Origin of the sequence: Pseudonocardia ammonioxydans, assembly GCF_900115005.1 — a bacterium.
In the GTDB taxonomy this organism is placed as follows: Bacteria; Actinomycetota; Actinomycetes; order Mycobacteriales; family Pseudonocardiaceae; genus Pseudonocardia; species Pseudonocardia ammonioxydans.
In genome coordinates this window covers 1-57671 of the sequence record NZ_FOUY01000033.1, presented here as the reverse complement: position 1 = coordinate 57671, position 57671 = coordinate 1, and the positions used below count along the sequence as shown (strand labels likewise).

At 73.1% G+C, this 57671-nt stretch carries 49 protein-coding genes and 2 tRNA genes (1 of these 51 running past the window's edge); 33 read left to right on the top strand and 18 right to left on the bottom strand.

Annotated features, from left to right (window positions below):
* Nucleotides 1-1082, bottom strand: the 5' portion of a protein-coding gene (locus BM093_RS25455; protein WP_245773793.1) for a transglycosylase domain-containing protein. The gene continues 1303 nt to the left of window position 1, outside the view; 1082 of the gene's 2385 nt are visible here — the first part of the coding sequence; it begins with the start codon at nucleotides 1080-1082; its stop codon lies off the left edge, out of view.
* Between the two features lie 396 nt (nucleotides 1083-1478).
* Nucleotides 1479-1877 carry a DUF5318 family protein gene (locus BM093_RS25450; RefSeq protein WP_093350821.1) on the bottom strand — a complete coding sequence of 133 codons (399 nt, stop codon included), beginning with the start codon at nucleotides 1875-1877 and terminating at the stop codon, nucleotides 1479-1481.
* 198 nt (nucleotides 1878-2075) lie between these two features.
* Between BM093_RS25450 and BM093_RS25445 the strand changes: the two genes are divergently transcribed.
* The 4 genes from BM093_RS25445 to BM093_RS25430 all read left to right on the top strand — a co-directional run bounded on the left by BM093_RS25445 (nucleotide 2076) and on the right by BM093_RS25430 (nucleotide 5558).
* Entirely contained in the window at nucleotides 2076-2705 is a 630-nt protein-coding gene (locus tag BM093_RS25445) for a PadR family transcriptional regulator (protein WP_093350816.1), read from the top strand.
* A 1-nt stretch (nucleotide 2706) separates the two neighbouring features.
* On the top strand, nucleotides 2707-3786 hold the full coding sequence (locus BM093_RS25440) for an inositol-3-phosphate synthase (RefSeq protein WP_093350811.1): 1080 nt from the start codon (nucleotides 2707-2709) through the stop codon (nucleotides 3784-3786).
* 370 nt (nucleotides 3787-4156) lie between these two features.
* Complete coding sequence (locus BM093_RS37535) at nucleotides 4157-4750, top strand: C40 family peptidase (RefSeq protein ID WP_245773792.1); 594 nt, start codon at nucleotides 4157-4159, stop codon at nucleotides 4748-4750.
* 79 nt (nucleotides 4751-4829) lie between these two features.
* Nucleotides 4830-5558 (top strand): SDR family oxidoreductase, encoded by a 729-nt coding sequence (locus BM093_RS25430; protein WP_093350806.1) that lies wholly within the window; start codon nucleotides 4830-4832, stop codon nucleotides 5556-5558.
* Here the strand turns inward: BM093_RS25430 and BM093_RS25425 are convergent.
* Nucleotides 5527-6453 carry a LysR family transcriptional regulator gene (locus BM093_RS25425; RefSeq protein ID WP_093350801.1) on the bottom strand — a complete coding sequence of 309 codons (927 nt, stop codon included), beginning with the start codon at nucleotides 6451-6453 and terminating at the stop codon, nucleotides 5527-5529. The two genes, BM093_RS25430 and BM093_RS25425, sit on opposite strands and share 32 nt — an antisense overlap.
* A gap of 99 nt (nucleotides 6454-6552) precedes the next feature.
* On the opposite strand from BM093_RS25425, the gene BM093_RS25420 reads away from it, so the two are divergent.
* The 4 genes from BM093_RS25420 to BM093_RS25405 are packed head-to-tail and all read left to right on the top strand — an operon-like array spanning nucleotide 6553 to nucleotide 9258.
* Entirely contained in the window at nucleotides 6553-7482 is a 930-nt protein-coding gene (locus BM093_RS25420) for a DMT family transporter (protein WP_245773791.1), read from the top strand.
* Nucleotides 7483-7501: 19 nt separating this feature from the next.
* The gene (locus BM093_RS25415; protein ID WP_245773790.1) at nucleotides 7502-7942 is read left to right on the top strand and encodes a DUF1707 SHOCT-like domain-containing protein; all 441 of its coding nucleotides are present in this window, start codon (nucleotides 7502-7504) and stop codon (nucleotides 7940-7942) included.
* 33 nt (nucleotides 7943-7975) lie between these two features.
* Nucleotides 7976-8731 (top strand): UPF0158 family protein, encoded by a 756-nt coding sequence (locus BM093_RS25410; protein WP_093350790.1) that lies wholly within the window; start codon nucleotides 7976-7978, stop codon nucleotides 8729-8731.
* Nucleotides 8728-9258 carry a HEPN domain-containing protein gene (locus tag BM093_RS25405; RefSeq protein ID WP_245773789.1) on the top strand — a complete coding sequence of 177 codons (531 nt, stop codon included), beginning with the start codon at nucleotides 8728-8730 and terminating at the stop codon, nucleotides 9256-9258. Before BM093_RS25410 ends, BM093_RS25405 begins: the two co-directional genes overlap by 4 nt.
* Here the strand turns inward: BM093_RS25405 and leuS are convergent.
* Nucleotides 9242-12031, bottom strand: coding sequence for a leucine--tRNA ligase (leuS, locus tag BM093_RS25400; RefSeq protein ID WP_245773798.1), 2790 nt, complete (start codon nucleotides 12029-12031; stop codon nucleotides 9242-9244). The genes BM093_RS25405 and leuS overlap by 17 nt on opposite strands.
* A gap of 333 nt (nucleotides 12032-12364) precedes the next feature.
* Here leuS and BM093_RS36170 point away from each other — a divergent pair, with 333 nt between their 5' ends.
* A complete protein-coding gene (locus BM093_RS36170; protein WP_093350780.1) occupies nucleotides 12365-12859 on the top strand; it encodes an SdpI family protein in 495 nt (164 codons plus the stop codon).
* A gap of 10 nt (nucleotides 12860-12869) precedes the next feature.
* On the opposite strand, the gene BM093_RS25390 is transcribed toward BM093_RS36170, so the two are convergent.
* Both BM093_RS25390 and BM093_RS25385 read right to left on the bottom strand, forming a co-directional pair.
* A complete protein-coding gene (locus tag BM093_RS25390) occupies nucleotides 12870-14033 on the bottom strand; it encodes a macrolide family glycosyltransferase (RefSeq protein WP_093350776.1) in 1164 nt (387 codons plus the stop codon).
* Between the two features lie 18 nt (nucleotides 14034-14051).
* Nucleotides 14052-14648, bottom strand: a complete 597-nt coding sequence (locus BM093_RS25385; protein ID WP_093350771.1) for a YqgE/AlgH family protein — start codon at nucleotides 14646-14648, stop codon at nucleotides 14052-14054.
* 44 nt (nucleotides 14649-14692) lie between these two features.
* Here BM093_RS25385 and BM093_RS25380 point away from each other — a divergent pair, with 44 nt between their 5' ends.
* Entirely contained in the window at nucleotides 14693-16057 is a 1365-nt protein-coding gene (locus BM093_RS25380; RefSeq protein ID WP_245773788.1) for an MFS transporter, read from the top strand.
* A 94-nt stretch (nucleotides 16058-16151) separates the two neighbouring features.
* Here BM093_RS25380 and BM093_RS25375 read toward each other — a convergent pair whose 3' ends face one another.
* Entirely contained in the window at nucleotides 16152-17585 is a 1434-nt protein-coding gene (locus BM093_RS25375; RefSeq protein ID WP_425439200.1) for a CCA tRNA nucleotidyltransferase, read from the bottom strand.
* Between the two features lie 236 nt (nucleotides 17586-17821).
* Between BM093_RS25375 and BM093_RS25370 the strand changes: the two genes are divergently transcribed.
* The 8 genes from BM093_RS25370 to BM093_RS25335 all read left to right on the top strand — a co-directional run bounded on the left by BM093_RS25370 (nucleotide 17822) and on the right by BM093_RS25335 (nucleotide 27169).
* On the top strand, nucleotides 17822-18337 hold the full coding sequence (locus BM093_RS25370; RefSeq protein WP_177238703.1) for an NUDIX hydrolase: 516 nt from the start codon (nucleotides 17822-17824) through the stop codon (nucleotides 18335-18337).
* Nucleotides 18334-20613, top strand: coding sequence for a DUF6049 family protein (locus BM093_RS36165; RefSeq protein ID WP_093350765.1), 2280 nt, complete (start codon nucleotides 18334-18336; stop codon nucleotides 20611-20613). Before BM093_RS25370 ends, BM093_RS36165 begins: the two co-directional genes overlap by 4 nt.
* Nucleotides 20614-20840: 227 nt before the next feature.
* Nucleotides 20841-22622 carry a protein kinase family protein gene (locus tag BM093_RS25360; RefSeq protein WP_177238702.1) on the top strand — a complete coding sequence of 594 codons (1782 nt, stop codon included), beginning with the start codon at nucleotides 20841-20843 and terminating at the stop codon, nucleotides 22620-22622.
* Between the two features lie 77 nt (nucleotides 22623-22699).
* The gene (locus BM093_RS25355; protein ID WP_093350759.1) at nucleotides 22700-23251 is read left to right on the top strand and encodes a sigma-70 family RNA polymerase sigma factor; all 552 of its coding nucleotides are present in this window, start codon (nucleotides 22700-22702) and stop codon (nucleotides 23249-23251) included.
* Nucleotides 23252-23382: 131 nt separating this feature from the next.
* Nucleotides 23383-24234 (top strand): hypothetical protein, encoded by an 852-nt coding sequence (locus tag BM093_RS25350; RefSeq protein ID WP_093350754.1) that lies wholly within the window; start codon nucleotides 23383-23385, stop codon nucleotides 24232-24234.
* A gap of 196 nt (nucleotides 24235-24430) precedes the next feature.
* On the top strand, nucleotides 24431-25435 hold the full coding sequence (trxB, locus tag BM093_RS25345; protein ID WP_093350749.1) for a thioredoxin-disulfide reductase: 1005 nt from the start codon (nucleotides 24431-24433) through the stop codon (nucleotides 25433-25435).
* 46 nt (nucleotides 25436-25481) lie between these two features.
* Nucleotides 25482-25805, top strand: coding sequence for a thioredoxin (gene trxA / locus BM093_RS25340; RefSeq protein WP_093350745.1), 324 nt, complete (start codon nucleotides 25482-25484; stop codon nucleotides 25803-25805).
* A 203-nt stretch (nucleotides 25806-26008) separates the two neighbouring features.
* On the top strand, nucleotides 26009-27169 hold the full coding sequence (locus BM093_RS25335) for an N-acetylmuramoyl-L-alanine amidase (RefSeq protein ID WP_093350741.1): 1161 nt from the start codon (nucleotides 26009-26011) through the stop codon (nucleotides 27167-27169).
* A gap of 31 nt (nucleotides 27170-27200) precedes the next feature.
* Here the strand turns inward: BM093_RS25335 and BM093_RS25330 are convergent, their stop codons facing one another.
* Nucleotides 27201-27881, bottom strand: coding sequence for a GNAT family N-acetyltransferase (locus tag BM093_RS25330; protein WP_177238701.1), 681 nt, complete (start codon nucleotides 27879-27881; stop codon nucleotides 27201-27203).
* A 318-nt stretch (nucleotides 27882-28199) separates the two neighbouring features.
* On the opposite strand from BM093_RS25330, the gene BM093_RS25325 reads away from it, so the two are divergent.
* Together BM093_RS25325 and BM093_RS25320 are read left to right on the top strand one after the other, a co-directional pair.
* Nucleotides 28200-29588: an aminotransferase-like domain-containing protein gene (locus tag BM093_RS25325; RefSeq protein ID WP_245773787.1), complete on the top strand. Its 1389-nt coding sequence runs from the start codon at nucleotides 28200-28202 to the stop codon at nucleotides 29586-29588.
* 97 nt (nucleotides 29589-29685) lie between these two features.
* A complete protein-coding gene (locus tag BM093_RS25320) occupies nucleotides 29686-30636 on the top strand; it encodes a D-alanine--D-alanine ligase family protein (protein WP_093350873.1) in 951 nt (316 codons plus the stop codon).
* Between the two features lie 528 nt (nucleotides 30637-31164).
* Here the strand turns inward: BM093_RS25320 and BM093_RS25315 are convergent.
* The gene (locus BM093_RS25315; RefSeq protein ID WP_093350731.1) at nucleotides 31165-31371 is read right to left on the bottom strand and encodes a hypothetical protein; all 207 of its coding nucleotides are present in this window, start codon (nucleotides 31369-31371) and stop codon (nucleotides 31165-31167) included.
* A gap of 298 nt (nucleotides 31372-31669) precedes the next feature.
* On the bottom strand, nucleotides 31670-31903 hold the full coding sequence (locus tag BM093_RS25310) for a hypothetical protein (protein ID WP_093350726.1): 234 nt from the start codon (nucleotides 31901-31903) through the stop codon (nucleotides 31670-31672).
* 2170 nt (nucleotides 31904-34073) lie between these two features.
* On the opposite strand from BM093_RS25310, the gene BM093_RS36160 reads away from it, so the two are divergent.
* Nucleotides 34074-34220 (top strand): hypothetical protein, encoded by a 147-nt coding sequence (locus tag BM093_RS36160; RefSeq protein WP_177238700.1) that lies wholly within the window; start codon nucleotides 34074-34076, stop codon nucleotides 34218-34220.
* 309 nt (nucleotides 34221-34529) lie between these two features.
* On the opposite strand, the gene BM093_RS25305 is transcribed toward BM093_RS36160, so the two are convergent.
* From BM093_RS25305 to rpmH, 8 genes are all read right to left on the bottom strand, one after another.
* Nucleotides 34530-35501, bottom strand: a complete 972-nt coding sequence (locus tag BM093_RS25305; RefSeq protein ID WP_093350721.1) for a ParB/RepB/Spo0J family partition protein — start codon at nucleotides 35499-35501, stop codon at nucleotides 34530-34532.
* 30 nt (nucleotides 35502-35531) lie between these two features.
* A complete protein-coding gene (locus BM093_RS25300; protein WP_425439199.1) occupies nucleotides 35532-36425 on the bottom strand; it encodes a ParA family protein in 894 nt (297 codons plus the stop codon).
* 71 nt (nucleotides 36426-36496) lie between these two features.
* Complete coding sequence (rsmG, locus tag BM093_RS25295) at nucleotides 36497-37189, bottom strand: 16S rRNA (guanine(527)-N(7))-methyltransferase RsmG (protein WP_093350711.1); 693 nt, start codon at nucleotides 37187-37189, stop codon at nucleotides 36497-36499.
* Nucleotides 37186-37716, bottom strand: a complete 531-nt coding sequence (locus tag BM093_RS25290) for a Jag family protein (RefSeq protein WP_093350706.1) — start codon at nucleotides 37714-37716, stop codon at nucleotides 37186-37188. Before BM093_RS25290 ends, rsmG begins: the two co-directional genes overlap by 4 nt.
* A gap of 98 nt (nucleotides 37717-37814) precedes the next feature.
* The gene (gene yidC / locus BM093_RS25285; protein ID WP_093350702.1) at nucleotides 37815-39035 is read right to left on the bottom strand and encodes a membrane protein insertase YidC; all 1221 of its coding nucleotides are present in this window, start codon (nucleotides 39033-39035) and stop codon (nucleotides 37815-37817) included.
* A gap of 57 nt (nucleotides 39036-39092) precedes the next feature.
* Complete coding sequence (yidD, locus tag BM093_RS38000) at nucleotides 39093-39800, bottom strand: membrane protein insertion efficiency factor YidD (protein WP_342743040.1); 708 nt, start codon at nucleotides 39798-39800, stop codon at nucleotides 39093-39095.
* Nucleotides 39797-40201 (bottom strand): ribonuclease P protein component, encoded by a 405-nt coding sequence (gene rnpA, locus BM093_RS25275; RefSeq protein ID WP_093350697.1) that lies wholly within the window; start codon nucleotides 40199-40201, stop codon nucleotides 39797-39799. The genes yidD and rnpA overlap by 4 nt, the downstream gene beginning before the upstream one ends.
* Nucleotides 40202-40229: 28 nt before the next feature.
* Nucleotides 40230-40367, bottom strand: coding sequence for a 50S ribosomal protein L34 (gene rpmH, locus BM093_RS25270; protein ID WP_093350863.1), 138 nt, complete (start codon nucleotides 40365-40367; stop codon nucleotides 40230-40232).
* A gap of 580 nt (nucleotides 40368-40947) precedes the next feature.
* Between rpmH and dnaA the strand changes: the two genes are divergently transcribed.
* The 12 genes from dnaA to BM093_RS25215 all read left to right on the top strand — a co-directional run bounded on the left by dnaA (nucleotide 40948) and on the right by BM093_RS25215 (nucleotide 57376).
* Entirely contained in the window at nucleotides 40948-42777 is a 1830-nt protein-coding gene (gene dnaA, locus BM093_RS25265; protein ID WP_143105514.1) for a chromosomal replication initiator protein DnaA, read from the top strand.
* A gap of 1073 nt (nucleotides 42778-43850) precedes the next feature.
* On the top strand, nucleotides 43851-45005 hold the full coding sequence (gene dnaN / locus BM093_RS25260; RefSeq protein ID WP_093350693.1) for a DNA polymerase III subunit beta: 1155 nt from the start codon (nucleotides 43851-43853) through the stop codon (nucleotides 45003-45005).
* 135 nt (nucleotides 45006-45140) lie between these two features.
* Nucleotides 45141-46082, top strand: coding sequence for a phosphogluconate dehydrogenase (NAD(+)-dependent, decarboxylating) (gene gnd, locus BM093_RS25255; protein WP_093350688.1), 942 nt, complete (start codon nucleotides 45141-45143; stop codon nucleotides 46080-46082).
* Between the two features lie 84 nt (nucleotides 46083-46166).
* Nucleotides 46167-47375, top strand: a complete 1209-nt coding sequence (gene recF / locus BM093_RS25250) for a DNA replication/repair protein RecF (RefSeq protein ID WP_093350685.1) — start codon at nucleotides 46167-46169, stop codon at nucleotides 47373-47375.
* Nucleotides 47376-47465: 90 nt separating this feature from the next.
* A complete protein-coding gene (locus tag BM093_RS25245; RefSeq protein ID WP_342743039.1) occupies nucleotides 47466-48176 on the top strand; it encodes a DciA family protein in 711 nt (236 codons plus the stop codon).
* 360 nt (nucleotides 48177-48536) lie between these two features.
* On the top strand, nucleotides 48537-50603 hold the full coding sequence (gene gyrB / locus BM093_RS25240) for a DNA topoisomerase (ATP-hydrolyzing) subunit B (RefSeq protein WP_093350677.1): 2067 nt from the start codon (nucleotides 48537-48539) through the stop codon (nucleotides 50601-50603).
* Nucleotides 50604-50683: 80 nt separating this feature from the next.
* Nucleotides 50684-54454, top strand: coding sequence for an intein-containing DNA gyrase subunit A (gene gyrA / locus BM093_RS25235; protein WP_218162922.1), 3771 nt, complete (start codon nucleotides 50684-50686; stop codon nucleotides 54452-54454).
* Nucleotides 54455-54560: 106 nt separating this feature from the next.
* A complete protein-coding gene (locus tag BM093_RS35305; RefSeq protein ID WP_245773786.1) occupies nucleotides 54561-55337 on the top strand; it encodes a DUF3566 domain-containing protein in 777 nt (258 codons plus the stop codon).
* 100 nt (nucleotides 55338-55437) lie between these two features.
* A tRNA-Ile gene (locus BM093_RS25225) sits at nucleotides 55438-55511 on the top strand.
* A gap of 37 nt (nucleotides 55512-55548) precedes the next feature.
* Entirely contained in the window at nucleotides 55549-55659 is a 111-nt protein-coding gene (locus tag BM093_RS36775) for a DLW-39 family protein (protein WP_143105513.1), read from the top strand.
* Between the two features lie 35 nt (nucleotides 55660-55694).
* A tRNA-Ala gene (locus BM093_RS25220) sits at nucleotides 55695-55770 on the top strand.
* Between the two features lie 358 nt (nucleotides 55771-56128).
* Nucleotides 56129-57376: a DUF418 domain-containing protein gene (locus BM093_RS25215; protein ID WP_245773785.1), complete on the top strand. Its 1248-nt coding sequence runs from the start codon at nucleotides 56129-56131 to the stop codon at nucleotides 57374-57376.
* Nucleotides 57377-57671 lie beyond the last annotated feature (295 nt).

Below are 57671 nucleotides of genomic sequence, written 5' to 3'. Positions count from 1 at the left end.
TGGGTGTTGATCTCGGTCTCGGAGATCCCCAGCTTCTCGAGCTCGGAGCGGGCCGCGTTGTAGATGTGCCCGCGGTCGTCGCCGGGGATGCCGCCGCCCTGGTTGCCGGAGGACTCCTGCCACTGCGGGAACTGCTGGCGGGCGCGCTCGTCCGGGGTCATCCAGTTCTGCGCCACCATGCCGTCGAGCACGAAGGCCCAGCGGTCCTTGGAGGTCTCCAGGTTCTTCGCCGGGTCCCAGCGCGAGGGCGACTGGATCAGGCCGGCCAGCATCGCGCCCTCGGAGGCGTTCAGCTGCCCCACGTCCTTGCCGAAGTAGGCCTGGCTCGCGGCCTGCACGCCGTAGGCGCCCCGGCCCAGGTAGATCGCGTTGAGGTAGTTCTCCAGGATCTGTTCCTTGGTCATCTCCTTGGAGATCTTCGCCGCGAGCACCACCTCGCGGAACTTCCGGAACAGCGAGTTCTGGTCGTTGCCGGTCGTCACCTTGACGTACTGCTGGGTGATCGTCGAGCCGCCGCCGATGCCACCGGTGAGCTGGTTGATCACCGCACGGCCGATGCCGGAGATGTCGAAGCCGGGGTTGGAGAAGAAGCTCCGGTCCTCGGCGGACAGCACGGCCTGCTGCACGGGCACCGGAACCTGGTCCAGCGGGACGCTGATCCGGTTGACGTTGTCCGGCCGGACCGTGGCCAGCGGGCTGTCGTCGGCGTAGTTGAACGTCGCGACCTGGGTGACCGCGATGTCGTCGGCGCTGGGCACCGGGAACACCAGCCAGCCGATCGCGAACGCGACGAGCGGACCGATGACGGCCAGGCCGGCCGCGGCGAACACCCACTTGCGGATCCGCCGGCGTCGGGACCCGGCCGGGCGCCCCTCGCCGTCGCCGTCACCGCCGGGCCCACCGCCGTCGGGCGGGCCGGGGGGACCGGGCGGGCCCCCGCCGCCGGGGCGGCCGGGTACCGCGGCCGCCTCCGGGCGTGCCGGCCCGGGACGTTGCGCGGGCGGCGGCGCCGGACGGCCGCCGGCGTCGGGCCGGGGCACCGCTCCGAAGTGGCCGACCCCGGAGTCCTCGTGGGTCAGCAACGGTGGCGGCGACTGCGGGACCGGCCGCTGCGGCGGCGGGGGACCGGCCGGTCCCGGCCGCCCGCCCGCCGGTGGCCGCCCGTTCGGCGGCCCCTGCGGAGGCGGTCCCTGCGGAGGCGGGCCCTGCGGAGGTGGTCCCTGCGGGGGCGGACCGGGCCGCCGCGGTCCCGCGCCGGGACGGGGAGCCGGCGGGGGGAGCGGCCGGCCGGGTGGCGGCGGGGGGCCGGGCGGCGGGGTGCGCCGGGGGTCACGCTCGTCGTTCACCGGGCGGCTCCGTGGGGTGCGGTCTCGCTGGTCCGCCGGTGGCCGGGCCGGGGATGCCCGGGGCGGCGGGGGTCCGTACGCGGTCCGGTGCCGTGGGTACGGCCCGGTTCGGCTCGGGATCCGGGGGCCGGCTCATCCACCCGCGGTCCTGCGTCCGCGGCGCGGGCGACGGCCGGTGCCGAGGACGTACGACCGGACCAGGTGGTTCCAGCCGCAGCTGCGGCACACCTCGACCACGTGCACCGTGAACTCGGCGTGGTGGGCGGCCAGTTGTTCCAGGTCCTCGGTGGACCGGGCCGAGCCGGACACGTGCCGCAGGCTCTCGCCGAACACCCAGGAGACCTGGGCGAGCGGCTCCTTGCGGCACATCGGACAGGTCTGTTCGACCGTCGTGCCGTGGAACCGGGCGGCGCGATGCAGGTACGCACCGGCGTCGCACACCTCCTCCGGACCGACCCGACCGGCGCGGACGTCGGCCAGCAGCGCACGGCGCTGCAGGGCGTAGTCCACCACCTGTCGCGGGCTGAGCACCCACCCAGGGTACGCGCGGCCACGGGTCGCACCCAGTCGCGTCCCACCCGGGTGAACGGTCCCGCCCCAGGTGGCGGGGGTCCGGCAGGCCCGGGGGACCTGTGACGACGATCATTCCCGACGCGCGCCGATGTATCGGACCGATATGGTCTGGGCACCGGTCGGCCGGTCGGGGGTCCGTGAGGAAGGGGGTGCGCCGTGCTGGAGTTCGCCGTCCTCGGCCTGCTCCAGGAGGCACCGCTGCACGGGTACGAACTGCGCAAGCAGCTCGGCCGCCGGCTGGGTGGCTTCCGGGCATTCTCCTACGGCTCGCTGTACCCGGCGTTGCGCAGGCTGGTGCGGGCCGGGCTCATCGTCGAGGCCGGCGACCACGACCCGGCAGGGTCCGCCTGGTCCCGGCGTGGCCGCCGGGTCTACCGGATCACCGCCGAGGGCAAGGAGCGCTTCGCCGAGATGATCGACGAGGCGGGCCCGCAGGCGTGGGAGGACGGAAGTTTCGGGATCCATCTGGCGTTCTTCTCCCGGACGCCGGCGGAGACCCGGATCCGGATCCTCGAGGGCCGTCGCCGGACCGTCGAGGAACGCCGGGACGGGCTGCGCAGCGTGCTGAACCGGACCGGCGAACAGATCGACCGCTACACCCGCGAACTGCACCGGCTCGGGCTGGAGAGCTCCGAGCGGGAGGTGCGGTGGCTGAACGAGCTGATCGCCGCCGAGAACGCCGCGCGCGACGGTGGCGCGGACCAGACCATCCCCGGCGACGACGCCGGAACGGACGAAGGCCCGGACTTCCGGGAACGACAGGACGAGACAACAGGAGGAGCCTGACATGAGCCAGGTTCGGGTCGCGGTCGTCGGCGTGGGCAACTGCGCCGCGTCGCTGGTGCAGGGTGTCCACTACTACGCGGACGCCGACCCGTCGACCAAGGTCCCCGGCCTGATGCACGTGGACTTCGGTGGCTACCACGTCCGGGACGTGACGTTCGTGGCCGCGTTCGACGTCGACGCCAAGAAGGTCGGGCACGACCTCGCCGACGCCATCGCGGCCAGCGAGAACAACACGATCAAGATCGCCGACGTGCCGCCGCTCGGGGTGACCGTGCAGCGCGGGCCGACCCTCGACGGGCTCGGGCGGTTCTACCGCGAGACGATCACCGAGGCCGACGACGAGCCGGTCGACGTCGCGCAGGCGCTGCGGGACGCGCAGGCCGACGTCCTGGTGTCCTACCTGCCGGTCGGCAGCGAGGACGCCGACCGGTTCTACGCCCAGGCCGCGCTCGACGCCGGTGTCGCGTTCGTGAACGCGCTGCCCGTGTTCATCGCCTCCGACCCGGAGTGGGCGGAGAAGTTCCGTGCCGCCGGGGTCCCGATCGTCGGCGACGACATCAAGTCCCAGGTCGGCGCGACCATCACGCACCGCGTGCTGGCGAAGCTGTTCGAGGACCGCGGCGTGCAGCTCGACCGGACGATGCAGCTCAACGTCGGCGGCAACATGGACTTCCTCAACATGAAGGAGGCCGAGCGGCTCGAGTCCAAGCGGGTCTCCAAGACCCAGTCCGTGACCTCCCAGGTGGAGCGGGACATGGGCAAGGGGAATGTCCACATCGGGCCGTCGGACTTCGTGTCCTGGCTGGACGACCGCAAGTGGGCCTACGTCCGCCTGGAGGGCCGCGCGTTCGGTGACGTCCCGCTGAACCTGGAGTACAAGCTCGAGGTCTGGGACTCCCCGAACTCCGCCGGGATCATCATCGACGCCGTCCGCGCCGCCAAGATCGCCAAGGACCGGGGGATCGGCGGCCCGATCCTGTCGGCGTCGAGCTACTTCATGAAGTCCCCGCCCGAGCAGTACCGCGACTCCGAGGCACGGGACAAGGTGGAGGCGTTCATCCGCGGCGAGCTCGACGGCTGAACAGCTCCCGCGCCACCCGCACGGCGAGCGGCCCGGCGGTGACCATCCGTTTCACCGTCGGGCCGCTCGCCGTTTCCGTGCCAGGAAATTCCCGATCCGGAATTTTCCCGGAATTGTCCGTGAGCGCAGTCATGGGGCAGATGTGCGCTATGCCATTTATCTGAGCGATATCTGTTCGTAATGTGCCCGTCGGCCGTGCACGACCTCGCCCAACCGGGGTGGAGGGTGCAGGGTCACCGCCGGGCGACGACCCGGGCGGGTGGCACGACCGTCGGCACGTCGCCCCCATGACGTGCGAACTCCCCAGCACGCGGTCGGTCGCTCCCCGCCCGACCCGCTTCCCGGTGGTGCGACACCCCGAGGACTCCCCGTGCCCCAGCGACCCACCGCTCCGGCGCTCCGCATCGCGGTCGTGGCCACCACCGCCGCCGCTGCCGCCGCCCTGTCCGTGCTCCCCACCGCCACCGCGGCGCCCGCTCCGGACTCCGCCTCGGCCACCGCCCCCACGGTCTCCCGCGACGTCGCGCCGGCCGCCGGCGTGCTGCCCGCCGCACCGGGACCGGCCGCGCAGACCGCCGCCGCGGCGAGCTCGGCGGCCGCACCGGCCGCCCAGGCCGCGGCGGTCCGCACCAGCGCGCTGTCCACCGCGATGGCCCAGCTCGGCAAGCCCTACAGCTACGGCGCCGACGGCCCGAGCGCGTTCGACTGCTCCGGCCTGGTCAGCTACGCCTTCTCGAAGGCAGGCAAGGACGTCCCGCGCACCAGCAGCGCGCAGGCCTCGGCAGGCACCAAGGTCTCGAAGTCCAACCTCAAGCCGGGTGACCTGGTCTTCTTCTACAAGCCGGTCAGCCACGTCGGCATCTACGCCGGCGACGGCCAGGTGGTGCACGCCTCCACCAGCGGCCAGCCGGTGAAGGTCTCCGACATGGACGCGATGCCGTTCAACTCCGCCCGCCGCATCTGACGGTCCGGCCGGCCCCGTGTCGTCGCCCGGTTCCTGCCTCGCACGCGCGGGGCGGGGCCGGGCGCCGTAGGTTCGGGGCATGAGCACCACCAGCCGTCCCGAGCGGCCCACGGCCCTGATCACCGGTGCCTCGCAGGGCATCGGCGCCGCCGTCGCCCGGCTGCTCGCACCGCGCTACGACCTGCTGCTCGGCGGCCGGGACACCGGACGGCTGACCGCGCTGATCGACGAGCTGACCGCCGCCGGTCCGGTACGGGCGCAGCCACTGCCGGTCGAGCTGACCGACGACGCCGCGCTCGCCGAGGCACTGTCCGGGATCGACCGGCTCGACGCCCTGGTGCACTCGGCCGGGATCGGCGAGCTCGGCACCGTCGCGGAGACCCCGGCCGCGACCTGGCGGCAGCAGTTCGACGTCAACGTCGTGGCCGTCGCCGAGACCACCCGGCTGCTGCTGCCCGCACTGCGGGCCGCGGGCGCCGGTGCCGGGGCCGACGTCGTGCTGGTCAACTCCGGATCCGGCATCACCGCGAAGGCCGGGTGGGCCTCCTACGCCGCGAGCAAGTTCGCGCTGCGGGCCTTCGGCGACGCGCTGCGCGCCGAGGAGTCCGGCAACGGCATCCGGGTCACCTCGGTGCACCCGGGACGGGTGGACACCGCGATGCAGCAGCGCGTCGTCCGGCACGAGGGTGGCGAGTACGACGGCTCCCTGTTCCTGCGACCCGAGTCGGTCGCGGCGGCTGTGCTCGCCGCGCTGACCGCGAGCCGGGACGCGCAGATCACCGAACTGGTCGTCCGGCACCAGGGCTGAGCCGCGCGGCCGGTCCGGCCGCCGCGCGCAGCTCCTCCAGCGTCGCGAGCACCGGCGGGGTGTGGGCGGCGGCGTCGCGCACCACGGCCAGGATCGACCGCACCGGCGCCGGGCGCACCACCGGCACCGCACACGTCCCGGACGGGAGGTGCTCCGCGCCCAGCTCGGGCAGCACGGTGATCCCGATCCCGGCGGCGACGAACGCGAGCGCCGTCGGGTAGTCGTGCGCCTCCACGTGGAACGGCGGCCGGAACCCCGCCGCCGTGCACGCCTCGACCAGGTTGCGCCGGCACCAGCCCCGGGCGAAGTCGTTGTCCACCCAGCGCTCGTCGGCCAGCTCGGCCAGCTCGACCTCGTCCCGGCCGGCGAGCGGGTGGCCCGGCGGGAGCACGACGACGTACGGGTCGTCGAGCAGGTGGTGCACGGTGAACCCGGGCCACGCCGCGAAGTCCGGCCGCTCGACGGCCACCTGCACGTCGGAGCGGTCCGCCGGGTCGTCGGGCAACCACTCGCGCAGGGCCAGGTCGAGCCGGACGCCGGGGAACTCGCCGGTCAGCCGGCGCACGACCCCGGGCATCCAGGCCGCGCCCACCGAGGCGAAGTAGGACACCGACAGCGTCCCCGTGCGCCCGGCACGCAGATCCGCCACGACGGACTCGGCCTCACCGAGCCGGGTGAGGATGCCGTCGGCCTGCTCGGCCAGCACCAGACCGGCCGCCGTCACGCGCAGGCCCCGGCCGACCCGCTCGAACAGCGCGAGTCCGGTCTCCCGCTGCAGGGCCGTGACGTGCTGGCTCACCGCCGACGGCGTGTATCCCAGATTGGTGGCGGCGCCCTGCACCGAACCGCTGGCCACGACGGACCGGAACACGCGCAGGCGGTGGGTGTCCAACACCCGGCAACCGTACAGCAACACTGAATATACCGGTAGGAACAATCGCTGGTGCTGAAGTGTCCGGGCCGGGAGGCTCGGGTTATGAGCCCGCCCCCATCTGTGTCCCGCTCCCTGCTCCCGCTCGCGGCCGCCGCGACCACCGTCGTCCTGTGGGCGTCGGCGTTCGTCGGGATCCGAGCGGTCGGTCACGACCTCTCGCCCGGCGCGCTGGCACTGGGCCGGATGCTGGTCGGCTCGCTCACCCTGACGGCGATCGTGCTGGTCGTGCGGTCCCACCGGGGTGGTCCCCGGCTGCCCGACGGACGGTTGCTCGGTGCGGTCGCGCTGTGGGGCGCGGCCTGGTTCGGGCTCTACAACCTGGCCCTCAACGCCGCGGAACGCCACCTCGACGCCGGCACGACCGCGCTGCTGGTGAACGTGGCGCCGGTGGTGGTCGCGGTGCTGGCCGGGCTCCTGCTCGGCGAGGGCTTCCCCGGCCGCCTGCTGGCCGGCATGGCGATCGCGTTCGCCGGTGTCGTCCTCATCGCGACGACCACCTCGGCAGGCGGCACCGACCTGTCCGGCGTGCTGCTCGGGCTGCTCGCCGCACTGCTCTACGCGGGCGCCGCCGTCGCCCAGAAGCGGCTGCTGGTCCGGATCGACGCGCTGACCGTCACCTGGCTCGGCGCGGTGGCCGGCACCGTCGCCCTGCTGCCGTACCTGCCCACGCTGGTGGCCGAGCTCGCCTCGGCCCCGGCGTCGGCCGTCGCCGGCACCGCCTACCTCGGGGTCTTCCCGACCGCGATCGCGTTCCTGACCTGGGGATACGCGCTGTCCCGGACGACCGCCGGCCGATTGGCCGCCGCCACCTACGCCGTCCCGCCGATCGTGGTGCTGCTGTCCTGGGCGCTGCTCGGGGAGGTCCCGGCACCGCTCGCGCTGGCCGGTGGCGTGCTGTGCCTGGCCGGTGTCGTGGTCGCGACCCGGCCCCGGCGGGTCCCGGCTCCGGGGCCGGGATCGGTCGAACGACGGACCCCCACCGCCCGCTGAGTCGCTAACCTCGGCGGGTATGGGGGAGCCACAGGAGTCCGACGGCGGGGCGGCGCTGATGCGGGTCTCCGACACCGAACGCCAGGAGACCGCCGAGCGCCTCAAGCTGGCGCACGACCAGGGCCGGCTGTCGCTGACCGAGTACGACCAACGGCTGCGCGACGCCTACGCCGCGACCGTCCGGCGCGATCTCGACGTGCTGACCGCCGACCTGCCTGCCGTGCGGCGCTCCGAGCTGCCCACGGTGCAGGCCGAGGCCGCGGAGGTCGAGAAGACCGAGGCGAAGCGGGAGTACCTCAAGGAGTGGCGGTCCTGGGCCGGGACGGCGGTCCTGCTGACCGGCATCTGGCTGGTCACCGCCGTCGCCTCGGGCGGCCTGCCGTTCTTCTGGCCGATCTTCCCGATCGGGATCTGGGGTGCGGTCCTGCTCGCCCAGCTGTTCTGGGGTGATGACGAGTAGCCGCGCACACCGGGTGCCCCATAGGCTCGGACCATGCTCGATCCGGGCCGCGTCGATCTGGCCGCGCTGGCCGACGCGCTGGACGACCGGTCGCCGGAGACCCACTGGTACCTGGACCCGGTCAGTGGCGCGGTCGCCGGTCACAGCGATGACGACAAACCGCCCGCGGACTGGTTGGAGATCGACTCCGTCACCAGCCGGGAGTCGTACCGGGACATGGCCGACTTCACCGCGGGCGTCCAGCACCGGCGGGCGGCCTCACTGCTGGACCGGGCCATCGACGGGCGCGGTGCGTTCCGCCGGTTCAAGAACACGCTGTTCGAGTTCCCCGAGGTCCGCGACCAGTGGTACCGCTTCCGCGACGCCCGCTCCCGGCGCCGCGCCGTGGACTGGCTGGCCGGCACCGGCCTGATCACCGAGGCCGACGCCGAGCAGCTCCGGGCCCGCCACCCCGACCCCGACCCGTCGAACGACGACGTGCCCGCGGCCGTCGCCGCGGATCTGGCCGCACTCTACGGCCCGCGGCTGCGGCAGGTGCTGCTCTTCGGCCCGTGGGCCAGCGGCGAGGGGACGGTCGAGTCCGCGATCGACCTGCTGGTCGTGCTCGACGACCACGCCACGACGATCCTGCCCTGGGAGGAGCTGCGGGCGATGGACGACGTGCTGTGGCAGCACACCGAGCGCACCGGCCTGACGATCAGCGTCCTGCCGGTCGGGCAGCACGAGCTGGCCCGGCCCGGTGACCCGACGGTGATCCGGGCCCGCGCCGAGGCGGTGCGGCTGCGGTGAACGGGTCCGCGCACCGCTCCGGGATCGCCCGGGCCCGCACCGAGCTGGCGGGCGCCCGGCTGCTCGCCGAGCACGGCTTCCCCGATGCCGCCGTCTCCCGGGCGTTCCACGCGGCGTTCCGCGCCGCCGAGACCGCGCTGCTCGTGCTGGGGGAGACCCGGGCCGAGCACTCCGACGTCGTCAGCGCGTTCGTCCGCCGGGCGGTGCGGGAACGCTCGCTGGACCGGCAGGCCGGGCAGCTGCTGCGCTCGCTGTTCAACCGCCGCGCGCTGGCCGACCACTCCGACAGCTCGGCTCCCCCGCGGGAGGCGGTGCTGGCACTCGAGGACGCCGCGTTCGTGGTCGACGCCATCGAGGTGTGGCTGGCCGCACCGGACCTGAGCGGCCCGCCCACCGTGACGGGGCAGGCCACCCGGCGTCCGGCGAAGCCCCCGCGCCGGGCCCCGCCGGCCAGGCCCGACGGACGACCCAGGCCTGACGGACGACCCGGGCCTGACGAACGACCCAGGCCTAACGGACGACGTTGACCAGGCGCCCCGGCACGACGATGACCTTCTTCGGCTCGGCACCGTCCAGTGCTGCGACGATCTTCTCGTCGCCCAGTGCGGCCGTCCGGATCTCGTCCTGTCCCGCCTCCGCGGGGACGCTGACCCGGGAGCGGACCTTGCCGTTGACCTGGATCGGGTACTCGACGGTGTCGGCCACCAGGTACCGCTCGTCGGCCACCGGGAACGACGCGTAGGCCAGCGAACCGTCGTGGCCCAGCCTCTGCCACAGCTCCTCGGCGATGTGCGGGGCCAGCGGCGCCATCATCAGCACCAGCGACTCGGCGATCTCGCGCTCGACCCGCGTCCCGCGCTTGGTCAGCACGTTGTTCAGCTCGATCAGCTTCGCCGCGGCGGTGTTGTAGTGCAGGGCCGGGAAGTCCGCACGGACGCCGGCGACGGCCTTGTGCAGCGCGCGCCGCACGTCGTCACCCGGCTCGTCGTCGACCACCGTCGTCTCGCCAGTGTTCTCGTCGACCAGGTTGCGCCACACCCGCTGCAGGAACCGCTGCGGCCCGACGACGTCGCGCGTCGACCAGGGGCGGGAGGCCTCCATCGGGCCGGTGTACATCTCGTACAGCCGGAACGTGTCCGCGCCGTAGCGCGCGCACATCTCGTCGGGCGTCACGACGTTCTTCAGTGACTTGCCCATCTTCCCGTACTCCTGGGTGACGGGTTCACCGTTCCACGTGAAACCGGTCGTGCCGTCGGCTGCCGGGGAGCCCTCCACGACCTCCTCGGCCGGCACGTACATACCGCGCGCGTCGGTGTAGGCGAAGGCCTGGATGTAGCCCTGGTTGAACAGCCGCCGGAACGGCTCCTCGCTGGTGACGTGGCCCAGGTCGAACAGCACCTTGTGCCAGAACCGGGAGTACAGCAGGTGCAGCACGGCGTGCTCGACGCCGCCGACGTACAGGTCGACGCCACCCGGGTCGTCGGCCTTGGCCGGGTCCTTGCCCAGCCAGTACCGCTCGGCCTCCTCGGAGACGAAGCGCTCGGAGTTCTCCGGGTCCAGGTAGCGCAGGTAGTACCAGCAGGAGCCGGCCCACTGCGGCATCGTGTTCGTCTCGCGGCGGTAGGCCTTCGGACCGTCACCCAGGTCCAGCTCGACGTTGACCCACTCGCTCGCCCGCGACAGCGGCGGCTCCGGCTCGGTGTCCGCGTCGTCGGCGTCGTAGGTCTTCGGCGCGTAGTCGTCGACGTCGGGCAGCTCGACGGGCAGCTGGTCCTCGGGCAGCGAGACCGGGCCGTGCTCGTCCCACACGATGGGGAACGGCTCACCCCAGTAGCGCTGGCGGGAGAACAGCCAGTCCCGCAGCTTGTACTGGACCACGCCCTCGCCGGTGCCCTGCGCCGCCAGCCAGTCGATGATCCGCCGCTTGGCGTCGTCGACACCCAGGCCGTTCAGGCTGACCTCGTCGTTCGCCGAGTTGATCGCCGGTCCGTCGCCGGTGAACGCCTCGCCGTCGAAGCCCTCGCCCGGGTCGACGGTCCGCACGATCGGCAGCCCGTAGGCGGTCGCGAAGTCCCAGTCGCGCTGGTCCTGCGCGGGCACCGCCATGATCGCCCCGGTGCCGTAGCCCATCAGCACGTAGTCGGCGACGAAGATCGGGATCGACGCGCCGTTCACCGGGTTCGTGGCGTACGCCCCGGTGAAGACGCCGGTCTTGTCCTTGTTCTCCTGACGGTCCAGCTCCGACTTGCGTGCGGCCTCGGCGCGGTAGGCCGCGACGGCCTCGGCCGGGGTCGCGGCCGCGCCGGTCCAGCGGGCGTCCACACCGGACGGCCACGCGGCCGGCACGATCGTCTCCACCAGCGGGTGCTCGGGCGCCAGGACCATGTAGGTCGCCCCGAACAGCGTGTCCGGCCGGGTCGTGAAGACCTCGATCTCATCGGTCGCACCCGGCACGGCGAACCGGACGCTCGCCCCCTCGGAGCGCCCGATCCAGTTGCGCTGCATCGCCTTGACCGACTCCGGCCACTCGACCCGGTCCAGGTCGTCGGCCAGCCGGTCGGCGTAGGCGGTGATCCGCATCATCCACTGCTTCAGGTTGCGGCGGAAGACGGGGTAGTTGCCGCGCTCGGAGCGCCCCTCCGGGGTGACCTCCTCGTTCGCCAGCACGGTGCCCAGGCCCGGGCACCAGTTGACCGGGGCCTCGGAGATGTAGGCCAGCCGGTACGAGTCGATCAGCGCCCGCCGCTCGCCCTCGGCCAGCTCGGTCCAGGCCCGCCCGTCCGGGGTGCGCCGCGCGCCGGACTCGAACTCGGCCCGCAGCTCGGCGATCGGGCGGGCGCGGTCGGCGTCGGTGTCGTACCAGGCCTCGAAGATCTCGCGGAAGATCCACTGGGTCCAGCGGTAGAACGGGATGTCGGTGGTCGAGACCGAGCGGCTCGGGTCGTGCCCCAGGCCCAGCTGGCGCAGCTGCTCGCGGTACCGGGCGATGTTCGCCTCGGTGGTGGTCCGCGGGTGGGTCCCGGTCTGGACGGCGTACTGCTCGGCGGGCAGGCCGAACGCGTCGAAACCCATCGGGTGCAGCACGTTGTGGCCGGTCATGCGCAGGTAGCGACCCAGCACGTCGGTACCGATGAACCCCAGCGGGTGCCCGACGTGCAGCCCCGACCCGGACGGGTACGGGAACATGTCCATCAGGTAGTACTTCGGCTTCTCCGAGCCGGGCTCACCGGGGTTCGGGGTGCGGAAGGTCTGCTCGGCCTCCCAGAAGTCCTGCCACTTGCGCTCGATCCGGCCGGCCATCTCGGCGTCGTAGCGGTACGCGGGCCGGTCGGAGTGCGCAGCGCGCTCCCCGTTCGTCTCGGCGGCGGTGCTGGTCTCGGTGCTCATGTCCGTCTCACCTCGGGAAACCTGTTGCGACGGCCCGTCGCGGGCCCGGAACACGCTGCGACCCCTCCAGCACGTGGCCAGGAGGGGTCGTCGCCGCACCGGTCGGATCCGCGTCGACTGCGACTCACCGCGGCGCGGCGCCGGGAAGTCGGTGCTGCCGGTGGGGCAGCCACCGCCGGGCCGTGCACATGTGACCAGGGTAGCCGGGGCGGGCGTCCCCGCTCCGCCGGGTTCTACCCTGGTCACGTGCCCACCACGCTGCGCCTCGTCCTCGCCGCCCTGCTCCTGCTGGCCGGAGCGGTGCTCGTCGTCCTCGCCGCGCTGGGTGCGAGCGGGAAGCTGCCGCGCAACCGGTTCGCCGGCGTGCGCACACCGGCCAGCCTGCGCACCGCCGACGCGTTCGTGCTGGCCAACCGGGTCGCCGCCGGTCCGCTCGGGGCGGCCGGGCTCGTCGGGCTCGTCGGCGGGTCCGCGCTGTTCGTCACCGGCCGCGGCGGTGCGATGCCGTGGGTGCTCGGCGGGCTCGCCCTGATCGGGACGGTCGTGCTGGCCGGCGTGGGCGGTTCCCTGGGCGCGCGGGCGGCCGAGGTCACGCTCGCCGAGCAGACCGCCGAGCCCGCGCCGACCTGCGGCGGGGTGTGCAGCGGCTGCGACCTGGTCGCCGGCTGCCGGGACGCGACCGGCACGGAGCCGGGGTCCACGCCCACCGCCGCGCGCCGCTCCGGGGACGCCGCGGGCTGACCGCGGAACCTCAGCGCAGCGCGGACTCGACCTCGTCGGCCGCCGCAGCGGCCCCGCCGGCCGCGGCGATCTCCGCGGCCATCACGGCGAGCCGCTCGCGCACGGCCGGGTCGTCGGCGACCGCGTCGACCGCCGACCACAGCCGGTCCGCGGTGAGGGTTGCGGGGTCGAGGGTCCGCCCCAGCCCGAGCTCGGCAACCCGGTCGGCGTTGGCCCGCTGCTCGGCCATCTGCGGCAGTGCCACCAGCGGCACCCGGGCGGCGAGGCCCTCCATCGTCCCGCCCATCCCGGCGTGGGTGACGAACGCCCGGGCGTGCCGCAGCACGGTCAGCTGCGGGACCTGCGGGTGCACCTCCACGTTCGGCGGGAGCGGGCCGAGCTCGGCCGGGTCGACCTCGCCGATCGACGCGACGACGTGCCACGGCCGGTCCGCGGCGGTCGAGACGATGGTCCGGTAGATCCCGGGCCTGCGGTTGTAGGCGCTGCCGAGCGAGACCAGCAGCACGGGGCGTCCGTCCGGTGGCGGGCTCCACCCGGTGTCGTGTGCGCGGTCGCCGAGTACCGGCCCGACGAACCGGTGCCCGGTGAACGTCTCACCGGCGTACTGGAACGCCCGGGGCACGGTGACCAGGCGCCGGGTCGCCGTCGCCCCCTCGAAGAACGCCCGGACATCGCGGATCCCGTGCCTGCGCAGGTAGGCGGCGAACCTCACCATCGTGACGAGAAGCCGCGGATCCAGCGGGTTGAGCCTCGCGTACCGGCTCATCGACCAGTGCCGGTTGCCGACCAGGTTCGGCCAGATCTCCACCGACGGCGTCCCCCAGTGGTGGGCCAGCACCCGGCCCCAGACCGCGAGCGGCCCGTCGTGCAGGACGAGGTCCGGGCGCGGGTGCCCGGTCAGCTGCGGGACCAGGAAGCGGGTCTCGTCGAGCAGGTACCCGATCGCCCGGACCAGGTGCCGGCCGTGCATCTGCGGCGGATCATCCAGGTCCTGGGTCTCCCAGGACGAGGACACCGGCACGACCCGGGCACCGGTGGCGGCCATCCGCTCGGCGAACCGGCCCGGCACGAAGCTGCTGACCGCGTGTCCGCGGCGGACGAGCTCGGCGACGATCCCGATCGCCGGGTTGACGTGCCCGGCTCCCAGCGGCGCGTAGTGCGCGATGGCGGCCACGCCCGGAGCGTAGTGCGCTCAGTTGTGCGCGGGGTCGAGCGGGAACGTCGCGAGCAGGGCGAGCGGGATGCCCTGCCGGCGCAGCACGCGCTCCCACAGCCGCTCGTGCGCGACCGTCAGCAGGTCGTCCGGCAGTCCGGGGACCACGAACCAGTCCCCGCGGGCGATCTCCCCGTCGAGCTGGCCGGCATCCCACCCGGAGTACCCGGCGAAGATCCGCAGCCCGCGCAGGCGCGGGGCCAGCGGTGCGGGATCGGAGTCGAGGTCGACGAGCTGGACCGGTGGACGGACCGGCATCAGCCCGGCCAGCCCGCGGCCCGACTCGCCGGTGCGCAGCGTGGCCAGGCACAACGCGGTCCGGGCCTCGACCGGACCTCCGACGAACATCGTCCCGGGGTCGCTGGTCAGCCCGGCCCAGCGCGGCAGGACGTCCCGGACGGCCGCCGGGCCCGGCCGGTTCAACACGACGCCGAGGCTGCCGTGCGGCCGATGTTCGATCATGTAGACGACCGTCCGGGAGAAGTTCGGGTCCCCCAGAGCGGGTGCGGCTACGAGCAGGCTCCCCGGAACGACCGGGGGGATGGCGGCGCCTCGCGCGGCGCGGTGTTCCCGCACGGCTCCATGTTCGCACCCGCCTCGGCGACGTAGGCTCGGCACCCGTGCGCAGTACCCCGACCGGCCCGGCCGTCGTCCCGGCACGGTCCGGGGAGAGCGCGGGCCTGGGCGCCGCCCTCGCGCTGCTGCGCCGCGGGGCGTTCGCCCGGCTGTTCGGGGTGCGGCTGTCGGCCCAGTGGGCGGACGGGTTGTTCCAGGCCGCGCTCGGCGGTGCCGTGCTGTTCAACCCGGAACGCGAGGCCGACCCGCTCGTGGTCGCCTCCGGGCTGGCGGTGCTGCTGCTGCCGTACTCGCTGCTCGGTCCGTTCGCCGGGTCGCTGCTCGACCGCTGGGACCGGCGCCGGGTACTCGCCGGGGCGAGCGTGCTGCGTGCGTGCCTGGTCGTCACGGTCGCCGCGGCGATCGCCGCCGGCTGGGCCGGTGCCCCGCTGTACGTGCTGGCGCTGGCGGTGACCGGGGTGAACCGGTTCGTGCTGACCGGGTTGTCGGCCGCGCTGCCGCACGTGGTGCCGGACACCGCCCGGCTGGTCCCCGCCAACACCCTGTCGGTGACGGTCGGGGCGGGGGTGTCCGCGGCCGGTGCCGGGTGCGCCGTGGCGCTGCGCGCGGTGTTCGGGGACGGCGACGCCGGCTCGGCGGCGACGGTCCTGGTCGCGGCCGTGGGGTCGCTGCTCGCCGCGCTGCTGGCCACCGGGTTCGCCCGCGGGGCACTGGGCCCGGGCACCGGGCCCGCCCCGGCCGACGGCCCGACCCCCTCGGTGCTGCGCGACGTGCTCGGCGGGCTCGCCGCGGGCGCCCGGGCCACCGCCACGACCCCGGCCGTCTGTGCCCCGTTCCTGGGCCTGGTCGCTCACCGGCTCGCGTTCGGGATCAACACGCTGCTGCTGCTCATGCTGTTCCGGCACGTGTTCACGCCGGAGAACGTGCCCGGCGCCGGCGGACTGCTCGGGGTGGGCGTGGTCGCCGGGCTGACCGCGGCGGGCCTCGCCGTCGCCGCGCTCGTGACCCCGCCGCTGGTCCGGCTCACCGGGTCGGTCGGTGCGGTGCGGATCGCGCTGACCGGTGCCGTGCTGGCCCAGGCCGCCGTCGCCATCCGGCTGTCGCTGCCCACCGTGCTGGTGAGCGCGTTCGCGCTGGGGGTGTTCGGGCAGGTCGTGAAGCTGTGCGCCGACGCGGGTGTGCAGGCCGGGGCCGGTGACGCCGTGCGCGGCCGGGTCTTCGCGCTGTTCGACGCCGTCTTCAGCATCTGTTACGTGGCCGCGGTCAGCCTGGCCGCCGTCGCCGGTCCGGTGGACGGACGGTCACCGGGGCTGCTGGGCGTGGCGGCGGGCCTCTACGCGGCCGGGCTGCTCGCGCACGTCGGGTATCTGAACGGACGTGCTGGACGGACGTCCGAACCGGCGGTCTGACCGCCGGTCGGCCCCGGCATGTACGTCTGTCCGACCCGCTACACGTCCGTCCTGTACGTACGTCTTACACGCTCGTACAGGACGGACGTCCGGTTCAGAGGTTCTCGGCCGCCCAGGCGCGCAGCTCCGCCTCGGCCCGCTCCGGCCCCAGCGGGCCCTGCTCCATCCGCAGCGCGAGCAGGTGCTTGTAGGCCTTCCCGACGGCCGGCCCGGGAGCGATGCCGAGCAGCTCCATGATCTGGTTCCCGTCGAGGTCGGGCCGGATCGCGTCGAGCTCCTCCTGCTCGCGCAGGGCCCCGATGCGCTCCTCGAGCCCGTCGTAGTTGCGCTGCAGGGCCGCGGCCCGGCGGCGGTTGCGGGTGGTGCAGTCCGACCGGACCAGGTCGTGCAGCCGGTCCAGCAGCGGCCCGGCATCGGTCACGTAGCGGCGTACCGCGGAGTCGGTCCACTCACCCTTGCCGTAGCCGTGGAAGCGCAGGTGCAGGAAGACCAGCTGGGACACGTCGTCGACCAGCGCCTTCGGGTACTTCAGCGCGCGCATCCGCTTGCGGGTCATCTTCGCGCCCACCACCTCGTGGTGGTGGAACGAGACCCGGCCGTCCGGCTCCTTGCGGCGGGTCGCGGGCTTGCCGATGTCGTGCAGCAGTGCCGCGAGCCGCAGGGTCAGGTCCGGCCCGTCGGTCTCGCGGTCGATCGCCTGCTCCATGACGACCAGCGAGTGCGTGTAGACGTCCTTGTGCTGCATGTGCTCGTCGGTCTCCAGCTGCATGGCCGGGACCTCGGGCACGACGTGGCGGGCCAGCCCGGTGTCGCAGAGCAGCTCGATGCCGCGGCGGGGGTGCGCACCCAGGATCAGCTTGGAGAACTCGGCCTGCACCCGTTCCGCGGTGATCCGGGCCAGCTCGCCCGCCATCCCGGTCATCGCCGTGGTGACCCGCTCGGCCGGGGTGAACCCGAGCTGGGAGACGAACCGCGCCGCCCGCAGCATCCGCAGCGGGTCGTCGGCGAACGAGCGCTCCGGCAGGTCCGGGGTGTCGAGCACACCCTGGGCCAGGGCGGCGAGCCCGCCGTGCGGGTCCACGAAGCGGCGCTCGGCCCCGGTGAGCTCCACCGCCATCGCGTTCACGGTGAAGTCCCGGCGGACCAGGTCGCCCTCCACCGTGTCACCGAAGCGGACCTCCGGATTGCGGGAGGCGCCGTCGTAGGTGTCGGCGCGGAACGTCGTCACCTCGAGGATATGGTCCCGCCGGCGCAGCCCGACCGTGCCGAACGCGATACCGGTGTCCCAGACCGCGTCGGCCCACCCGCGCCCGATCTCCAGGATCGTCTCGGGACGGGCATCGGTGGTGAAGTCGAGATCGCCCGGATCGCGCCCGGGGGCCCCGGTGCCGCGCAGCAGCGCGTCGCGCACGCTGCCGCCCACCAGGTAGAGCCGGTACCCGCGCTCGGCGAAGCGGGCGGCCAGCTCGTCGGCGACGGCCGGTACGTCGAGCATCTGCACCACGGCGTTCTCCTGGGAGCGCTGCAGCTCGTCCGGGTCCGGTCCGGCTGCGGCCGGTACGGACGGGCGCGGGGACGTACGAGAGGTCACGGACGGCGAGGACACGACCGGCCAGTGTAGGCAACGCGCCCGGGCGGGGCCCGGGGTACACCGGTCCGGAACCGGTGACGAGGACCTGATCACACCCCGGACGCCGGGTCACGAACCGGTCGGCGACGGCTCGTCGGCCGCCCGACTCGCCGACTCCTCGTTACCATCGCCACATGTCCACCTCCCGCGGCCGCTCTGCCGCCGGTCGAGGCGCGGGGCACGGAGGGCGCGCAGGGCGATCTTCGGACCGGCGCCGCCGGCTGCGCACGGTGGACGAGACGTCCGCCGGGGGACTCGTCGTCCACCCGGACACCGGGGCGGCCGCGCTGATCGGCCGGCTCGACCGGCGGGGACGGCTGCTGTGGTCGCTGCCGAAGGGCCACATCGAGGCGGGGGAGACCGCCGAACAGGCGGCCGTGCGCGAGGTCGAGGAGGAGACCGGCATCATCGGAGAGGTGCTGGCACCCCTGGGCACCATCGACTTCTGGTTCGTCGCCGAGGACCGTCGGGTGCACAAGACCGTGCACCACTACCTCATGCGTGCGCTCGGCGGTGAGCTCTCCGACGCCGACGTCGAGGTCTCCGAGGTGGCCTGGGTACCGCTCGACGAGCTGGAGGGCAGGCTCGCCTACGCCGACGAGCGCCGGCTGATCCGGCACGCGGCCAACCTCCTGGAGGAGACGGCGTGAGCCGGGTCGCGGCCCTGGTCGCGATCGTGCTCGTCGCCCTGGTGGGCACGCTCACCCCGGGGCTGGTCCCGGCACCCGCGGCCACCGCCCAGGAACCGCTCCCGGCCCCGGTCCGCATGGACCTGTCCGCGATGTCCCCACGCGTGGTCACCGCCGCGGGCCCGCCCGAGCTCGTCGTCACCGGCACGATCACCAACACCGGACCGGACCCGGTCGACGACCTGTCGCTGCGGGTCCAGCGCGGGCAGGCCGTCGGCGGTGAGCCCGCGCTGCGCAGTGCGCTGTCCGGGGAGCTGGACACCGACGACGCCGTGCCGCCGTTCGCCGCGCTCGGCCCGCTCGCCCCCGGGGACTCGGTGCCGTTCCGGTACGCGGTCCCGCTGACCGGCGCGCCGGACGGCTCGCTCGCCCTCCCCGGCCCGGGCACGTACCCGATGCTGGTGAATCTCAACGGGACCGTCGACGGCACCCCGTCCCGGCTGGCCGCGCTCCGCACCGTGCTGCCGGTCTCCTCGCTGCCCGGCAGCCCGGCCGCCGAGCCGGACGTCCCCGCCCCGACGACGATGCTCTACCCGATCAGCGACGCGCCCCGGCGGATCCCGCCGGTACCCGGGCAGACCCCGGTCCTGACCGACGACGGGCTCGCCGCGTCGTTCGCCGCGGGCGGGCGCCTCCGTGGCCTGGTCGAGGCGCTGTCCACCGCGGCCCCGGCCGGGTCCCCGACCCGCGCGTCGCTGTGCCTGGCCGTCGATCCCGAGCTCGTCGCGACGGCGTCGGCGATGCGCGGCGGTTACGAGGTCGTCGGCGGGCCCGACGGGGCGACCGTGCCCGGGCGGGGCGCGGAGGCGGCGGGGCAGTGGCTGGCCGCGCTGCAGGCCGCCGCCCGCGACACCTGCGTCGTGGCGCTGCCGCCGTCCGACGCCGACCTGGTCGCGCTGGTGCGCGGCGGCGAGGCCGAGCTGGCCCGCACGACCCTCGAGCAGGGCCGCGAGGCGCTCGCCGCCGAGCTCGGCACCACCGTGCTCGACGACGTGGTCTGGCCCGCCGACGGCGTGCTCGACGAGCCGACCCTGGCCGCCCTCGGCGGCGACACCCGCTTCGTGCTCTCCGCCGACGGCGTCAGCGCCCCGGGTGACTCCGGGGTGGTCCGGCTCGGTACCGGCGACGACCCCGCCCCCGGTGGCGAGCCGCGTGCCGACCCCGACCACGCCGTGCTCGCCGACCCGCTGCTGACCGAGGCCGCGGACGGCGACCAGCTCGGGCAGGACCTCGCCGGGACGCTCGCCTTCCGGGCGCTGGCCGACGACGGGACCGACCCGCTGGTCGTCGCGCCCGGCCACCGGTGGGACGCGGGCGGCGCGGCCGCGACCGGTGCCCTCTCCGCACTCACCGCACTGATCGAGGAGGGACGGATCGCCCCGGCCGGGTTGCCCGGCCTCGCCGCGGGTCCCGACGCCGGTACCGAAAGCGCACGACTGTTCTACCCACCGCAGGCCGGGTCCGCGGAGATCCCGGGCCCGGTGGTGGCGACGATCGCCGACCAGGTCCGGTCGATCGAGGGCCTGCGCGGCGCCGCCGAGGGCCGGACCGGGGTCGGGGCCGATCCCGCCGAGGTGTTCGACCCGCTCGTCCGCGGGACGCTGCGGGCGGCCTCGTCGTGGTGGCGCGGCGATCCGGGGCGCGCCGAGCGGGAGGCCGGGATCGTCGCCGACCGGATCGAGCAGATCCGCGGGTCGGTGCGGGTGGTGGAGCCGCCGAGCCCGTACTCGCTGGGGACCAGTGACGCACCGTTGCTGGTCACCGTCGCCAACGGCCTGCCGGTGACGATGAACGTCCGGGTCGTGCTGTCCAGCACCACCGGGTTGCGGGTCGCTCCGATCCCGGTCCAGGCGGTGCCGCCGCTGGGCCGGGTCCAGGTGCGGGTGAGCGCCCAGGTCACCCGTTCCGGCCAGTTCAGCGTCGACGCCGGACTGCGCACCCCGGACGGTGCGCAGCTCGGCCCGGACACCCGGCTGCGGGTCCGGTCGACGGTCTACGGGACGGTCACCGTGTGGCTGACCGCCGTCGCCGGCGCGGTCCTCGTCGTGCTCGTCGTGCGCCGGGTGGTGCGCCGGATCCGCTCGGCGGGCGGCAGCGGCCCACCGCCCGGTGGTCCCGGCGGTCCCGGCGGCGGTTCCGGCGGTCCGGGCGGTCCCGGGGGGCCGCCACCGTCCGAGCCGGACGGTGGCCGGGCCACCCGCCCGGCCCGTTCGTCGGGGGCGCCGGGCCCGGGCTGACCCCCGCTACAGCACGCCCTTCTCACCGACAGGCGACACAATCGGACCGCTCGTCGCAAATTTACAGCCGTCCACCGAATACAACACCGAACAGGCAAACCAACCGGGACCTGCCGTCGATGACAGTTCGGGAAGGGTCGAGCCGGGTTCGCGGCTCGTCCCGATCCGACCGAGTGACGTAGGCTGGTGTGGACGTGACACCAGACGCCAGGGGGAGGGCGAGGCCGTTGAGCGGGCAGACCGACGAGCGCGCTGCCCGGACCGACGTCCACCCCGAGCCCCGGCCGGAGGCCACCGGGCGCCACCCGTCGCTCGACCCCGCAGGCCCGCCGACCTCCTCGACCCCGGCAGCGGCGACCGACGCCGCACCGTCGCCCGAGCACCCCGAGCCGCACCGGCCGGCCGAGGAACAGCCCACCGCCGCGGTCCCCGCCCAGAGCCGCCCCACCGAACGGATCACCACCGGCCGGGACGTGCTCGGCACCGCCGCGGGATCCCAGCTCACCGACCGCTACGTGCTGCGCCAGCGGATCGGTTCCGACCCCGGTGCGGGTGCCGAGTTCTGGCGCGCGGAGGACACGGTGCTGCGCCGCCCGGTCGGTGTCACCCTGCTCCGCCGGCTCCCCGCCGACGACCGTTCCGACGACCCCGAGGGCACCGCCCGGGCCGGCGAGATGATCGTCCGTGCGCTCCGGTCCGGCTGCTTCGAGCACACCGGCAGCGCCCGGCTGCTCGACGTGCTGTCCCCGGGTACGCACGGTGTGCCCGCCGACGTGCTGGGTGCGGCCGTCGCCGAATGGGTGCCCGGCCGCTCGCTCGCCGAGACCGTCGCCGAGGGGCCGGTCCGGGCACAGCGCGCGGCCCATGCCGTGGAGAGCCTGGCCGCGGCCGCGACCGAGGCGCACCAGCACGGGCTGGTGCTCGGCTGTGACCACCCGCAGCGGGTCCGGATCACGCCGGACGGTCGCGCGATGCTGGCCTTCCTGCTGCCGCGGCCGTCGGTGTCCGCCGCCGACGACGTCCGCGGGCTCGGGGGGCTGCTCTACTGCCTGCTGACCCGCCGCTGGCCGCTGTCCGTCGCCGACGCCGCCCGTGCCGGGCTGGTCGCCGCCGACCGGACCCCCGCGGGCCGGTTGCGCTCGCCGTCCCAGCTGCGCCCCGGGGTGCCGCTGGAGCTGGACACGCTGTGCATGGGCGCCCTCGGGCAGGGCGGCGAGGGCTGGGGCCGCGTGCACACCGCCGCGGCGCTGCACCGGATGCTCGTCGACGTGGTCGCCGAGGACGCCGACCAGGCCCTGTTCCCACCGGTGCAGGACGGCGCCCCCTCGGACCCGGACGACGTCTGGCAGGACTCCGACCACCTGCCCGACTCCCGCAACGACCCGCAGCGCCGCCGCAACCTGCGGATGGGCCTGGCCGTGCTGGGGGTCGGCGTGCTGGTCGTGCTCGGCTACCTCGGTGTCCAGGTGGGGACGCTGTTCGGCGGCTCGGGGGAGCCGCCGGTGGTGCTGCCCCCGGCGGCCACGGTCCCCGCCCAGACGCAGGCGCCGCCCGCACCGGGGACCGGCGTCGCGGCCGCCCCGGTCCAGCAGGTGTCGGCGCAGGTCTTCGACCCGACGGGCAACGGCGACAACCCCGACACCGTCGACCGGGTCGTGGACGGCGACCCGGCCACGACCTGGGCCACCAGCCAGTACTTCCAGCCGTTCCCGGCGCTCAAGCCGGGCATCGGGATCATGGCCTCGTTCGACTCGCCGCAGCCGGTGACCAAGCTGACGATCGAGTCGGCCACCCCGGGCACGGTGGTGGAGGTCCGCTCGGCCCCGTCCGAGGACGCCTCGCTGGAGCAGACCCGTCCGATCACCACGGTCACCCTGGAGGGCGGCGAGACGGTCGTCCCGCTCGACGGGGCCCGGCCGACCGGGAACGTCCTGCTCTGGATCACCACCCTCGGATCGGGCAACCAGAGCGAGGTCGGCGAGATCTCGTTCGAACGCGCGGTCCAGTAGCCCCGGCGCCGTTCGCGATCGCACCGGCTCCGGCGGACCGGCCGTGACCGGAGCCGCCGGCTGCCTACCGTGCGCCGGTGCCCGCCCCCGACCGCCTGCTGCGCGCCGGCCCGCCGGCCGTCGAGGCGCCCGACCTGGACGAGGTGTTCCGGGTGCACGCCGACCGGCTCTGGTCGGTGGCGCTGCGCATACTCGGTGACGCCGTCGAGGCGGAGGACGCCGTCCAGGAGGCGTTCCTGGCGGCGCTGCGCACGCCGGACTTCCGGGGGGACGCCACCGCCGGGACCTGGCTGCACCGGATCCTGGTCAACGGCTGCATCGACCGGCTCCGGGCCACCGCGCGCCGGCGGGACCGCGCCCGCCCCCTCGACCCGGCGGTCACCGCCGACCCGGCGGTCACCGCCGACCCGGCCGGGCGGCTGGTGACCCGGCTGGCCGTCGACGACGCGCTCACCCTGCTGCCCACCGAACAGCGGGTCGCGGTCGTGCTGGTGGACGGGCTCGGCTACTCCGTCTCGGAGGTGGCACAGATCGTCGGCACCCCGGACGGGACCGTGAAGAGCCGGTGCGCCCGGGGACGGCTGCGGTTGGCCCGCGCGCTGGGCCACCTGCGGGAGGGACGCCCATGACCCGCGACGCCGATTATTCTCGTCAGAACGACGCTGACCCATCCGCACTTTATCGTCGACTCGATACGAACCTGTCTTGCCCTGGGGATCCTCCAGCACCGACCGACCTTTCTCGCCAATTCGACAGCAATGTGGGAGGAACGACCGGGCTCGGGAACGACGTCCGGGCCGCGGTCGCGGCGGCGCTGCACCCGGTCCGGATGCCCGCCGACGTCGCCACCCGCATCCGGTCCCGGCTCGCCGCCGAGCCGCCTGCGCCCCGGGAGGCCACCGCATCCCGCCCGGGTGGGAGCCCGGGCTCCGGCACGCCGACCCCGGCCGTCCCGGAGCGCCGCCCGCCCCGGGACGCGGATCCGCCGGCGGGTCCGGCGGACCGGACCCGGCCGATGCGACCGACGGCCCCGGAACCGGAGATCGCGCCGCCGGGCCGGCACGTCCGCCCGGACCGCTCCTCCGCCCTGTGGCGGCCCCGACGCGGCCGGTGGGCCCGCCGGTCCGGCGGCGCGGGTTCCGGAGGTTCCACGGCCGGTTCCGGGCACCGCGCGGCGGTCCCCGCCGCCGGGCCGGGACGCGCACCGAACACGACCGCACCGAACACCACCGCACCGCCCGCGGGGCGCCGCCGAGGGCGCCGGGCCGCGGTGCTCCTCACCGTCCTGGCCGCCCTCGTCGCCGTCCCGGTGCTGGCCCGGCCCGCCCCCGGGCCCGTGCCCGTCGCGGGCACCGCGCCCGAGGCGCTGTGGCACGCGGCGGCCGGCGCGGACACCCCGGCGGGCCCGGCCGCGGCTCCGGACCGGGTGCGCTCCTGCCTCGCGGCCGCCGGCGACCCCGACCCGGACGCCCTGCTGCTCGCCTCCCGCCCGTACCCGGTGGCGGGGGAGCCGGGGATCCTGCTGGTGCTGGGGACCGGCCACGCCGGCCGGCACCGGCTCGTCGTCGTCGCACCGGACTGCTCGCGGGTGCTGGCCCGGACCCCGCCGTGAACGGGTGACCCACGGCGCGTTCGGCACGCACGGGGACGGGGAATGCCCGTGTCTAGGATCGCGTTCGAGCAGTACGAGCAGTGACGACACGCCATCCACGACACACCAGGCACGACACGGAGCCCGGCCCGCCGGGACCGCAGAGGCCGTCATCGCGCGCCCGCCGACCCGGTCGCGCCAGGAGGTATCGGTACCGGTGACCACCGACGACACGGTGCACAACCTGATCATCATCGGGTCCGGTCCGGCCGGCTACACCGCAGCGGTGTACGCCGCGCGGGCCCAACTCGCCCCGCTCGTGTTCGAGGGCAGCCAGTTCGGCGGCGCCCTGATGACCACGACCGACGTCGAGAACTACCCGGGCTTCACCGACGGCATCATGGGCCCCGACCTCATGGAGCAGATGCGCGGTCAGGCCAAGCGCTTCGGCGCCGACCTGCGCCCGCAGGACGTCGACGAGGTGCGGCTCGAGGGCGAGATCAAGGAGGTCCGGGTCGGGAAGGAGACCTTCCGGGCCCGCGCCGTGATCCTCGCGATGGGCGCCGAGCCGCGGTACCTGCACGTCCCCGGTGAGCAGGAGCTGCTCGGCCGCGGCGTCAGCTCGTGCGCCACCTGCGACGGGTTCTTCTTCCGCGACCAGAACATCGCCGTGATCGGCGGCGGGGACTCCGCGATGGAGGAGGCCACCTTCCTCACCCGCTTCGCCGAGACCGTCACGATCATCCACCGGCGCGACGAGTTCCGCGCCTCGAAGATCATGCTGGAGCGGGCGCAGAACGACCCGAAGATGCGCTGGCGCACCAACGCCGAGGTCACCGAGGTGACCGGCGAGGGGTCGGTCAAGCAGCTGCAGCTGCGCGACACCGTCACCGGTGAGGCCGACACGCTCGACGTGACCGGCATGTTCGTCGCCATCGGCCACGACCCGCGCAGCGCGCTGGTCCGCGGCCAGGTGGAGCTGGACGACGCGGGGTACGTGCTGGCGACCGACCGCAGCACCTACACGAACCTGCCGGGCGTGTTCGCCTGCGGCGACCTCGTCGACCACACCTACCGGCAGGCGATCACCGCGGCCGGCTCCGGCTGCTCGGCCGCGATCGACGCCGAGCGCTGGCTCGCCGGTCACCCGGTCAGCCCCGAGCTGGCCGGCGGCGGCTACGGGGACGCCCCGGTCGCCGAGGTCGCCGACGCCGCGCACTGACCCGCCCCACCCCCAGACCACCGGCCCCGGACCTGAAGGAGAAGCCATGGCCAACACCATCGACGTCACCACGAGCTCGTTCGACCAGGAGGTGCTCAAGAGCGAGAAGGCAGTCCTGGTCGACTTCTGGGCGACCTGGTGCGGTCCGTGCAAGATGGTCGCCCCGGTGCTCGACGAGATCGCCGGTGAGAACACCGAGAAGCTCACCGTCGCCAAGCTCGACATCGACGCGAACCCGGAGGTCGCCCGCGACTACCAGGTCATGTCGGTCCCGACCATGATCCTCTTCAGCGGCGGCAAGCCGGTGAAGCAGATCGTCGGCGCCAAGCCGAAGGCCGCTCTGCTCGCGGATCTCGCCGACCACATCTGAACCCCGCTCGTGCGCGAATAGCGCATCGAGATCACGTTGCGTGTCCCGGTTGATCACAACCGGGACACGCGCGTGTTCGCCCCACTGCACTCCTCCGGGGCCGGGGCAGGGCACAATGGGCCCGGCTACCTGCTCGGTTCACCGAGCGGAACCGACCGATCACGGGCGCCCTGCGGCGCCTGACGACTGCGAGCGAGGGGTGCATGCAGCTGCTCCGGCGCGGGGACTGCGGTCCGGCCGTACGCGAGATCCGGGCGACGCTCCGGCAGCTCGATCTGCTGCCGGACCAGCCGCCGGGCGCCACGGACGAGCACCTGTTCGACGACGAGGTGGACCACTCGGTCCGCATGTTCCAGCAGGGCCGCGGGCTCATCACCGACGGCATCGTCGGCCCCGACACCGCGCGGGCGCTGCGCGAGGCCGGCTGGTCGCTGGGTGACCGGATGCTGTCGTTCACCCTGTCCACCCCGACAACCGGCGACGACGTCGCCACCCTGCAGGAGCGGCTGCTCGAGCTGGGGTACAACCCGGGGCGTCCGAGCGGGCAGTTCGACCAGCAGACCGAGCAGGCGCTGCAGCGCTTCCAGCGCGACTACGGCATGACCCCGGACGGCGTGTGCGGCCCCGAGACGCTGCGCGCGCTGCGCCAGCTCGGCCGCAAGGTCACCGGTGGCCGCCCGCACCTGCTGCGCGAGCAGGAGCTGCTGCGCCGCGCCGGGCCGCGGATGCGGGGCAAACGCATCGTGATCGACCCCGGGCACGGCGGCACCGACCGCGGCGTCGAGGTCGCCGGCGTGACCGAGGCCGACCTCATGTGGGACCTGGCCCGCCGCCTGGTCGGGCGGATGTCGGCCACCGGCATGGAGGCGCTGCTCTCCCGCCCGGAGAACGGCAACCCGCCGGACGCCGAGCGCGCCCAGTTCGCCAACGACGTCGGCGCCGACCTGGTCGTGTCGCTGCACACCGACGCCAGCTTCAGCCCGCACGCCGAGGGACTCGCGACGTTCTACTTCGGCAACGGCTCGGGCACCACGTCCAACGTGGGCGAGGCGCTCGCCGGGCTGATCCAGCGCGAGTTGCTCACACGTACGTCCATGCAGGACTGCCGCAGCCAGACCTGCACCTGGGAGCTGGTGCGCCGTACCCGGATGCCCGCGGTGCGCGTCGAGGCGGGCTACCTGACCCACCTCGGGGACCGGCGGAAGCTGCTCGACCCGGGCTTCCGCGACGTCGTGGCCGAGGGCGTCCTCGTCGCCGTCAAGCGGCTCTACCTGCTCGGCCAGGACGACCAGCCGACCGGCACGTTCACGTTCAACGACGTGCTGGCCCGCGAGTACAGCCGGGACCGCAGCCGGGCGGTCTGAGCGGGCCCACCGGCCCGCCCGGCACCGTCCGTCAGCCCTCCGGCGGGACGAACGACACCGCACACCGCCCGGCCCGCGCCGGCGCGGCCGTGACCGGCGCGGCCGCCTGCAGCGGGATCGTGACCGTGTTGAACAGCTGCTCGAGCGCGGCCTCCACGTCGGACTTCCACTCGAGACCCGAGCGCAGCTCCATCCGCAGCCGCGGCCACCGGTGGTGCGGGCGCACCGTCTTGAACCCCACCGAACGCAGGAAGTCCGCCGGGACGACACAGTCGGCCTCGGTGCCCGGCCGGGCGTCGCCGAACGCCTCCACGGCCCGCACCCCACGCCGGGTCAGCTCCTTCACGACGGCCTGGGCGAGCGCCCGGCCGAGCCCCTCACCGGCGAACTCGGGCAGCACCTGCATGGTGGTGAGCAGAACGGCGTCCGCACTGACCGGTCCGGTCGGCATCTCGGTCGCCCGGGGGACCGACGCCGGTGGGGCGAACAGCACGTAACCGGCGGGTGCGCCGCCGACATAGACGATCCGGCCGCAGGAACCCCACTCGAGGAGGACCTCGGAGAGCCAGGCCTCCTTCTCCAGATCCGTCGTGCCGTAGCTCTCGGCCTGCTCGGCCGGCTTCGGCGAGAGCTCCCAGTAGACACAGTTGCGACACCGTTTGGGCAGATCGCCCAGATTGTCCAGATTGAGCGCGGCCACATGCCAGGACACGAACTCCGACCTCCGGCTGTCGTCGTGGCGCGGGAGACGCGCGGGTGCACGGAACGGCCGGCCGGACTGCGACCGCCTGCTCGATCGCTCCCGTACCGGCGCAACGGTCCGCCGTGACCTCGCTCCGCCTCCCGTCGAGCGTAGGCCGATTTCCGCAGATGCGTCACCCCGGACCGGCTCACCGGTCCGTTCCCCACGACGAGGGGCAGCGCGATCACCCGGCGCGGTTACACTCGGACAGGCACTTCGCGTTGCTGATCTTGCGGCAACCGAAGGCCCTGTGCCCGAAGTTTCATGTCGCCGAAGGGGAGCACGCCGATGGCCTCGCCCGACCGCCCGCAGCAGCCCGACGCCAGCCGCACCGCGGCCGCGGCGGCTGCAGCGGCAGGGGAGGGCCACGAGGTCGCTGCCCCCGGCACGGGATCGCGGGCGCTCCTGCCCCCCACGGAGCGGTTCGCCACCCGCACGGCCGGGATGACCGCCTCGGAGATCCGCGCGCTGTTCGCGGTCGCGAGCCGGCCGGAGGTCGTGTCGCTGGCCGGCGGGATGCCCAACCTCGCCGCGCTGCCGCTGCAGTCGCTCGCCTCCGAGGTCGCCGACCTCGTCGACGTCGACGGCATGACGGCGCTGCAGTACGGCTCCGCGCAGGGTGTCCCGCAGCTGCGCGAGCAGATCTGCGAGGTCATGCGGGAGGAGGGGATCGAGGGCGACCCGAACGACGTCGTCGTGACCGTCGGCTCGCAGATGGCACTCGACCTGCTCACCCGGATCTTCGTCGACCCCGGCGACGTGGTGCTGGCCGAGGGCCCGTCCTACGTCGGGGCGCTGGGCAGCTTCGCCGCCTACCAGGCGCGCGTCGTGCACGTCGCGATGGACGAGCACGGGCTGGTCCCGGCGCTGCTGCACGAGGCGCTCGACGCCCTCGACCGGCAGGGGATCACTCCGAAGTTCCTCTACACGATCCCGAACTTCCACAACCCGGCCGGCGTCACGCTGGCGCACGAGCGTCGCCCGCAGATCCTCGACCTGTGCCGTCGCTACGGCGTGATGGTGATCGAGGACAACCCGTACGGGATGCTCGGCTTCACCGGGGAGACGCACCCGGCACTGCGGTCCTACGACGCGGACGTCATCTACCTGGGGTCGTTCTCGAAGACCTTCGCCTCCGGCCTGCGGGTCGGCTGGGCGCTGGTTCCCCCACTGGTGCGGGACCGGCTCGTGCTGGCCGCGGAGTCGGCGACGCTGTGTCCGCCGTCGTTCACCCAGATGCTCGTGTCGCGCTACCTGTCGCACCACGACTGGCGCAGCCAGATCAAGACGTTCAGTGAGAACTACCGCGAGCGGCGGGACGCGATGATCGCCGCCCTGGAGACCTACCTGCCGGAGGGCTGCAGCTGGACGGTTCCCGACGGCGGGTTCTTCGTCTGGCTGACCGTGCCGGAGGGGGTCGACACGAAGGCGATGCTGCCACGGGCGGTCACCGCGCGGGTGGCCTACGCCTCGGGGACCGGCTTCTACGCCGACGGGTTCGGCAGCCGGCAGATCCGGCTGTCGTTCTGCTACCCGACGCCCGAGCGCATCGCCGAGGGCGTCCGGCGGCTGGCCGCGGTGCTGGAGGCGGAGCTCGACGTCGTCCGGACCTTCGGCGCCTCGGCGCGCACCGAGCTCAACCGCGGCCCCCAGACGCCGTCCCCGGACACCACCTGAGGTTCGTGTTCCACGTGGAACGCCCCGGGCGCCGACAGTCTCAGCTTCGGCGGCCCGGGGCGTTCGGCGTTCCGGAGGCATGGCGCAGAATGCCCGGGTGAGCGATCGAACGGTGGCCGTGCTGGCCGGAGGCCTGTCCCACGAACGCGAGGTGTCCCTGCGATCCGGGCGACGCCTCGCCGGCGCGCTGCGCGCCAACGGCGTCGACGTCCGCGAGTGGGACGTCGACAGCGCGCTCCTCGAGCGGCTCGACACCGACCGGCCGGATGTCGTCGCGGTCGCACTGCACGGTGGGGAAGGGGAGAACGGCGCCGTCCAGCAGGTGCTGGAGCTTCTCGGCATCCCGTTCGTCGGGACGCCGTCGGGAGCCTGCCGGCGGGCGTGGGACAAGCCGAGCGTGAAGGCCGAGCTCGTCCGGGCCGGCCTGTCGACGCCGGAGTGGGTGGCCCTGCCCCACTCGACCTTCCGCGAGCTGGGCGCGCGAGGGGTCCTCGACGCGATCGTCGAGCGGATCGGGCTCCCGCTGGTGCTCAAGCCGGACCAGGGCGGGTCCGCGCTCGGCGTCCAGGTGGTGCACAGCGCCGACGATCTGCCGGCCGCCATGGTGAGCACCTTCGCCTACGCCGACACCGTGCTCGCCGAGCGCTTCGTGACGGGGACCGAGGTCGCCGTGTCCGTGGTGCACGACGGTGACGAGCCGCGCGCACTGCCCCCGGTCGAGGTCGAGGTGCCGTCCGGCTTCTACGACTACACGTGCCGCTACACCCCGGGTGCGGCGACCTTCCACTGTCCGGCCCGGTTGCCGCAGGACGTTCTCCGGACGCTGGCGGACACCGCGCTCGACGCGCACCGCCTGCTCGGCATGCGGGACATCTCCCGGATGGACGCGATCGTGGACTCGTCGGGCGCGGTGCAGGTCCTCGAGATGAACGTGTCGCCCGGACTGACCGACACCTCACTGCTGCCGACCGCGGTCGCGGCCGACGGCACGGACCTCGCGACCGTCTACCAGGCGCTCGTCGAACGCGCCGCCACGCGGCAGGGCTGACGTGTTTCACGTGGAACCACGCATCGTCGGGTGGTTCCACGTGGAACATCGCGGTCGGGTACGCCCGCGTCCGGTGGCGTCGCCCGCCACGAGGTCGTCATCGCTCACCGCTGGTCGGGGAGTCCCGGACGCCACGCCGGGTGTCCCGTATCGGGCGGTCGACGGCGGACCGCGGCCGGTGCCTCCACCGAACCGCGGAGGGGCGCTCGAGCCCGCCCTCTCCGGGTACGCGCTCGACCCGGACCTGCCACACCACCCGGCCCACCCGCCCCACGTCTCCGACCGCTCGAGCATTTTGGTACCCCCGCTACGGCGGCCCTGAGGTCGCGACGACGACCGGGACCGGACCACGCAGCATCCACGGCCCTGTTGGAGTAGATCCGCGTCGTGCAGCGGCGCGGACCACTGGACTTCCGCCGGTACTGCGGTCATGAGCACCCCGGTTCCACGTGGAACCTCTCCACAGCGGAGTCCCTGCGCGGACGGGAGCCACCCGGCCCGGCTCACGTGGCCGGTCGGGAGCGACGCTCACTCGACCACCACGCGGAGGACCGCGACCTCGGTGCCGGCGGCCGGTCGCGCTGCGCCGACCCACGGCGATTGCCCGCACCCGAGCAGCCCACCGCCGTCCGCGTGCCTGTCGACACCGTGCAGCACCTCGGAGTGGCTCCGCTGCTCGAGCACGGCGACCTCCTTCAGCGAGGCCGGCGACACGGCGGCGAAGCCCGGCCTCATGATGCGCAGTACGGATCCTTCGACACCGTCGTTCCGACCACCGCCCGTACATCGGCGCCCCGCCGCGCCCCGTTCGGCGGAGCACCGGCGCATCCGCTCCCGGCGCCGGACCCACGAGCGAGACGGCCTTCGCGGGGGAGTGGCTCCGGGTGAGTCTCGCGGAGCCGTCGGCGGCCTCGAGAACGCGCCATCCGGCTCCGCGCACGGGGCTACGCCAGTGGCGGGTGTGGCGCACCGCGCGGTTGCTGCGGTCGTCCTCCGGCCTGGGCGGCGGTGCGGAACGACCCATGTCGCACCATCAGCACGCAGTCCGCGCGCGGCTGGGTTCCACGTGGAACGGCGTCGCGCAGTCCCAGCCCCGCAAGTGGCGATTCACCTGGACGCCGCGGGCACCGCGCTCGCCGTGGCCTCCGGGGGTGGCCGGCACCAGCGAGTCGATCCCGGCGAACCCCGGCACGAGTCCCGCCGCCGGCGCCCCGGCGTCCACGTCGGTCCGGAACAGCGTCGACACCAGCCCGACCAGGAGTGGCACAGCATCGCGCGCTCGCGCGGCTCGGAATAATCACGCTCCACCTGGAACGGGATCGCGCGGCCCGGGCGACATGGTCCTGTTTCACGTGGAACGGCATCGCCCACACACACGCGCGGGGTGGCACGGTCACGTCATCTGGATCAGCGTCGCCCGCCCCCGGCCCAGCACGGCGGCGTCTCACATGGGGGCCGGCGTCGCGCAGATCGCGCCTCCCGGAATGGTCACGTTTCACGTGGAACGGCATCGCGCCGTCCCGCCGGGCACGGCCGCGCTTCACGTCGCACAGCGTCGACCGGCCCCGGGCGTGGCACCGTCGTGTTTCACGTGGAACGAGGTCTCCCGGTACCGGGGTGCACGATCACGGTTCACAGGAAACAGCACCGCCCGGCACACCGGCGGGCACGGCCTGCTTCATGCGGAACAGAACCGCCGCGTCGCACGCAGCGGACGCGCGCGGAGGGTGGTGATCCCGCGACCGCGCGCCCGTGGTCCCGCGCCGCGCACCGCGATCGCCGTGCCGGTGATGCAGCGCGCCGGCGCCGTGTCTCGAACTGCCCGGGGACGCGGGCATCGTCGAAGCGCGCGGGTGCCTGCTCGTGGCCACACCGAGGGCCCGGACGGACGTGACGACCCGGTGGGGCCGGTCGCGCACAGCACACCGGTGCGTTCGTCCTGCGGAGCGATACCGGCCGACTGATCGTCCCGCCCAACCTCGTACGCCCCGTCGTGATCGCGCCGATCGCGTACGCCATCGGCGAGCACGGCGAGCTCCACGGTGGCGCGCAAGGTCGGCCCTAGGGCCGGCCTGTGGGCGTACCGACGACTCCGGACTCCACCAGGTTCGGCATCGCCACCGGCGGGCGGACGGCGGCCCGTCGACGCCGGACGACCGCACGAGCTGGTGCGCGTCGCCGCGGTGGCGCCCTGCCTCGCCCGCCGACGCCTGTGTCCACACCGATCATCACGCCTCGTCCGCAGGCCGGACCGAGTCGGCGTCCGCGCCCCGGGCGCAGCGCCGGTAGATCCTTCTGATGGCCATGGACATGGAGGACGGCAGGACTGATCCATGAGGCACCGTGCCGGGCCGGGCGCACGACGGCGTCCCCGGTGCCGAGGCACCGCCGGCACCGACGGTCCTCTCGATGCGACGACGAGGCCGGAGCCCTGTTCCACGTGAAACACGACCGCGGGACACAGCGCCGGGAGCCAGCCCGACCCGGTACGTCCCGCGAGCCGCTCGCTCGCAAGGTGCGCGCCCCAGCCGCGCACACCCGCGGCTCCTCGAGCCGCGCGGGGGGTGGGGCAGGGACCTCTTCGCCCGGGTGATCCGCAGACCGCGCCTACGCCGGCTCGCCCCCACGGACCTCGACGCCGTCAGGCGTCACCGTTCTCAGCCTTCCGATCACCCGGGGAAACGGCCCCGTTCGCCGACAGGGACCCGGGGGAGGGGAGTCGATCGGTGACCTCTACCCGGCCGGGAAGCGGATCGCCGGCCGCACACGACCTGTGCCGCCCCAGACCACCGTCCCGACCGCCGTGCGCATCGACCGGACCACCTCCGGCGCCTCGACGCTCGGGCACGAGCGGCTGAGCGTGCCGCGACGATGACGAGGTCGGTGACGGCGTCGTGGATCCCTGACCACGGTGCCGCCCTCGTCGTCCGGGCCCTGCCGCCGGCGCGGACCACCCTCCCGGCCGCGCCGGCCCGGCACGCTCCGCCCTCTGGACCGGGCGGAGATCGGGTCGCTGTACACGGCGGTGGGGCGGTGCCCCACCGCCGCCCGCACCGGGCTGCGCCGGAACGCCGACGATGCTCGACCGGCAGTGAGTGCGGTGCGGTGTACCGGCGGCCCCCCACAACAGCCGATGGCTGAGCACCCGGGGGCGGCGCCCGGCGCCCTCGCCGGCTGGTCGGCCACGGCGATGCTCGGGGCCGCGAAGCCGGGCGGCGCAGAAGTGATTGGCATGCCCACCTCACGGTCGAGCGTGAGCCGAGGGCGCGGCCCGGGGAGTGCCCCGGGCGGGTGCCCAGCCGACGGTCGGCCGCCCTCCGTCCACGGCACCGGCTCAGGGCAGTGCGTACGGAACGCCCGCGTCCGGTGCTGTTCCGGTCACGCCGCAGCCGGGCGGGCAACGGTTCACGGACCCCGGCAGATGGAGCGGCGGCCGTATGCCGGGATCCCACAGCGAGACCTACCTCGAGCAGAACGAGCTCGGCGACGACCTGCCCGACAGCGACCTGTTTGGCGCCAGTGCCTTCGACGGCGTCCACCTCGGCCCGCAACCCGCTCCCCGACACGGCCCGGCCACCCGGTGAGCCGTACACCGGTCGCTCGGCCTCCCTGCGCCGGCCGTAGTGCACTCGAATAGTTGAAATCGAAAGCGAATGGCCTCGAAGGACCACTCGAGCCGAGCCACACGCCCGAAATCGCCCTCAAATGATCGGGGAGGGCCTCGAACATCATCCCAGGCCCACGACCCGGGCGACACACCGATGAGGCCACACGGGACGAATCACAGCGTCCTGAGATCGCCGCTGCCGACGAGATCACCGGATCGGAACAGGGACACACCCCGGAGCCGGTCGGCCTCCGTACGCGGGGGAGCGGACCGACGCCGGCGCCCCTCAGTCCTGTTCGCGGAGACCCATCATCCCGGTGATGCGGTCCAGGTCCTCGACCGAACCGAACTCGACGACGATCCGGCCCTTCCGCTGACCCATCTCCACCTTCACCCGGGTGTCGAAGGTGTCGGAGAGCCGATCGGCCATCTCGGTGAACTCGGGGCGTTCCTCGGCCCGCTTCCGGGACCGGCGCTCCCGCTGCGGGCCGTCCTGCCGGGCGAGCACCACGGCCTCCTCGGTGGCCCGCACCGACATGCCCTCGGCGACGATGCGGGTCGCCAGATCCTCCTGCAGTCCGGCGTCCTCCAGCCCGAGCAGCGCCCGGGCGTGCCCGGCCGACAGGACACCGGCGGCGACCCGCCGCTGCACCGTCACGGGCAGCTTCAGCAACCGGATCATGTTCGTGACGACCGGGCGGCTCCGGCCGAGACGATCGGCGAGCTCCGCGTGTGTCACCCCGAACTCGCCGAGCAGCTGCTCGTAGGCGGCTGCCTCCTCCAGCGGGTTCAGCTGGACCCGATGGATGTTCTCCAGCAGCGCGTCGCGGAGCATGACGTCGTCGGCGGTGTGCCGGACGATCGCCGGGAGCGTCTCCAGCGCGGCCCGCTGGGCGGCGCGCCACCGGCGCTCGCCCATGATCAGCTCGTAGCTGCGACCGACCCGCCGCACCACGATCGGCTGCAGCAGCCCGAACTCGCGGATCGAGTGCTCGAGCTCGGAGAGCTGCTCCTCGTCGAACTGCGTCCGCGGCTGTTTCGGATTGGGGACGATCCGGTCCAGCGGGATCTCGCGGTACTCGGCACCGCCGTCGACCACCCGCGGCTCGGCCTCGGTCGCGGCGTCGTCGCGTGGCACGGCCGGGGCGGGCCGGTGCAGCGGGGCTCCGGGGCTCGAGGGCTGCGCCTCGGGCTCGGCCGGCCCGGTGGGGATCAGCGCGGCCAGTCCACGACCGAGACCGCCCTTGCGCTCTGCCATCAACGGACCTCTGTCATGTCAGCTGTCATGTCAGCGTCCACCCGGGCGGTAGGCGCCGGTGGCACCGTGCTCGGCGATCTCCCGGGCCGCGTCGACATAGCTCATGGCCCCACGTGAGCCGGGGTCGTAGGCGAGCACCGTCTGGCTGTAGCCGGGCGCCTCGGAGACCTTCACACTGCGCGGGACGACGGTGCGCAGCACCGTCGGGCCGAAGTGCTGACGCACCTCGGAGGTGACCTGGTCGGCCAGCTTCGTCCGGCCGTCGTACATGGTCAGCAGGATCGTCGACACGTGCAGCGACGTGTTGAGGTGCGACCGGACCAGATCGATGTTGGACAGGAGCTGGCCCAGGCCCTCCAGCGCGTAGTACTCGCACTGGATCGGGATCAGCACCTCGGACGCCGCCACCAGGGCGTTCACCGTGAGCAGCCCGAGCGAGGGCGGGCAGTCGATCAGGACGTAGTCGATGTCCAGCTCGGCCAGCGCGTCGTCGTGCAGCGCCTGGGACAGCCGCGACTCGCGCGCGACCATGCTGACCAGCTCGATCTCCGCGCCGGCCAGGTCGATCGTGGCCGGTACGCAGAGCAGGTTGGGCGACGCCGAGCTGACGGCGACGGCCTCCTGCAGCCCGATCTCGCCGAGCATCACCTCGTACACCGACGGGGTGCCCGTCCGGTGCTCGACACCGAGCGCGGTGCTGGCGTTGCCCTGCGGGTCGAGGTCGACGACGAGTACCCGGATCCCGTGCATGGCGAGCGCGGCGGCCAGGTTCACGGTGCTGGTGGTCTTCCCGACGCCGCCCTTCTGGTTCGCGACACCCAGGATCCGTCGTTCAGCCGGCCGTGGCATGCCGTGGCCGTCGGGGTGCAGGACGCGGGCAGCCCTCGCGGCCTCGTCCGCGATGGGGGTCCAACCGAGACTCACGCGCGGCCCTCTCTCCCTCGAATCCCGTCCCGATGTTTCACGTGGAACAGCCGAGGACGGTGTCCTACTCATCATCGCCGTTCTTTCCTCCGCTTGGGGCGGGGCGCGCCGATGCGGGGGATCTCGACCACCGTGGTCAGGGGATCCACGACGCCGTCACCGACCTCGTGGATCCTGGCGTCGCCGCCACCGAGCGCCCGGACCGCGGTCGCGTCGCGGGCGATCTCCTCCGGTGCGGAGGCTCCCTTGAGCACCAGCATCGCACCCCCCGGACGCAGCAGGGGCAGACAGAGCCCCGCGAGCCGGGCGAGCGGCCCGACGGCCCGGGCGGTGACCACGTCGGCGCCCTCCCATCGTCGCAGAACGGCGGGCTCCTCGGCGCGCCCGCGCTCGACGGCGACGTCGAGCCCGAGGTCGGCGATCACCTCGTCCAGCCAGTCCACCCGCCGGGCCAGCGGTTCGATCAACACGATCCGCAGGTCCGGACGGGCCAGTGCCAACGGTATCCCGGGCAGTCCCGCCCCGGAGCCGACATCGACGACCTTCGCGTCGGACGGTACGACCTCGGCGAGGACCGCGGAGTTCAGCACGTGCCGGTCCCACAGGCGGTCGTGCTCCCGCGGCCCGATCAGGCCTCGCTCGATCCCGGAGGTGGCCAGGTGTTCGACGTAGCGGGCGGCCAGGCCGACCCGCTCGCCGAAGACCGTTCCGGCGACCTCCGGAGCCGGTGCCGCCGCTCCGCCGGTGTTCTGCTCGGTGCTCACCTCTTGTGCACGACGACCTGACGGCGAGGCTCCTCGCCCTCGCTCTCGCTGATGACGCCCTTCACCGTCGCGACGGCGTCGTGGACGACCTTGCGCTCGAACGGCGTCATCGGGCGGAGGCGGGCCGACTCACCGGACGCCTTGACCTCCTTGGCCGTCTCCGTGCCCAGTTCGGTCAGCTCGTCGCGGCGGCGCCGGCGCCAGCCGGCGACGTCCAGCATGAGCCGGCTGCGGCTGCCGAGCTGCTGCTGCACGGCGAGCCGGGCGAGCTCCTGCAGGCTCTCCAGCACCGAGCCCCGGTCACCGACCAGCTTCTCCAGGTCGGCGTCGCCCTCGCTGCCCTCGATGCTGACGATCGCGCGGCCGCCCTCGACGTCGAGGTCGATGTCGCCGTCGTAGTCCAGGATGTCGAGCAGGCGCTCCAGGTAGTCACCGGCGACGTCGCCCTCCTGGATCAGCAGGTCGTCACCGGACGGCTTGGCCTGCACGTCTGCACCCTCGGCAGGATCCTTCGCTGTGGTGGGCACGTGCTTCTCCTCTCGCTTGCGGTACGCGGATGCGCTGCGCCGGGCCCGCGCGGCGGTCGGGGTCCGCCGGGGCCGTCGTGGCGCGCGGGTTCACTGGGTCAGCGGCGCTTACCGCGCTTGGACTTCGCTCCCTGACGGCGCTGCACCGGTTTGGCACCGGGCTTCTTCGCGCCGTTCTTGCCGGACCCGTTCCGGGTCGAGCCGTTCTGGTTCGAACGGTTCTGGGTAGAGCTGTTCTGGGGCGAGCCGTTCTGGGCCGGGCCGTTCTGGGCCGAGCCGTTGCGGGAGGCGCCGTCACCGGCCGGGGAGTCTCCGGCGGTGGCGTCGGCAGCCGTGTCCGTCGCGTCGACGCCGGCTGTGTCGGCACTGGCCGCGTCGGGGGAGCCGGCCGGCTCGGCGTCCACCTGCTCGTCGACGGTCGTGGCGTCCTTCGGAGCGGTCCGGCCGTTCTTGCGGACCGGCTTCTGGCCGGGCCGCGGGGCGAGTGCCTTGGCCGACTCGGCGGCCTTCTCCTGCTTCTCCGCGTCCTCGGCGTCGATCTTCTTGTAGACGTGGTGCTGCTGCCACAGCGTCCACAGGTTGTTGGAGACCCAGTAGAAGAGCACGGCCAGCGGCAGGAACGGCGCACCGACGACGACACCGATCGGGAACACGTAGAGCATCAGCTTCTGCATGATCTCGGTCTGCGGGTTCGACGCCGTGGTGCCGGCCGCGATCTGCGCCTGCTGGCGGGCCACCGAGTGGCGCGCGGTGATGTGCGTGAAGACACCAGCCATGATCATCAGCGGGATCATGACGAGCCACTGGGACAGGTAGTTGCCACCGAGGGCCTCGACCGAGGCGGTGTTCTGCAGCGGCCAGATCGCCGAGCCGAGCTTCGACCCGAGCAGGTTCGACTCGACGAAGGAGGCGTTCTCCTGCGCGTTGAAGAAGTAGTTCTCGGTCTTGCCCGGCTTGAACTCGCGCAGCACGTGGAACAGACCGATGAAGACCGGGATCTGCACCAGGATCGGCAGGCAGCCCATCAGCGGGTTGGCGCCGTTCTGCTGCTGGAGCTTCTGCATCTCCGTGGCGAGCTTCTGCCGGTCGTTGGCGTACTTCTTCCGGAGCTTCTGCATCTCCGGCGCCATCTCCTGCATCTTGCGCATGGAGCGGACCTGCGTCACGAACGGCTTGTAGAGGATCAGCCGCAGGGTGAAGACCAGGAAGACCACCGACAGCGCCCAGGCGAAGCCGTTGTCCTCGCCCAGCACGAAGCCGAACACCTTGTGCCAGACCCACATGATGAAGCTGACGGGGTAGTAGATGAAGTCCAGCACGGGTGTGTTGCTCCTCGGGGTCTCGGGTCGGTCCGCTGCACGGCGGTCCGCGCCGCTCTAGAGGCCTTCGGTTCGGGACGGGTCGGTGGGCGCCGGGTCCGCGGCGCCGGGCTCGGGCCCGCTGCGTCCCGGACCGCGCGGCGGAGGTACCGGGTCCCACCCGCCAGGGTGCCACGGTGCGCAGCGCAGCAGACGCCAGACGGTCAGCCCGATACCGCGGATCGCACCGTGGACGGTGAGGGCCTCGACGGCGTAGGCGCTGCAGCTCGGCATGAAGCGGCAGCTCGGCAGGAGGTTCGGGGAGATCCACACCTGGTACCAGCGGACGGCCGCGACAGCGGCCCGGGCGCCGAGCGTGCGGGGAGCCTGCGGGGGCGGCTCGTGGGACGACGCCGTGTCGCCGGGGTCGAAGTCGGAGCCGGACTGGTCGGAGCCGGACTGGTCGGAGCCGGAGTGGTCGGAGTCCGACCGGTCGGAGACGGACCGGTGCGAGTCGCAGTGGTCCGGGCCGCGATGGTCGGCGGCAGCGCAGTCGGGATCCGGGCCGTCGGAACCGCGGGCGGACGAGCAGGTGCCGGACGGACGATCGGTGTCGGTGTCGGTATCTGTACGGCCGGTGTCGGTACGGCCCGGGGGAGCGACGCGGTCGCTTCCGGAGGCCGCGTGTCCGTCCACGTCCCCGGAGCGGACGGCGCCGCGCGGTGCGGCGTCCCGGTCCTCGCTCATCGGGTCCTCCTCGACGACGGCGGTCGTCCCGCGGCTCACCGCGGGCCGTCCTGCGCGGGCTCCGACCGCCGGGTGCCGTTCCGGTTGCGGGGCCGGCGGGCCGCCCGCAGCGCCGAGTCCAGGTCTGCGCCCAGCTCCGCGGACGAGGCTGTCCCCGCCGGCGGCAGGGCCCGGACGACGAGGGCGGCCCCCGGCGGGAGCGTCTCCAGCCGGTCGGCCACGAGGTGCCGCAGCCGCCGGGTGACCCGGTGCCGGACGACCGCGTTGCCGACGGCCTTGCTCACGACGAAACCCGCCCTCGGCGAGACGTGCTCGGGCACGCCGCCGGGGCGGGTCAGGTCGAGGTGCACCACCAGCCGCGAGCGGCCGGCGCGCCGACCGCGCCGGATCGTCGAGGCGAACTCGGGCCGGCGGGTGAGCCGGGCGCGGGCCGGCAGCACGGCGCGGGCCGGTGGGGGCGCCGGTCGGTCAGGCCGAGACGCTGCTGCGCCCCTTGCGGCGGCGCGCAGCGAGGATCGCGCGGCCGGCGCGGGTGCGCATGCGCAGCCGGAAGCCGTGCACCTTGGCCCGGCGGCGGTTGTTCGGCTGAAAAGTACGCTTGCTCACGGTGGGCACTCCTGGTCGGCTGTTCGCAGGCGCCCTGCGACGCCGAGATCTCTACGGTCACTGGCACGGGGTTCGTGGGCCACCGGTCGTCGCACCGGCTCCCCCCGTGCGGGCGGGAGACCGTCGCAGGACGGGCGCGACACGCCCCTCCTGACCAGTGTCCGGTGGACAAGGGTACGCAGCGCGTTTCAGAGGGGTCAAACCACCCCCGCCCCCGTCCTCGCGGCCCACCGGGAGCCCGCAGCGGAGGCTGCTGCTAGCGTCGCCGATCCCGCCTCTGACCGGCGGGACGTCACGACCGTTCGCGCCGTGCCGGGAACGACCACAGAGCACGTCAGACCACTATCGACACAGTCGACGCTCGAGACCGCAGTCAGCACTCGGGACGTCGCTGAACCCGACCACCCGGCCGCCCCGATGCGTGCCGGGCGGGCAGTGCTGCGTACCTTTACGCACAAGTGTGGACAACTCTGGGGATACTTCGACTTCCGGTAGTAGCGGACGCGTCCGGACGGAGACGGTTGGTGTGCTCCCGGAGGAGCAGCCGCGGACAGCGGCCGAACGGGAGGGGGAACCGCGGATGACCGACCAGCCGGGCGATCTCGGCGCGGTCTGGAACCGGGTCATCGCCGACCTCTCGGGCTCCTCCGCGGAGTCGGGCACTCCGTCCCTGTCCCCACAGCAGCGCGCGTTCCTGCGCCTGACCCGGCCGCTCGGGCTGCTCGACGGGACCGCGCTGCTGGCCGCGCCCAGCGAGTTCGCCAAGGACGCCATCGAGCGCATCCTGCGCCGCCCGATCAGTGACGCACTGGGCCGCCACCTCGGGGTCTCGGTCAACCTCGCCGTCGTCGTCGACGCCTCGGCCGCCTCGGGCGGGACCGAGGTGCCCGACCCGCCCGGCTTCGCCCTGCCCCGCGCGGCCACCGCGGGGGACAGCGCCCGGGACACCGGTACCGCTCGCCCGCCCGCAGCGGGCGCGGACGGCACGGGTGCCGTGGCGGTCGATGGCGCCGAGGACCTCGACACCGGCACCGACACCGGCACCGCCGGCCGGAGCGACCACACCCGTCGGACCGACCTCACCCGTCCCGACGGCTCCACCACGGCCGGCTCCACCGATGACTCCGCCGCCGACGACTCCTCCGACGAGTCCGCCGCCGGCGACTCCACTGCCCCGCACCGGGGGGCGGCCGACGACGAGCACGCGAGCGGCCACCGGGGCCGTTCCTACGCGGCCGACCCGGGGCCGTCGTCCACCGGAGGCTGGGCCCCGGCGGCCCCCACGGCGCCGGACTCGCCGTCCCGCGACGGCGGCGGCACCGCGTGGCCCGCCTACACCGCGCCGCAGGCCGGTGACCCGGTCGCACCGCGGTCGCAGACCCGGCTCAACGAGCGCTACACCTTCGACACCTTCGTCATCGGGGCGTCGAACCGGTTCAGCCACGCCGCCGCGGTCGCGGTCTCCGAAGCACCCGCGCGGGCGTACAACCCCCTGTTCATCTGGGGCGAGTCCGGGCTGGGCAAGACCCACCTGCTGCACGCGGTCGGGCACTACGCCCAGCGGCTGTTCCCCGGGATGCGGGTCCGGTACGTCAGTACCGAGGAGTTCACGAACGACTTCATCAACTCGCTGCGCGACGACCGGAAGGTCGCCTTCCAGCGCCGCTACCGCGACGTCGACGTGCTGCTGGTCGACGACATCCAGTTCCTGGAGGGGAAGGAGGGGACCCAGGAGGAGTTCTTCCACACCTTCAACACCCTCCACAACGCGAACAAGCAGATCGTGGTCTCCTCCGACCGGCCGCCGAAGCGCCTCGAGACCCTCGAGGACCGGATGCGGACCCGGTTCGAGTGGGGCCTGATCACCGACATCCAGCCACCCGAGCTGGAGACCCGGATCGCGATCCTGCGGAAGAAGGCCGCGCAGGACCGGCTCGCCGTCCCCGGCGAGGTACTGGAGTTCATCGCCGAGCGGATCGAGCGCAACATCCGCGAGCTGGAGGGCGCGCTGATCCGGGTGACGGCGTTCGCGTCGTTGAACCGGCAGGCGGTCGACACCCAGCTCGCCGAGATCGTGCTGCGGGACCTGATCCCCGACTCGGCGGCCTCCGAGATCACCGCGCCGACGATCATGGCGGTCACCGCCGAGTTCTTCGGGGTCACGCTCGACGACCTGTCGGGGCCCGGCAAGACGAAGGCACTCGCCCAGGCCCGCCAGATCGCGATGTACCTGTGCCGTGAGCTGACCGACCTGTCGCTGCCCCGCATCGGCCAGACGTTCGGCGGCCGCGACCACACCACCGTCATGCACGCCGACAAGAAGATCCGCAACGAGATCTCGCTCCGGCGCAAGACCTTCGAGCAGGTGCAGGAGCTGACCGCGCGGATCAAGCTGCGCGCCCGGCACTGACCTCTCCGCGCCGGCCCACCGCGGCCCGGCACCACGACCCGAGTTGTCCACGCCCGTCGCGGGGTTCTCCACAGCCTCGTCCGCTGCCTGCGGCCCGCGTCGGCCCGGTCACGGCTCGCACCGGTACCGATTCCGCCGCACCCACACGGACAACGGCGCTCAGATCCACGCTGCGCCACGTTCCGGACGCTCCCGAGGTGATCGGTACCCCGGCCCGGGACGCCGTGCGCCGGTCCGACCCGGCAGCCACGGCGTTCGACGCGATCCCGATCGGGTCCGGCGTGGCGTCGCCTGCGTGTCGCTTCCACGCTCCCCGTTCGTCGTCCGGTAGAGGGCGTTCGGCGAACCGCCACCCGTGCGAGTGGTCCTTCCCGGCCGGCCGTCCGTCACCGTCCGTCGATATCGGGGTGACGGATGAGGTGTATGTGGGTTCATCGCGGGACGAGCGGGCCCGGCTCACGGTGCGACACCCATCACCCTGGGTCCACGATCCACCACGTTTCCACCCACACCTGGGGACAACTCTGTGGATGGACCGCGCCGAGCCCGTGGACGGATGGGCCCGGATCCGTGGACAACTCTGTGGTGAACCCGGGATGAATCGGGGACGGACGGGGGGCGGCCGCGTCCGTCCACCGTCGCCGCGACCTGTCAACGGGTGCCCCCACGGACACGTCCCCAGTCGACGCGGCCTGCTGACCAGCCACGACGTCGTCCATCCACACCATGCACAGCACCTATGACTACGACTGGTCTTCCTTCTCTTTCAGTTCTTCTTGAGAAGAGAGTGTGTGGAGGGGACACGGACGGGGTGCACGATCGAGCACGCGGTGTCGCCGCCGGGCGGCGACGGCCGGCCGGGGTGGGCGTGGAAACTGTCGGGGCGAGGCTCTACCGTGAGCCTCCCGGCGATCCCGGGTTCCGATCCCGCAGCAGCGACCCGCCGCCGCCCACACCGGGCAGCGCGGCACGGCCGCCGTCGGGGAGGAGCCAGGGGCCCGCCGCAGCACCGCCGTCCCGTCACGGCCCGGCCGCACCCGGCCGGGCCGCGGCGCTACCGGGGAAGGTCCTTGATGAAGTTCCGGGTCGAACGCGACGTCCTCGCGGACGCGGCCGCCTGGGTGGCGCGCAGCCTTCCGGCGCGCCCGCCCGTGCCCGTGCTCGGCGGGGTGCTGATCCAGTCCGACGGGGAGGCCGGCGAGAAGCTCACCGTCTCCGGCTTCGACTACGAGACCTCGGCCCGCGTCGAGCTCGACGCGACCGTCGGTGAACCGGGGCGCATGCTGGTGTCCGGGCGGCTGCTCGCCGACATCACCCGCGCACTGCCGTCGAAGCCGGTCGACCTGGTGGTCGACGGCGCCCGCGCCACGATCAACTGCGGTAACAGCCGGTTCAGCCTCCCGACCATGCCGGTCGAGGACTACCCGCAGCTGCCCGAGATGCCGCAGAAGGCCGGTGCGGTAGCCGCCGACGCGCTCGCCGCCGCGGTCGCCCAGGTGGCCGTCGCCTCGGGCCGGGACGACACGCTGCCGATGCTGACCGGTATCCGGCTGGAGATCGAGGGCTCCCAGCTGACCCTTGCCGCGACCGACCGGTTCCGGCTCGCGGTCCGGGAGCTCGACTGGGTCCCGGAGGACACGTCGATCTCGACCGCGGTGCTCATCCCGGCGAAGACGCTCGCCGAGGTCGCCAAGACGCTGTCCGGTTCCGGCACCGTGGAGATCGCCCTCTCCGCCGGCGACGGCATGCTCGGCCTGACCGGCGGCGGCCGCCGCTCGACCAGCCGGCTGCTCGACGCGGAGTTCCCGCGCTTCCGCCAGCTGATCCCCTCCGAGCACACCACCGCCGCCGAGCTGGACGTCGCGATGCTCGTCGAGGCGATCAAGCGTGTGTCGCTCGTGGCCGACCGGGTCGCCCAGATCCGGATGGAGTTCGGCGAGGACGGCCTGCGGCTGGCGGCCGGTGGCGACGACGTCGGGTCCGCCGAGGAGGAGCTGCCCTGCGCGCTCGACGGCAACCCGCTGACGATCGCGTTCAACCCGGGCTACCTGCTCGACGCGCTCGGCGCGTTGCACACCGACCGCGCCCAGCTCACGTTCACCACCCCGAACCGGCCCGCGCTGGTCCGGCCGGTCCCCAAACCGGCCACCGACGACGCCGCGGAGGCACCGTCCCCGGAGCAGGCCGGATACCTGCACCTGCTGATGCCGGTGCGGCTGCCCGGCTGACGAGCACCACCGGAGACCTCGCCGGGCGAGTCCGGTGCCGGAGGGGAAGACTCGTCCCCGGCGTGATCGACGACGACCCGCCGGGCCGGCGTGACCTGCCGGCCCGGCGGCACGTGACACAAGGGGGCTTCGCCAGTGCAGATCGGCCTGATCGGACTGGGCCGCATGGGCGGCAACATGCGCGAGCGGCTGCGTGCCGCCGGGCACGAGGTGGTCGGGTACGACCCCCGGCCCGACATCAGCGACGTGACCTCGCTGGAGGGACTCGCCGCGGCGCTCGACGCGCCGCGCACGGTGTGGGTGATGGTCCCGTCCGGCGAGCCGACCCGGAACACGATCGCCACCCTGGCCACCACGCTCGCCTCCGGCGACCTCGTCATCGAGGGCGGCAACTCCCGCTACACCGACGACCAGCCCAACGCCGCCCTGCTCGCCGAGCACGGGATCGGTTACGTCGACTGCGGGGTCTCCGGCGGGGTCTGGGGCCGCGACAACGGCTACGGGCTCATGGCCGGTGGCGAGCCCGAGTACATCGAGCGGGCCATGCCGATCTTCGACGCGCTCCGCCCGGAGGGCATGCGCGAGGAGGGGTTCGCCCACGCCGGCCCGGTCGGGGCCGGCCACTTCGCGAAGATGGTCCACAACGGCATCGAGTACGGCCTCATGCAGGCCTACGCCGAGGGCTTCGAGCTCATGCAGGCCAGCGAGCTGATCACCGACGTCCCGGGCGTGGTCCAGGCCTGGTCGCGGGGCACGGTCGTCCGGTCCTGGCTGCTCGACCTGCTGGTCGACGCCCTCAAGGACGATCCCGAGCTCGCCTCGCTCGAGGGCTGGGTCGACGACTCGGGCGAGGGCCGCTGGACAATCGAGGAGGCCATCGCGCACGCGGTGCCGCTGCCGGTGATCTCGGCGGCGCTGTTCGCCCGGTTCTCGTCCCGGCAGGAGGAATCCCCGGCGATGAAGGCGGTCGCCGCGCTGCGGCAGCAGTTCGGCGGGCACGCGGTGAAGCGTTCCGGCCCGTCCGGGGTCCCGGGGGACAAGGCCGGGCCGTCGTCCGGCGGCGGGTCGACCCGATGACCGTGACTCCGACGAGGGCGACTCCGGAGCGGGCGGCTCGGGTGCGGGCGGTCCCGGCGACACGGCAGGGAGGCTGACCAGGCGGTGTTCCTCAGGCGGTTCTCGGTCACCGACTTCCGCTCCTGGCCGGAGGCCGAGCTGGAACTCGACCCCGGAGTCACGGTGCTGGTCGGGTCGAACGGTGTCGGCAAGACGAACCTGGTCGAGGGGATCGGCTACCTGGCCAGCCTCGGCTCGCACCGGGTCTCCTCCGACGTGCCGCTGATCCGGCGCGGTGCGGAGCAGGCGGTGCTGCGAGGCGAGGTGCACCATCACGGCCGCAAGCTCGGCGTCGAGTTGGAGATCAACGCCGGGAAGCAGAACCGGGCCCGGGTGAACCGGTCACCCGTGTCGCGCCCGCGCGACGTGCTGGGGATCCTGCGCAGCGTGCTGTTCGCGCCCGAGGACCTGGCGCTGGTGCGCGGCGACCCCGGTGAGCGGCGCCGGTTCCTCGACGACCTGCTGGTGGCCCGCTTCCCGCGCTACGCCGGGGTGCGGTCGGACTACGACAAGGTGCTCCGTCAGCGGTCGGCGCTGCTGAAGACGGCGAAGCCGGCGTTGCGCGGTGCGCGCGGCCGGTCCCGGCCGGAGCGTTCCGCCCCGCCACCGCAGGACGACCTGCCCGACGACCTCACGACGCTCGAGGTCTGGGACGGGCATCTCGCCCGCACGGGTGCCGCCCTGCTCGCCGGGCGGCGCGAGCTCGTCGTCGCGCTCGCGCCCTACGCGCAGGACGCGTTCGCCCGGATCGCCCCCACCTCGGACCCGATCGGGCTGGACTACCGCTCGAGCGTGGGGGCCGCGGGGGTGGCGGAGCTGCCGTCGTCGGCCGAGGAACTGGAGGCGCTGCTGCTGCACCGGCTCGCCGAGGTCCGGGCCCAGGAGATCGAACGCGGGGTCTGCCTGGTCGGCCCGCACCGCGACGAGCTGGAGCTCGCGCTCGGGGACGGCCCGGCCAAGGGCTACGCGAGCCACGGCGAGTCGTGGGCGTTCGCGCTGGCGCTGCGGCTGGCGTCCTACCGGTTGCTGCACGCCGACGACGTCGAGCCGGTCCTCGTTCTCGACGACGTGTTCGCCGAGCTGGACTCGGCCCGGCGGCGGGCGCTGGCCGAGCTGGTCTCCGGTGCCGAGCAGGTGCTGGTGACCGCCGCCGTCGGCGAGGACGTCCCACCCGAGCTGGACGGGGTGCGGTTCGCGGTCGGGGACCGGTCGGTCGTGCGCGAGGGCACCGCCCCGGTGGGGCCCGCCCGATGAGCGCGACGGCCGGGCCGGACGGGAGAATCGGCACGACAGCGCTGGTGGGAGCGGGTCTCGACCACATCACAGCACTCTGGGGACAAGCCTGTGGATACTGTGGATAACCCCGGTGGATCCGGGAACGGACGGCGTCGTGGAACCGGGAACCGCCGGACACGGGCTCACGGGGCCGGTCAGGGCGACGGCCGGCCTGGGGACGGAGCCGGTCCGGACGGCGGTCACGGCCCGGTCACGGGTGGCGGCGTCCCGGGGGAGCAGGGCGATCTGCTCGCCGGCGAGCGCGCCGGGCTGCGCGGCGCCGACCTCGCCCGGGACGCGCTGAAGGCGGCCCGCGAGGCGTCCGCGCGCAAGGCGGAGGAGCGGGCCGAGCAGGCCCGGCCGAAGCTGCGCGTGGTCTCCGGCAAGGGCAAGCGCCGCCGCTGGTCGGGCTCCGGACCGGACGACCGCGACCCCCAGCCGTTCGGCCGGGTGGTCTCCCGGGTCTCGATGGACCGGGGCTGGTCGTCGCGGCTGACCGACGCCACCGTGCTCGGCCGCTGGCCGCAGCTGGTCGGCTCCGACGTCGCCGACCACTGCACCCCGGTCTCGCTGCGCGACGGCGAGCTGACGCTGCAGGCCGAGTCCACGGCCTGGGCGACCCAGCTGCGCACCCTGCAGCGTCAGCTGCTGACCCGGCTGTCCGCCGCCGTCGGCCCGGACGTGGTGCGCCGGATCCGGGTGGTCGGCCCGAGCGGACCGAGCTGGCGGCACGGTCCGCGGCACGTCCGCGGCCGCGGGCCCCGCGACACCTACGGCTGACGGACGCGCCACGACGCCGCAGCGGGCGCCGGGGGCCCGGATCGGGTGGGGAGCTACGCGCGACGGCCCGGGAGGCTCTCGCCGCCGGTGAGCGCGAGATGACTGCGCCGCCGCACCGTTCGGCCCCGCTCCGCCACGTCCGATCCCGCCGCAGGCGCCGTTCGCCCGTCTGTGACGATTCTGGGCGGGTCCTGGCCGGGTTTCTGCCGACCTCTACGGGTAGAATCGACAGGGTGTTCCCGGGTGGCTCCCCTGACATGACCAGAGCGCCCGGTCGATGGAACCGGCCCCACGGTCGTCCGTGGCCCGAGACGCGGGCCGCCCGTGGCCGGTTCACGTGGCGAGGAGAACCAGCTACTCGTGGCTCAGGACAAGGCAGCGAAGAACGCCTACGGCGCGTCGTCCATCACGGTCCTCAAGGGCCTGGAAGCGGTCCGCAAGCGCCCCGGCATGTACATCGGCTCCACCGGTGAGCGGGGTCTGCACCACCTGATCTGGGAGGTGGTGGACAACTCCGTCGACGAGGCGATGGCCGGCCACGCCACCAAGGTCGTGGTGACCCTGCAGGCCGACGGCGGCGTCCGGGTGGAGGACGACGGCCGCGGCATCCCGGTCGAGATGCACCCGGTGGAGAAGAAGCCGACCCTCGAGGTCGTCCTCACCAGCCTGCACGCCGGCGGCAAGTTCGACGACAAGTCCTACGCGGTCTCCGGCGGCCTGCACGGTGTCGGCGTCTCCGTGGTCAACGCGCTGTCGACGGCGCTCGAGGTCGAGGTCCGGGTCGACGGCGTGATCTGGAAGCAGCGCTACGAGTACGCCAAGCCCGGCGAGCTGATCCAGGCGGGCACCACGAAGAAGTCCGACACCGGCACCACGATCACCTACTGGGCCGACCCGGCGATCTTCGAGTCGACCAGCTACACGCTGGAGACGATCCGGCGCCGGCTCCAGGAACAGACGTTCCTGAACAAGGGCCTGACCATGATCCTGCGCGACGAGCGCAAGCCGGAGACCCCCGCGACCGGCGTCCCCTCCTCGGACGGGGTCGAGTCCGACGGCACCGTGGTCGAGGCCGCGCCGACCGCGGACACCGACGAGGAGCCGGACGCCGAGGGCTACGTCGCGAAGCCCAAGGAGTACGTCTTCCACTACCCGAACGGGCTGGAGGACTTCGTCGCGCACCTGAACAAGTCCAAGGACCCGATCCACCGCAAGATCGTCGGCTACACCGGGGAGGGCCCCGGCCACCAGGTCGAGGTCGCGATGCAGTGGAACTCCGGCTACTCCGAGTCGGTCTACACCTTCGCCAACACGATCAACACGCACGAGGGCGGCACCCACGAGGAGGGCTTCCGGCACGCGCTGACCGCGACCGTCAACCGGTACGCCCGCGACAAGAAGCTGATCAAGGAGAAGGACCCGGCGCTGTCCGGCGACGACATCCGTGAGGGCCTCGCCGCGATCGTGTCGGTCAAGATCTCCGAACCGCAGTTCGAGGGCCAGACCAAGACGAAGCTGGGCAACACCGAGGTCAAGTCCTTCGTCCAGCGGGTGTCCAACGAGTGGCTCGCCGACTGGTTCGAGCGCAACCCCAACGAGGCCAAGACGATCGTCAACAAGGCGGTCTCGTCGGCCCAGGCCCGGCTGGCCGCGCGCCGAGCCCGCGAGCTGGTGCGGCGCAAGAGCGCCGGCGACATCGGCGGCCTGCCCGGCAAGCTCTCGGACTGCCGCTCCCGGGACCCGGAGAGCTGCGAGCTCTACATCGTGGAGGGCGACTCGGCCGGCGGCTCGGCGAAGGCCGGCCGCGACTCGATGCACCAGGCGATCCTGCCGATCCGCGGCAAGATCATCAACGTCGAGAAGGCCCGGATCGACCGCGTCCTCAAGAACACCGAGGTCCAGTCGATCATCACGGCGATGGGCACCGGCATCCACGACGACTTCGACCTCTCGAAGCTGCGCTACCACAAGCTGGTGCTGATGGCCGACGCCGACGTCGACGGCCAGCACATCCGCACGCTGCTGCTGACGCTGCTGTTCCGGTTCATGCGCCCGCTGATCGAGAACGGGCACGTGTTCCTGGCCCAGCCGCCGCTCTACAAGATCAAGTGGGGTGGCCGCGGGGCCGAGCCGGAGTACGCCTACTCCGACCGCGAGCGCGACGGCCTGATCGAGGCCGGCCGCGCGGCGGGCAAGAAGCTGCCCAAGGAGCAGGGGGTGCAGCGCTACAAGGGCCTGGGCGAGATGGACGCCAAGGAGCTGTGGGAGACCACGATGGATCCGTCGAACCGGCTGCTGTGGCAGGTCAGCCTGGACGACGCCGCCACGGCCGACGAGCTCTTCTCGGTGCTGATGGGTGAGGACGTCGAGTCCCGCCGGTCCTTCATCACCCGCAATGCCAAGGACGTGCGCTTCCTGGACGTCTGATCCGGTCGAGCTGTCTGTACGTCTGTCTTGTACGCACGTCTGAACATTCTTATTTCTGAACAGCACGAGGAGAGCACTCCGTGACGGACACGATCGACCCCGACGCCCCCGCTTCGGGCGGCGGCGAGGGCGGCGGCCGGGTCGAGCCGGTCGACATCCAGCAGGAGATGCAGCGCTCCTACATCGACTACGCGATGAGCGTGATCGTCGGGCGCGCCCTGCCGCTGGTGGAGGACGGCCTGAAGCCCGTCCACCGCCGGGTCCTGTACTCGATGGGGGAGAACGGCTTCCGGCCGGAGCGCTCCTTCGTCAAGTGCGCCCGCGTCGTCGGCGACGTGATGGGTAACTACCACCCGCACGGCGACTCGGCGATCTACGACGCCCTGGTGCGGCTGGCCCAGCCCTGGTCGATGCGGTACCCGCTGATCGACGGGCAGGGCAACTTCGGCTCGCGGGGCAACGACCCCGCTGCCGCGATGCGGTACTGCGTGGCCGGCGACACGCGGATCCGGCTGTCCGACGGCGCCTCGCCGCGGATCGACGCCATCGTTCCCGACGCGCGGCCGCACTCGGACAACCCGATCGACCTGAAGGTCGCCGACCGCAGCGGCGACCCGGTCCGGGCCGAGATGCTGTTCCACTCCGGTGCCCATCCGACGCTGCGGATGCGCACCGCCGAGGGGTACGAGCTCACCGGGACGCACAACCATCCGGTGCTCTGCCTGGTCGACGTGGCGGGGGTCCCCACCCTCCTGTGGAAGCTGCTCGAGGAGGTCCGGCCCGACGACCGGGTGGCCCTGCAGCGCGTCGCGCACACCGAGACCGGCTGCTGGGACACCACCGAGGCGATGGAGTCGTTCCTGCTCGGGGCGTTCGTCAGCGAGGGATTCGTCTCCGAGGGGCGTGCCGGGTTCAACAACGTCGACCGGGCGTTCTTCGAGCTGGTCCTCGACGCCTACGACCACGTCGTCGGCGGGCCGCGGTACAGCTACTCCCGCACGATCGCCTCGGGGTCGGTGCTGCACGAACTGGACGTCCAGGACCTGACCGCGCTGCGGGCGAGCGCCCTGGCGCAGGTGACCAGTCGTTCGGCCGCCAAGCACGTCCCGGAGTCGATCTGGTCCGGCACACCGGCGGCGAAGCGCTTCTTCCTGCAGGCGCTGTTCGCCGGGGACGGTTCCTGCTCCGCGCTGCCCCGCAGCACGGTGCAGCTCTCGTACTCGACCCGCAGCGTCCGACTCGCCCGTGAGGTCCAGCAGCTGCTGCTGGAGTTCGGGGTGGTCTCGCGCCGCTACCGGCACGCCACCGGCGAGCACAAGGTCGTCGTCACCAACAAGCGGGACGCGCGCCTGTTCCGGGACCGGATCGGCTTCCTGGGCGTGAAGCAGCAGAAGCTCGCCGGGATCCTCGGCGACGCCGACGCGAGCAGCCGCTCGATGAGCAGCGACCACGTGCCCGGCCTCGCGCAGTTCCTGCGGACGCACGGTGCCACGGCCGAGGCCGACCGAGCATGGCTGCGCCGGCACAACGTCGACCGGATCGAGCGCTGGGAACAGCGGGCCGAGGAGATCCTGGCACACGTCACGGACCCCGACGCACGCGCGATCGCCGAGGAGCTCGCCGGCGGGCGCTTCTACTACGCCCGGGTCGAATCGGTGACCGATGCCGGCGAGCAGGACGTCTTCAGCGTGCGGGTCGACACGCTCGACCACTCGTTCGTCACCGACGGCTTCGTCAGCCACAACACCGAGTGCCGGCTGACCCCGCTGGCCATGGCCATGCTGCGCGACATCGAGGAAGACACCGTCGACTTCCTCGACAACTACGACGGCAAGACCCAGGAGCCGGTCGTCCTGCCGTCGCGGGTGCCCAACCTGCTGATCAACGGCAGCTCCGGCATCGCGGTCGGGATGGCGACCAACATCCCGCCGCACAACCTGCGCGAGGTCGGTGACGGTGTCGCGTGGTGCCTGGACAACCCGGACGCGACCGACGACGAGCTCCTGGAAGCGCTCATGGAGCGCATCAAGGGCCCGGACTTCCCGACCCACGGCCTGATCGTCGGGCGCGACGGCATCGAGTCCGCCTACCGGACCGGGCGCGGCTCGATCCGGATGCGCGCCGTCGTGGAGGTCGAGGAGGACACCAAGGGCCGGACCACGCTGGTGGTCACCGAGCTGCCCTACATGGTGAACCCGGACAACCTGATCGAGGCGATCGCGACGATGGTGCGCGACGGCAAGATCGCCGGGATCTCCGAGATCGTCGACGAGTCCTCGGACCGGATCGGCATGCGGATCGTGATCACGCTGAAGCGGGACGCGGTCGCCAAGGTCGTGCTGAACAACCTGTACAAGCACACCCAGCTCCAGCACAGCTTCGGCGTGAACATGCTGTCGATCGTCGACGGCGTGCCGCGCACGCTGCGACTCGACCAGGTCGTGCGGCACTACGTGCGGCACCAGATCGAGGTCATCGTCCGGCGGACCCGCTACCGGCTGCGCAAGGCCGAGGAACGGGCCCACATCCTGCGTGGCCTGGTCAAGGCGCTCGACGCCCTCGACGAGGTCATCGCGCTGATCCGGCGGTCCGAGACGGTCGACGTCGCCCGGGCCGGCCTGATCGAGCTGCTCACCGTCGACGAGATCCAGGCCCAGGCGATCCTGGACATGCAGCTGCGCCGGCTCGCCGCGCTGGAGCGCCAGAAGATCATCGACGAGCTGGCCGAGATCGAGGAGTACATCGCCGACCTCGAGGACATCCTGGCCCGTCCCGAGCGGCAGCGGCAGATCGTCCGCGACGAGCTCGCCGAGATCGTCGAGACCCACGGCGACGACCGCCGCACCCGGATCATCGGCTACGACGGCGACGTCGCCGACGAGGACCTCATCGCGGTCGAGGACGTCGTCGTCACGATCACCCGGACCGGCTACGCGAAGCGGACGAAGACCGACCTGTACCGGGCGCAGAAGCGCGGCGGCAAGGGTGTGCAGGGCGCACAGCTGAAGCAGGACGACATCGTCAACCACTTCTTCGTGTGCTCCACGCACGACTGGATGCTGTTCTTCACCAACCGGGGCCGGGTCTACCGGCTCAAGGCCTACGAGCTGCCGGAGGCGAACCGGACGGCGCGCGGGCAGCACCTGGCGAACCTCCTGGCCCTGCAGCCGGAAGAGGAGATCGCCCAGGTCATGCAGATCAAGGACTACCAGGCGCGGCCGTACCTGGTCCTCGCGACGCGGAACGGGCTGGTGAAGAAGTCGAAGCTGACCGACTTCGACTCCAACCGGGCCGGCGGGCTGATCGGCATCAACCTGCGCGACGACGACGAGCTGGTCGGTGCGGTGCTCTGCTCGGCCGACGACGACCTGCTGCTCGTCTCGGCCGAGGGGCAGTCGATCCGGTTCACCGCCACCGACGACGCGCTGCGCCCGATGGGCCGGGCCACCTCCGGAGTGCTGGGGATGCGTTTCAACTCCGGTGACCAGCTGCTCGCACTCGGCGTGATCCGTCCGGACACCTACCTGCTCGTCGCCACCACCGGTGGCTACGGGAAGCGGACCCCGATCGAGGACTACCCGGTGCAGGGTCGCGGCGGGAAGGGAGTGTTGACGCTCCAGTACGACCGTCGTCGTGGCACGCTGGTCGGTGCACTCATCGTCGGGATCGACGACGAGCTGTACGCGATCACCTCCAGCGGCGGGGTCATCCGGACCTCGGCCCGTGAGGTGCGGAAGGCCGGCCGGCAGACGAAGGGAGTGCGCCTGATGAACCTGGGCGAGGGCTCCACGCTGCTGGCGGTCGCCCGCAACGCGGAGGAGACCGAGGAGGACCCGGGCCAGCAGGCGTAGGTGCTCGCGGGCGGCCGGGCGTTCCCGGCCGCCCGCGGTACCGCCCGTGGCGCGGGTCGTCCGCCGCAGGATGTTCAGCGACGACCAGCGAGGAGAGCTCCAGCTCGTGAGCACCGACGACCGCACCCCGTCGCGGGACGAGGGCCGCACCGTCGCCACCGACGCGGACGAGGCCCCCGGGGCGACGCCCACGCCGGCCGCGTCCGCCTCGGACGTCCCGCCGAGCCCCACCCCGCGGGCGGACCGGCCCGCACCGGAGGAGCCGACGGCGGAGGAGCCCGCGCCGGAGGACCCGGCCGGGTCCTCGCCGCCGCCGTGGCGACGGGTACCGGAGGCCGACGGCGGGCGCGAGGCGGAACACGTGACCGTGGCGGACTCGCTGCTGAGCGAGGCACCGACCGCGTTCCTCACCTCGCCCGGCGCCGGTGCCGCCGCAGGTGGCGCCACGGCGACCGCCGTGCAGGAGCCCGAGCACCGCGACAGCGGTGCCGAGACCCCGCGCCCCGCGGTCCGCAACCGCCCACCGCGGCAGGCGTTGCTGCAGCTCAAGCGGCTCGACCCGTGGTCGGTGCTGAAGATGGCACTGGCACTGGCGGTCGTGCTGTGGCTGGTGTGGATGGTCGCGGCCGGGGTGCTGTACGGCGTGCTCGGCGGCATGGGCGTCTGGGACCGGCTGAACGGCACCTACGCCGACCTGGTCACCGGCCAGCAGGACACGAGCGGGACGCTGATCAGTGCCGGCCGGGTCTTCGGCCTCGCGGCCGTCGTCGGCGCCATCAACAGCCTGCTGTTCGCCGTCGCCATGACGATCGTGGCGTTCGTCTACAACGTCACTGCGGACCTCGTCGGCGGCGTCGAGGTCACGCTCTCCGAGCGGGACTAGTTCCCGATGCGGCGCCGGTGGCAGCCCCGCACGGGGCCGGGCGACGGGGACCCCCTCGTAACCGGCTCGACCCCGTGCGGTACGGTTCTCCATGTCGCAAGGGCCTATAGCTCAGTTGGTTAGAGCGCATCGCTGATAACGATGAGGTCGCTGGTTCAAATCCAGCTAGGCCCACACTCTCCCCTCCGAAGTACCCCTGAGGAGACCGTCGATGAAGAAGCTGCTCGCCCTGGTCGTGGTGGCCGGTGCCGCGTACGTCGGCTGGTCCCGCCTCCGCGGTGTCGGCTCCGACGACCTCTGGCACGAGGCGACCACCCGCTGACCCGTCCACCCGGGTACCGTGAGCGGAACCCACCCGGGGACGTAGCTCAATTGGCAGAGCACCGCCTTTGCAAGGCGGGGGTTAGGGGTTCGATTCCCCTCGTCTCCACCAGCAGGAACACGCTTTCTCACCCTTCGCCTGATCGTCCTGGGGCACATGTCGCAGAGTCCATCCGGTCCGCGAAGTCATCGTGGCCGTCTTGTGACGCAACATCATCGGGCGGGACGAACTTCACGTCCGCTCCCGTGCGGGGACTCGAACAGCAGTACATCGGGCTTCCTGCCCTCCACCAGCGTCGAACTCGCCTTCAGGTCACGGCTGTCGAGGTATGGCTCGCTTCCAGCGGGTTGACGGGACGGCGTCCCGGCTCAGGTCACGGCATCTGCCCATGGCCCGTGACGCCGTCCTTGACCGTGCCGCAGCGGCACGGTGTCCGATCGGGACGTCCACGTTCGAGAGGAGACGTCCCGTGTCCGCCGAGACCCACCCGCCACCGCCGAGCCCCAGCCGTGGTCCGGCACTGCCTGCGTCGCCGACACCGATCTCCGAGCGCGCCCTCGCACCGGACCTCGCACGGGGGCTGATGCTGCTGCTCATCGCGCTCGCGCATGTGCCGTGGTTCCTGTGGACCTCTGAGATCGGTTCGACGCTGCTGCACCCGGCCGATGGCAGCCTGGTCGACCGGATCGCGCAGGCCGTGACGATCGTGGCCGTCGACGGGCGGGCCTGGACGCTGTTCGGGTTCCTGTTCGCCTACGGCATCGGGCAGCTCAGTGCCCGCCGGATCGCCGCCGGCAGCTCCGGTCGCGACGTCGGCCGGCTCCTGCGCAGGCGTCACTGGTGGCTGCTCGCGTTCGGGCTGGTGCACGCCGCGTTGCTGTGGCAGGGCGACATCCTCGTCACCTACGGGCTGCTCGGCCTGCTGCTCGTGCCACTGTTCCTGCACCGCACCGACCGCACGCTGATGGTCTGGATCGGTGTGCTGCTCGGCATCGCGGCCCTCGGCAACGTGCTCGTCGCGGCGCTCTCCCAGCTGGTGCCCGCGCCGGCCGGGGCGATGGGCATGCAGCAGCAGGCGATCGCCGAGCCGAGCTACCTCACCTCGATGGTGCTGCGCCTCGCGCTCTGGGCACCGAGCCCGTTCTCGTCGTTGTTCGGGTTGGTGATGCCCGCCGCGTTCCTGCTCGGGATCCTCGCCGCCCGGCACCGCGTGCTCGAGGAACCCGCCCGGCACCTGCCGCTGCTGCGGTGGACCGCCACGCTCGGCCTCGCGTTCGGCTGGGGTGCCGGCACGGTGCAGGCACTGATCCACCTCGGCGTGCTCGTCGTGCCGAACCCGTCGGCGTTCGTGTCGCTGCATCTCTACACCGGGATCTTCGCCGGTCTGGGCTACGCCGCACTGTTCGGGCTGCTCGCGCACCGGGTGACCGTGCGAGGTGGGACGCCGCCGCTGCCGGTCCGCGCGCTCGTCGCCCTGGGCCGCCGGTCACTGTCCGGATACCTGGCGCAGTCTCTGGTGTTCGGACCGGTGCTGGCCGCATGGGGGCTCGGCCTCGGCGCGTACCTGTCGAGCTGGTCGGCGGTGCTCATCGGGGTCGGGGTATGGAGCGCGACGGTCGTCGTGGCGTACCGGATGGACGTCGCCGGGATGCGCGGACCGGCGGAGGTGCTGCTGCGACGCCTGACTGTGAGGGTGGACCTGCCAGTCCGGAAGTGATGGGCTGGTGATCAGCAGCGGCGGGTGTGACTCATCGCCTGACTGGCCCTTTGGTGCCTGTGGCGGGACATGTCCGCTCGCTGCTGCTGGTGCCGGCCCGGCCGGAGTGGTGGCCTGATCAGGAGCCTGACCCCCGCAGTAGCCGCTACGGGGTGTCCCATCACAGTCCTGCCCGGATCTCCGAACCAGGCCGGCGATCAACAGCCGCGTCCTGCAAGGAGAACGCATGCCCATGCTGGCAGAGACCGTCGAACTCGTCATCGGGGTCGACACCCACACCGACACTCACACCGCC

What these genes read in the sequence shown, in the direction of transcription:
- BM093_RS25440 (WP_093350811.1), top strand. Translation starts at nt 2,707, where the DNA reads ATGAGCCAGGTTCGGGTCGCGGTCGTCGGCGTGGGCAACTGCGCCGCG.
- BM093_RS25430 (WP_093350806.1), top strand. Translation starts at nt 4,830, where the DNA reads ATGAGCACCACCAGCCGTCCCGAGCGGCCCACGGCCCTGATCACCGGT.
- BM093_RS25415 (WP_245773790.1), top strand. Translation starts at nt 7,502, where the DNA reads ATGGGGGAGCCACAGGAGTCCGACGGCGGGGCGGCGCTGATGCGGGTC.
- BM093_RS25410 (WP_093350790.1), top strand. Translation starts at nt 7,976, where the DNA reads ATGCTCGATCCGGGCCGCGTCGATCTGGCCGCGCTGGCCGACGCGCTG.
- leuS (WP_245773798.1), bottom strand. Translation starts at nt 12,031, where the DNA reads ATGGCCGGCCGGATCGAGCGCAAGTGGCAGGACTTCTGGGAGGCCGAG.
- BM093_RS25370 (WP_177238703.1), top strand. Translation starts at nt 17,822, where the DNA reads ATGTCCACCTCCCGCGGCCGCTCTGCCGCCGGTCGAGGCGCGGGGCAC.
- trxA (WP_093350745.1), top strand. Translation starts at nt 25,482, where the DNA reads ATGGCCAACACCATCGACGTCACCACGAGCTCGTTCGACCAGGAGGTG.
- BM093_RS25335 (WP_093350741.1), top strand. Translation starts at nt 26,009, where the DNA reads ATGCAGCTGCTCCGGCGCGGGGACTGCGGTCCGGCCGTACGCGAGATC.
- BM093_RS25325 (WP_245773787.1), top strand. Translation starts at nt 28,200, where the DNA reads ATGGCCTCGCCCGACCGCCCGCAGCAGCCCGACGCCAGCCGCACCGCG.
- BM093_RS25315 (WP_093350731.1), bottom strand. Translation starts at nt 31,371, where the DNA reads ATGAGGCCGGGCTTCGCCGCCGTGTCGCCGGCCTCGCTGAAGGAGGTC.
- BM093_RS36160 (WP_177238700.1), top strand. Translation starts at nt 34,074, where the DNA reads ATGCCGGGATCCCACAGCGAGACCTACCTCGAGCAGAACGAGCTCGGC.
- BM093_RS25305 (WP_093350721.1), bottom strand. Translation starts at nt 35,501, where the DNA reads ATGGCAGAGCGCAAGGGCGGTCTCGGTCGTGGACTGGCCGCGCTGATC.
- dnaA (WP_143105514.1), top strand. Translation starts at nt 40,948, where the DNA reads ATGACCGACCAGCCGGGCGATCTCGGCGCGGTCTGGAACCGGGTCATC.
- dnaN (WP_093350693.1), top strand. Translation starts at nt 43,851, where the DNA reads ATGAAGTTCCGGGTCGAACGCGACGTCCTCGCGGACGCGGCCGCCTGG.
- BM093_RS36775 (WP_143105513.1), top strand. Translation starts at nt 55,549, where the DNA reads ATGAAGAAGCTGCTCGCCCTGGTCGTGGTGGCCGGTGCCGCGTACGTC.